At 45.3% G+C, this 54,082-nt stretch carries 54 protein-coding genes and 1 riboswitch; of the genes, 17 read left to right on the top strand and 37 right to left on the bottom strand.

The genetic code is table 11. The features are described from left to right. Nucleotides 1-519 precede the first annotated feature (519 nt). Nucleotides 520-975 carry an RNA-binding protein gene (locus tag R7P69_RS22445; protein ID WP_017821270.1) on the top strand — a complete coding sequence of 152 codons (456 nt, stop codon included), beginning with the start codon at nt 520-522 and terminating at the stop codon, nt 973-975. Here the strand turns inward: R7P69_RS22445 and murI are convergent. Genes murI through btuB form a run of 3 tightly spaced genes read right to left on the bottom strand, consistent with a single transcriptional unit; the run spans nt 938 to nt 4,360 of the window. Continuing rightward, nucleotides 938-1,741, bottom strand: coding sequence for a glutamate racemase (murI, locus tag R7P69_RS22440; RefSeq protein WP_053809005.1), 804 nt, complete (start codon nt 1,739-1,741; stop codon nt 938-940). The two genes, R7P69_RS22445 and murI, sit on opposite strands and share 38 nt — an antisense overlap. Before the next feature lie 31 nt (nt 1,742-1,772). After that, a complete protein-coding gene (locus R7P69_RS22435) occupies nt 1,773-2,465 on the bottom strand; it encodes an ATPase (RefSeq protein WP_017821272.1) in 693 nt (230 codons plus the stop codon). 59 nt (nt 2,466-2,524) lie between these two features. Further along, nucleotides 2,525-4,360 (bottom strand): TonB-dependent vitamin B12 receptor, encoded by a 1,836-nt coding sequence (btuB, locus tag R7P69_RS22430; RefSeq protein ID WP_017636069.1) that lies wholly within the window; start codon nt 4,358-4,360, stop codon nt 2,525-2,527. Between the two features lie 55 nt (nt 4,361-4,415). Next, nucleotides 4,416-4,616: riboswitch (cobalamin riboswitch) on the bottom strand. A gap of 184 nt (nt 4,617-4,800) precedes the next feature. On the opposite strand from btuB, the gene trmA reads away from it, so the two are divergent. Then, nucleotides 4,801-5,910: a tRNA (uridine(54)-C5)-methyltransferase TrmA gene (gene trmA, locus R7P69_RS22425; protein ID WP_017636070.1), complete on the top strand. Its 1,110-nt coding sequence runs from the start codon at nt 4,801-4,803 to the stop codon at nt 5,908-5,910. A 66-nt stretch (nt 5,911-5,976) separates the two neighbouring features. Here the strand turns inward: trmA and R7P69_RS22420 are convergent, their stop codons facing one another. Beyond that, nucleotides 5,977-6,342, bottom strand: a complete 366-nt coding sequence (locus R7P69_RS22420; RefSeq protein WP_005378634.1) for a YijD family membrane protein — start codon at nt 6,340-6,342, stop codon at nt 5,977-5,979. After that, nucleotides 6,342-6,983 (bottom strand): HTH-type transcriptional repressor FabR, encoded by a 642-nt coding sequence (fabR, locus tag R7P69_RS22415; RefSeq protein WP_005378632.1) that lies wholly within the window; start codon nt 6,981-6,983, stop codon nt 6,342-6,344. Before fabR ends, R7P69_RS22420 begins: the two co-directional genes overlap by 1 nt. A 263-nt stretch (nt 6,984-7,246) precedes the next feature. On the opposite strand from fabR, the gene sthA reads away from it, so the two are divergent. Further along, nucleotides 7,247-8,677, top strand: coding sequence for a Si-specific NAD(P)(+) transhydrogenase (gene sthA, locus R7P69_RS22410; protein ID WP_005389689.1), 1,431 nt, complete (start codon nt 7,247-7,249; stop codon nt 8,675-8,677). Between the two features lie 57 nt (nt 8,678-8,734). On the opposite strand, the gene dinF is transcribed toward sthA, so the two are convergent. From dinF to lexA, 3 genes are all read right to left on the bottom strand, one after another. Beyond that, a complete protein-coding gene (gene dinF / locus R7P69_RS22405) occupies nt 8,735-10,084 on the bottom strand; it encodes an MATE family efflux transporter DinF (RefSeq protein WP_017636071.1) in 1,350 nt (449 codons plus the stop codon). Nucleotides 10,085-10,139: 55 nt separating this feature from the next. Then, nucleotides 10,140-10,934: a class I SAM-dependent methyltransferase gene (locus R7P69_RS22400; RefSeq protein ID WP_017636072.1), complete on the bottom strand. Its 795-nt coding sequence runs from the start codon at nt 10,932-10,934 to the stop codon at nt 10,140-10,142. A gap of 184 nt (nt 10,935-11,118) precedes the next feature. Continuing rightward, nucleotides 11,119-11,739, bottom strand: a complete 621-nt coding sequence (gene lexA / locus R7P69_RS22395; RefSeq protein WP_005378682.1) for a transcriptional repressor LexA — start codon at nt 11,737-11,739, stop codon at nt 11,119-11,121. A 368-nt stretch (nt 11,740-12,107) separates the two neighbouring features. Between lexA and plsB the strand changes: the two genes are divergently transcribed. Beyond that, nucleotides 12,108-14,534 (top strand): glycerol-3-phosphate 1-O-acyltransferase PlsB, encoded by a 2,427-nt coding sequence (plsB, locus tag R7P69_RS22390; protein WP_017636074.1) that lies wholly within the window; start codon nt 12,108-12,110, stop codon nt 14,532-14,534. Nucleotides 14,535-14,598: 64 nt separating this feature from the next. On the opposite strand, the gene ubiA is transcribed toward plsB, so the two are convergent. Together ubiA and R7P69_RS22380 are read right to left on the bottom strand one after the other, a co-directional pair. Further along, a complete protein-coding gene (gene ubiA / locus R7P69_RS22385; RefSeq protein WP_005378684.1) occupies nt 14,599-15,453 on the bottom strand; it encodes a 4-hydroxybenzoate octaprenyltransferase in 855 nt (284 codons plus the stop codon). Further along, the gene (locus R7P69_RS22380; RefSeq protein WP_017636075.1) at nt 15,454-15,993 is read right to left on the bottom strand and encodes a chorismate lyase; all 540 of its coding nucleotides are present in this window, start codon (nt 15,991-15,993) and stop codon (nt 15,454-15,456) included. Nucleotides 15,994-16,154: 161 nt separating this feature from the next. On the opposite strand from R7P69_RS22380, the gene R7P69_RS22375 reads away from it, so the two are divergent. Continuing rightward, the gene (locus R7P69_RS22375; RefSeq protein ID WP_005378687.1) at nt 16,155-16,565 is read left to right on the top strand and encodes a flagellar basal body-associated protein FliL; all 411 of its coding nucleotides are present in this window, start codon (nt 16,155-16,157) and stop codon (nt 16,563-16,565) included. Between the two features lie 63 nt (nt 16,566-16,628). Here R7P69_RS22375 and glpG read toward each other — a convergent pair whose 3' ends face one another. The 6 genes from glpG to ftsY form a co-directional block, all read right to left on the bottom strand. Continuing rightward, nucleotides 16,629-17,471 carry a rhomboid family intramembrane serine protease GlpG gene (glpG, locus tag R7P69_RS22370; RefSeq protein ID WP_238952147.1) on the bottom strand — a complete coding sequence of 281 codons (843 nt, stop codon included), beginning with the start codon at nt 17,469-17,471 and terminating at the stop codon, nt 16,629-16,631. Continuing rightward, entirely contained in the window at nt 17,471-17,791 is a 321-nt protein-coding gene (gene glpE, locus R7P69_RS22365; RefSeq protein WP_005378691.1) for a thiosulfate sulfurtransferase GlpE, read from the bottom strand. The genes glpG and glpE overlap by 1 nt, the downstream gene beginning before the upstream one ends. A gap of 493 nt (nt 17,792-18,284) precedes the next feature. Continuing rightward, nucleotides 18,285-19,142: an RNA polymerase sigma factor RpoH gene (rpoH, locus tag R7P69_RS22360; protein ID WP_238952148.1), complete on the bottom strand. Its 858-nt coding sequence runs from the start codon at nt 19,140-19,142 to the stop codon at nt 18,285-18,287. 176 nt (nt 19,143-19,318) lie between these two features. Then, nucleotides 19,319-20,287 (bottom strand): permease-like cell division protein FtsX, encoded by a 969-nt coding sequence (gene ftsX, locus R7P69_RS22355; RefSeq protein ID WP_005378695.1) that lies wholly within the window; start codon nt 20,285-20,287, stop codon nt 19,319-19,321. Beyond that, nucleotides 20,277-20,951, bottom strand: coding sequence for a cell division ATP-binding protein FtsE (gene ftsE, locus R7P69_RS22350; RefSeq protein ID WP_005378697.1), 675 nt, complete (start codon nt 20,949-20,951; stop codon nt 20,277-20,279). Before ftsE ends, ftsX begins: the two co-directional genes overlap by 11 nt. Before the next feature lie 22 nt (nt 20,952-20,973). Beyond that, on the bottom strand, nt 20,974-22,203 hold the full coding sequence (gene ftsY, locus R7P69_RS22345) for a signal recognition particle-docking protein FtsY (RefSeq protein WP_258483995.1): 1,230 nt from the start codon (nt 22,201-22,203) through the stop codon (nt 20,974-20,976). A 230-nt stretch (nt 22,204-22,433) separates the two neighbouring features. Between ftsY and rsmD the strand changes: the two genes are divergently transcribed. Both rsmD and R7P69_RS22335 read left to right on the top strand, forming a co-directional pair. Then, nucleotides 22,434-23,033 (top strand): 16S rRNA (guanine(966)-N(2))-methyltransferase RsmD, encoded by a 600-nt coding sequence (gene rsmD, locus R7P69_RS22340; protein ID WP_005378702.1) that lies wholly within the window; start codon nt 22,434-22,436, stop codon nt 23,031-23,033. Nucleotides 23,034-23,058: 25 nt separating this feature from the next. Beyond that, nucleotides 23,059-23,325, top strand: a complete 267-nt coding sequence (locus R7P69_RS22335; protein ID WP_005378704.1) for a DUF1145 domain-containing protein — start codon at nt 23,059-23,061, stop codon at nt 23,323-23,325. Nucleotides 23,326-23,381: 56 nt separating this feature from the next. Here R7P69_RS22335 and R7P69_RS22330 read toward each other — a convergent pair whose 3' ends face one another. From R7P69_RS22330 to R7P69_RS22310, 5 genes are all read right to left on the bottom strand, one after another. Beyond that, the gene (locus R7P69_RS22330; protein ID WP_005389671.1) at nt 23,382-23,966 is read right to left on the bottom strand and encodes a YhgN family NAAT transporter; all 585 of its coding nucleotides are present in this window, start codon (nt 23,964-23,966) and stop codon (nt 23,382-23,384) included. Nucleotides 23,967-24,073: 107 nt separating this feature from the next. Continuing rightward, on the bottom strand, nt 24,074-24,295 hold the full coding sequence (locus R7P69_RS22325; RefSeq protein ID WP_005378711.1) for a YecH family metal-binding protein: 222 nt from the start codon (nt 24,293-24,295) through the stop codon (nt 24,074-24,076). A gap of 69 nt (nt 24,296-24,364) precedes the next feature. After that, entirely contained in the window at nt 24,365-24,985 is a 621-nt protein-coding gene (locus R7P69_RS22320) for a lysoplasmalogenase (protein WP_005389670.1), read from the bottom strand. A gap of 1,082 nt (nt 24,986-26,067) precedes the next feature. Then, nucleotides 26,068-26,436 carry a hypothetical protein gene (locus R7P69_RS22315; RefSeq protein WP_005378717.1) on the bottom strand — a complete coding sequence of 123 codons (369 nt, stop codon included), beginning with the start codon at nt 26,434-26,436 and terminating at the stop codon, nt 26,068-26,070. 56 nt (nt 26,437-26,492) lie between these two features. Then, complete coding sequence (locus tag R7P69_RS22310; RefSeq protein ID WP_167415536.1) at nt 26,493-26,669, bottom strand: hypothetical protein; 177 nt, start codon at nt 26,667-26,669, stop codon at nt 26,493-26,495. A 94-nt stretch (nt 26,670-26,763) separates the two neighbouring features. Here R7P69_RS22310 and R7P69_RS22305 point away from each other — a divergent pair, with 94 nt between their 5' ends. Then, nucleotides 26,764-27,093 (top strand): DUF2500 domain-containing protein, encoded by a 330-nt coding sequence (locus R7P69_RS22305; RefSeq protein ID WP_005389668.1) that lies wholly within the window; start codon nt 26,764-26,766, stop codon nt 27,091-27,093. Here the strand turns inward: R7P69_RS22305 and R7P69_RS22300 are convergent. The 7 genes from R7P69_RS22300 to rhtB all read right to left on the bottom strand — a co-directional run bounded on the left by R7P69_RS22300 (nt 27,090) and on the right by rhtB (nt 33,765). After that, on the bottom strand, nt 27,090-28,103 hold the full coding sequence (locus R7P69_RS22300; protein WP_017636080.1) for an acyltransferase: 1,014 nt from the start codon (nt 28,101-28,103) through the stop codon (nt 27,090-27,092). The genes R7P69_RS22305 and R7P69_RS22300 overlap by 4 nt on opposite strands. 283 nt (nt 28,104-28,386) lie before the next feature. Further along, nucleotides 28,387-29,604, bottom strand: a complete 1,218-nt coding sequence (gene arsJ, locus R7P69_RS22295; protein WP_017636081.1) for an organoarsenical effux MFS transporter ArsJ — start codon at nt 29,602-29,604, stop codon at nt 28,387-28,389. A gap of 254 nt (nt 29,605-29,858) precedes the next feature. Then, nucleotides 29,859-30,353: a cyclin-dependent kinase inhibitor 3 family protein gene (locus R7P69_RS22290; RefSeq protein WP_005383629.1), complete on the bottom strand. Its 495-nt coding sequence runs from the start codon at nt 30,351-30,353 to the stop codon at nt 29,859-29,861. Nucleotides 30,354-30,365: 12 nt separating this feature from the next. Further along, the gene (locus tag R7P69_RS22285) at nt 30,366-31,367 is read right to left on the bottom strand and encodes an ArsJ-associated glyceraldehyde-3-phosphate dehydrogenase (protein WP_213870837.1); all 1,002 of its coding nucleotides are present in this window, start codon (nt 31,365-31,367) and stop codon (nt 30,366-30,368) included. A gap of 42 nt (nt 31,368-31,409) precedes the next feature. Further along, nucleotides 31,410-31,745 carry a metalloregulator ArsR/SmtB family transcription factor gene (locus R7P69_RS22280; RefSeq protein ID WP_005378730.1) on the bottom strand — a complete coding sequence of 112 codons (336 nt, stop codon included), beginning with the start codon at nt 31,743-31,745 and terminating at the stop codon, nt 31,410-31,412. 154 nt (nt 31,746-31,899) lie between these two features. After that, the gene (locus tag R7P69_RS22275) at nt 31,900-33,123 is read right to left on the bottom strand and encodes an EAL and HDOD domain-containing protein (RefSeq protein WP_053304474.1); all 1,224 of its coding nucleotides are present in this window, start codon (nt 33,121-33,123) and stop codon (nt 31,900-31,902) included. A 24-nt stretch (nt 33,124-33,147) separates the two neighbouring features. Continuing rightward, nucleotides 33,148-33,765, bottom strand: a complete 618-nt coding sequence (gene rhtB / locus R7P69_RS22270; protein ID WP_005378732.1) for a homoserine/homoserine lactone efflux protein — start codon at nt 33,763-33,765, stop codon at nt 33,148-33,150. Between the two features lie 65 nt (nt 33,766-33,830). Between rhtB and R7P69_RS22265 the strand changes: the two genes are divergently transcribed. Both R7P69_RS22265 and R7P69_RS22260 read left to right on the top strand, forming a co-directional pair. Beyond that, nucleotides 33,831-34,841 carry an alpha/beta fold hydrolase gene (locus R7P69_RS22265; RefSeq protein WP_005378733.1) on the top strand — a complete coding sequence of 337 codons (1,011 nt, stop codon included), beginning with the start codon at nt 33,831-33,833 and terminating at the stop codon, nt 34,839-34,841. A gap of 244 nt (nt 34,842-35,085) precedes the next feature. After that, a complete protein-coding gene (locus R7P69_RS22260) occupies nt 35,086-35,910 on the top strand; it encodes a Cof-type HAD-IIB family hydrolase (RefSeq protein WP_238952149.1) in 825 nt (274 codons plus the stop codon). Nucleotides 35,911-35,960: 50 nt separating this feature from the next. Here R7P69_RS22260 and R7P69_RS22255 read toward each other — a convergent pair whose 3' ends face one another. Next, on the bottom strand, nt 35,961-36,431 hold the full coding sequence (locus R7P69_RS22255) for an EVE domain-containing protein (protein ID WP_005378735.1): 471 nt from the start codon (nt 36,429-36,431) through the stop codon (nt 35,961-35,963). A 47-nt stretch (nt 36,432-36,478) separates the two neighbouring features. On the opposite strand from R7P69_RS22255, the gene R7P69_RS22250 reads away from it, so the two are divergent. Together R7P69_RS22250 and R7P69_RS22245 are read left to right on the top strand one after the other, a co-directional pair. Continuing rightward, nucleotides 36,479-38,029: a COG3650 family protein gene (locus tag R7P69_RS22250; RefSeq protein ID WP_065274951.1), complete on the top strand. Its 1,551-nt coding sequence runs from the start codon at nt 36,479-36,481 to the stop codon at nt 38,027-38,029. Further along, nucleotides 38,029-38,625 (top strand): tRNA-uridine aminocarboxypropyltransferase, encoded by a 597-nt coding sequence (locus tag R7P69_RS22245; RefSeq protein ID WP_238952150.1) that lies wholly within the window; start codon nt 38,029-38,031, stop codon nt 38,623-38,625. Before R7P69_RS22250 ends, R7P69_RS22245 begins: the two co-directional genes overlap by 1 nt. 83 nt (nt 38,626-38,708) lie before the next feature. On the opposite strand, the gene R7P69_RS22240 is transcribed toward R7P69_RS22245, so the two are convergent. The 7 genes from R7P69_RS22240 to lptM all read right to left on the bottom strand — a co-directional run bounded on the left by R7P69_RS22240 (nt 38,709) and on the right by lptM (nt 45,954). After that, nucleotides 38,709-41,195, bottom strand: a complete 2,487-nt coding sequence (locus tag R7P69_RS22240) for an EAL domain-containing protein (RefSeq protein WP_238952151.1) — start codon at nt 41,193-41,195, stop codon at nt 38,709-38,711. A 138-nt stretch (nt 41,196-41,333) separates the two neighbouring features. Then, on the bottom strand, nt 41,334-42,050 hold the full coding sequence (gene yigB / locus R7P69_RS22235) for a 5-amino-6-(5-phospho-D-ribitylamino)uracil phosphatase YigB (RefSeq protein WP_238952152.1): 717 nt from the start codon (nt 42,048-42,050) through the stop codon (nt 41,334-41,336). An 8-nt stretch (nt 42,051-42,058) separates the two neighbouring features. Next, entirely contained in the window at nt 42,059-42,991 is a 933-nt protein-coding gene (gene xerC / locus R7P69_RS22230; RefSeq protein ID WP_005378742.1) for a tyrosine recombinase XerC, read from the bottom strand. Further along, entirely contained in the window at nt 42,957-43,688 is a 732-nt protein-coding gene (locus tag R7P69_RS22225; protein WP_196358497.1) for a DUF484 family protein, read from the bottom strand. The genes xerC and R7P69_RS22225 overlap by 35 nt, the downstream gene beginning before the upstream one ends. Then, entirely contained in the window at nt 43,682-44,512 is an 831-nt protein-coding gene (gene dapF / locus R7P69_RS22220; protein ID WP_005378744.1) for a diaminopimelate epimerase, read from the bottom strand. Before dapF ends, R7P69_RS22225 begins: the two co-directional genes overlap by 7 nt. Before the next feature lie 10 nt (nt 44,513-44,522). Continuing rightward, a complete protein-coding gene (gene lysA / locus R7P69_RS22215; RefSeq protein ID WP_033907276.1) occupies nt 44,523-45,776 on the bottom strand; it encodes a diaminopimelate decarboxylase in 1,254 nt (417 codons plus the stop codon). 61 nt (nt 45,777-45,837) lie between these two features. Beyond that, entirely contained in the window at nt 45,838-45,954 is a 117-nt protein-coding gene (gene lptM, locus R7P69_RS25395; protein WP_005378746.1) for an LPS translocon maturation chaperone LptM, read from the bottom strand. 74 nt (nt 45,955-46,028) lie between these two features. On the opposite strand from lptM, the gene cyaY reads away from it, so the two are divergent. Continuing rightward, complete coding sequence (gene cyaY, locus R7P69_RS22205) at nt 46,029-46,343, top strand: iron donor protein CyaY (protein ID WP_005383391.1); 315 nt, start codon at nt 46,029-46,031, stop codon at nt 46,341-46,343. Nucleotides 46,344-46,412: 69 nt separating this feature from the next. On the opposite strand, the gene R7P69_RS22200 is transcribed toward cyaY, so the two are convergent. Then, nucleotides 46,413-48,941: a class I adenylate cyclase gene (locus tag R7P69_RS22200; protein WP_238952153.1), complete on the bottom strand. Its 2,529-nt coding sequence runs from the start codon at nt 48,939-48,941 to the stop codon at nt 46,413-46,415. Between the two features lie 346 nt (nt 48,942-49,287). Here R7P69_RS22200 and hemC point away from each other — a divergent pair, with 346 nt between their 5' ends. The 4 genes from hemC to R7P69_RS22180 are packed head-to-tail and all read left to right on the top strand — an operon-like array spanning nt 49,288 to nt 53,367. Further along, on the top strand, nt 49,288-50,226 hold the full coding sequence (hemC, locus tag R7P69_RS22195; RefSeq protein WP_005383388.1) for a hydroxymethylbilane synthase: 939 nt from the start codon (nt 49,288-49,290) through the stop codon (nt 50,224-50,226). A 2-nt stretch (nt 50,227-50,228) separates the two neighbouring features. Then, entirely contained in the window at nt 50,229-50,957 is a 729-nt protein-coding gene (locus R7P69_RS22190; RefSeq protein WP_238952154.1) for a uroporphyrinogen-III synthase, read from the top strand. Between the two features lie 17 nt (nt 50,958-50,974). Further along, nucleotides 50,975-52,186, top strand: a complete 1,212-nt coding sequence (locus R7P69_RS22185) for a uroporphyrinogen-III C-methyltransferase (protein ID WP_238952155.1) — start codon at nt 50,975-50,977, stop codon at nt 52,184-52,186. Continuing rightward, on the top strand, nt 52,186-53,367 hold the full coding sequence (locus R7P69_RS22180; RefSeq protein ID WP_064354410.1) for a heme biosynthesis protein HemY: 1,182 nt from the start codon (nt 52,186-52,188) through the stop codon (nt 53,365-53,367). The genes R7P69_RS22185 and R7P69_RS22180 overlap by 1 nt, the downstream gene beginning before the upstream one ends. Nucleotides 53,368-54,082: the final 715 nt, after the last annotated feature.

The following is a 54,082-nucleotide window of genomic DNA, read 5'->3' as shown; positions in this document are numbered from 1 at the left end:
CATAAAGTAATGTTTGAATTGACTGTGCTGAATCCGAAGATTCAATGGTCACTTCGTTTCATTGAAACCTAATTTGATACCGAAGTATCTAATTGGATTATCATCAACGAGTGCCCACACAGATTGATAGGTTCTTATTTTTAAAGAGCTTTTCTAACATTTTCAGCAACTTAGTTGCTCGTCGTTAGGGGTGCGTATCTTACTTCACACCGTGAGAGAGTCAAGCATTTTTTTCAAATTTCTTTTCTCTCAATTCCGACTCGCTGTGTGACTTTCGTCTCACTCCGTGTCGGTGGATGCGCAGTATAGGGAGTTGAGAAATTAGTACAAGCGTTTTTTGCAAATAAAAAACCAATCGGTCACAAATTAGCCAAAAGTGCGATATTTGCATATTTCTTCGTCACATTTGAGACATATCACAGCAATTGGTTGGAAAAACACCAACCATATACGTAAGATTCATGTGTCTATTCTGTTAATGGACAATCGATCTCTTTATCACTATGTGTAGTAATTAAAATGACGTCTAAAAAAAATCTGATTTTATGTGTTGGGCTGGCCATCGTTGGGGGAATCATTTTCTCTCAATTCATCATCCCACCAGCCTTGAGCTTCCTCATTGGTGTTATCGCTACTGCTTTTCTTTTTTCATTTTCTAGCAAAACACCTGTTCTTCAATCTTCGGAGCCTGATCCTTCAACTAAAACGCTGTATGTCGGCAACCTTCCTTATAAGGCCAATGAGAGTCATGTTCGCGATTTGTTTGCTGAATATGGACAGGTCTATGCGGTACGCTTAATGAAAGATAAGCGTACTGGAAAAAGAAGAGGGTTTGGTTTTGTAGTGATGGCTGCGGCAGATGCCAAGCCAGCTATCGCTAAACTTAATGAAAAGGAATATATGGAGAGAACGCTAAAAGTGAGAATTGCGAACGATCCTAAACATCCGGATGGTGGTAAACCTGAACAGGATTAAAACCTAGCTTCTTTAAACAAATGTTCAGTGCATCTTCCTGCCAAGGAGTTGCACTGGCATAAATCGACTTACTTCCCTCTTCTGTATCCTCAATTTCATCACTTAATAGCAATGCTTTTACTCGACGTGCAATCGCTGCGCCTGAATCAATTAAAGTAACGTCCCCACCCAAAGCTTGATGAATCTCCTCTTTGATTAAAGGGAAGTGAGTACAACCGAGCACCGCAACATCGACTTTATCGCGAAGGGGAAGCAGGATATTTGTCAGTTCGTCGAGAGAAACGCTGTTGCCTCGCAACTTCTCTTCGGCCATATCTACCAAGCGAGTTGATCCCACCAGCTCAACTGGTTTGCCTTGCGCAAAGTCCCGTATTAACTCGTGAGTATATTGGCGTGTTACTGTCGCCGGAGTGGCGATCAGCCCTACCCCTTTTGATGCTAAAAGCGATGCGGGTTTAATCGCAGGGACAACACCAACAACGGGAATCGATAAATTTTCGCGTAAGGAAGGAAGCACTATGGTGCTCGCCGTGTTGCAAGCAATGACAACAACGTCGACTTGGTGTTCTTCGACTAATGAAGAGACCAGTTGGTTAACTCGTGAAATGAGTACAGCCTGATCGAGTTCACCATAAGGGTAAGCCTGATTATCGAATAAGTATAAGTAGTCTAACTGGGGCAATAGGCGATGTATCTCTTGGAATACAGAAAGACCACCAACACCAGAGTCAAAAACTAGGACTTTTTTCTTACTTGCTACTCGCACGAGTCTTACCTAAAGAACAGAAACGTTGCGATCATACTGCGTAGATTTGTTTTGGCAATGCTTTAGCATGGTATCTTTGATGGCTGAATCTATCTCCAGATTCTACATCTCGCTTCGTCAACTCGATATGTCCTTGAAAAGATGGCGAAGACGTAACCAATGTGTGAAATTCACCATTTTCCCCACAGGGATCAATTTGACTTGGTAATGACTCTATTAGGGCTTTGTCATACCAGCGACCACACCATTCTGGAGGGAGAACTCTTCCGTCGATGGTGATTAACATAGTTTGAATACCACGCTCTATGATTTCCATCGCTAGTTTTTCGCTGCTCTCCCCTAATAGAGGAAAGACGCATTCCCAGCCAACAGGTTCAATATAGCTGCGTCGGTAATCGGCAATGCCATTACAAAACATATCACCAAATGCGACAGCTTCTATATTCAGACCACTACTTTGTAATGCATTAACGATGGTCGATTGATAAATGTCGTTACTTGGAAAGACTTCAGGTAGCTCGATAGTAATGAGCGGAAGCGCAAGTAAGTCTGCTTGCATTTGTACGACTTCAAGCGGAGTTGCTTGGAAAGGGACTTCTTTCCCTACGTAAGTCGTGTACAAACCGACAACTTGATAATTTGGATTCTCGTTAAGGCGCTCAAGCGTTAATGTCGAATCTTTACCGCTGGACCAACTGATCACCACTCGCTTGGGTTTCTTCATTCGATTTTCCACCACAAAATATTAAAAACCGCCCGAAGGCGGTTTGTGCTCATTCACGATTAGAATTCGTAGCCAACGTTGAGATAGTACGCTCGCTCTGCAGCAGGGTAACCTTTTGCCATCTCATACTCTTCATCAAGTAGATTATCGATACGAGCGCTAATAGAGGTCGACTCATTCGGATAGTAAGTCACCGCCGTATCAACCAACGAGTAAGAAGAAAGCGTAATATCTTGTGAAGGCCAAGTGCTGTAATCCACATCTGGACGCTTACCGACGTACTGATAGCTAACCGACCAATCCACTTTATCGAAGCTCACTAAAGCATTCCACTTATACATTTCTTTAGCGCGGCGCTGCAACTGATGCCCTTTATCGTCTTCAGCATCTTTGTAATCTGCACTCAACTGGTGCTGCACAATCCCTGTATCAAACTCAGCAACAAGCTCCACACCTTGGATATGTGTTTCACCATCGACATTCAAATATTTGTATGTGGTTGGATGGTAATCGATAAGATTCGTGATTTTATAGTCATAACCCGTTACGGACCAAAAAACGCCTTGGACATCACCGCTGAATGCTAGCTCCCAAGCATCTGACTCTTCCGGCTTAAGATCTTTCTCACCGTATGTTGGGTCATACTGTTGATATAGGTTTGGAGCCTTAAACGCAGTACCAAAAGAAGCTTTAACCCCAAACTCTGGCACAAACTGGTAACCAGCCGCTAAGCTGTAAGTGAACTCACTACCGTATTCTTCGTTATCATCAAGGCGAGCACTGCCCTCAAGCATTGCTTTATCAATACTGGTGGTTGCCATACCAAACAGAGCGCCATTGGTACGATCAAACGTTTTATTCGCACTCTTGTCTTTATAAGACTCATTACGCCAGTCAATACCACCAGCAAACGTCGTATTGTTGTTTAGCAAGTAACTGTTGGTCCACTGGACATTTTGCTGCTCAAGTTCATCTTCAGTACCTGAGTGTTTGCCTTTTGCTTGCTCATAGTTCCAAGACTTCTGTTTCTGTGCTGTTACTTGTAGTTCTGACATCACATTATCAGACTGATACTTACCGCCCAGAGTGACAGAAAGATCGTCTTTTTCTGCTTCGTAGTAACCGCGACTGCCGTAGCTGCTGTCATATTGATAAACATTTTCGTAAGCACGCAGGTTACCAAATGCAGACCACTGGTCATTGAAGTTATGCACGTAACCTAGCAGACCATTCTTTGTATCAAAGCCATGGCGATCACCGTCATTAACTCCCGGTACAGGACGAACGTTATAACCATCATCACTTTCACTACCAAGCGCGATATTTAGCTGGCCGCTCTCTGTGACTTTAATACCAGATGCCACACTCAATTCTTGATAATCTAAACTACCTAAACCCGCACTTAACTTCGTTCCTTCTTCGTCAGCACGCGCAATGGTGATGATATTGATCACGCCACCAATCGCTTCTGAGCCATAAAGTGACGCACGCGCACCACGCACGTACTCAATACGTTGAACGTAAGTAAGTGGGATTTGGTTAAAGTCCACAGCGCCCTTCGCTGCTCGTGCAAAACGTACGCCATCAACCAGTACTAAAACTTGGTCGGAACTGGTTCCACGAACAAATAAAGACGCTAACTGACCACGACCACCATTTTGTGAAACTTGAATCCCCGTAAGACGACGCAATACATCTGGTAGGGTTTTCGCTTGAATGCGATCGATGTCTTGTCGAGTAACTACTTCGACATCTGCCAACGTACGGCTTTCGGCTTGCTCAAAACGGTTTGCCGTAACAACGATGGTTTCGTCAGTGGAGGTTTCCTGGGCCTGTAGATAAGAGACAGGTGAAAGCAGCGATGCCAAAGTGATCGCCAGTGCGGATTTTCTCATTGTATTGTCCTAAATCGCGTAATTCCTTCCGAGCCCTGTCATCATGACAGTCCAGTGCTGTGGCTCAGTTGTTGGCAGGTATTCGGACTCAAGAGCACGGGTGTACCGCCTACTTGCTCGACTTCCCACATAAACTAATGCAGTGTCTGATGAGCGTTCGTTCTCTTTTACCGCTGCGCGTCAGTTCTGGATTCACACCAGATTCCCATTTCAGCCATCTAGATTGCTAGATAGCACCAACTTGAGGCAAATATTATTCAGCTATTGATTATTTGTCCAGCCAATATTGCCCTTAGAAGTTGTAACGTTTTGATTGGTTTTGCTTTCTACTCTGCCTGTACGCACTATCTTTAAATCAATTCCAGTACAAAACTGGACATCCTATTGAGATTGAATAAAATCTGCGCTCTTAAATTGAATGCACCATAAAAGGTAAGATCATGGCTACTCTTGATGTAAACCCACAACGCTACCAAGAACAACTGGCTGAAAAAGTCGAACGTCTCACTGATATGTTCGCGCCATACAACGTGCCAGAACTGGAAGTGTTTGAATCACCAGAGCAGCATTACCGTATGCGTGCTGAGTTCCGTGTTTGGCATGAAGGTGAAGACCTGTACTACATCATGTTCAACCAAGAGACTCGTGAGAAATACCGCGTAGACCAATTCCCAGCAGCCAGCCGTCTGATCAACGATTTGATGCCGCTATTGGTTGAAGCGATGAAAGACAACGACTCACTACGTCGTAAACTGTTCCAAGTGGATTTCCTATCGACGCTAAGTGGTGAGATTCTGGTTTCACTCCTTTACCATCGCCAACTTGATGAAGAGTGGATTGAAAACGCGAAAGCCCTTAAACAGCGTTTAAATGATGAAGGCTTCAATCTAAACATCATTGGTCGTGCTCGTAAGATGAAGATTGTCCTAGACCGCGACTACGTGATCGAGAAGCTCGATGTAAATGGTCAAAGCTACATCTACCAACAAGTAGAGAACAGCTTCACTCAGCCGAACGGCAAAGTCGCAGAGAAGATGCTGGAATGGGCGGTCGACTGTACCCAAGAAAGCACTGGTGACCTACTAGAACTTTACTGTGGTAACGGTAACTTCTCGCTGGCGTTGGCACAGAATTTCGACCGCGTACTGGCAACTGAGCTAGCGAAGCCATCTGTGGTATCTGCACAGTACAACATCGCTGCCAATAAGATTGATAACGTACAAATCCTACGTCTATCAGCAGAGGAATTTACTCAAGCGATCGAAGGTAAGCGTGAATTCCGTCGTCTACAAGATGCAGGTGTAGATCTGAAGAGCTACAACTGCAATACGATTTTTGTCGACCCACCACGTGCTGGGATGGATGTCGATACTTGTAAAATGGTGCAAGGTTACGAGCGCATCATGTACATCTCTTGTAACCCTGAGACTCTAAAAGAGAACTTGGACACTCTATGCGAAACACACAACGTAACGCGTTTTGCTCTGTTTGACCAATTCCCTTATACCCACCACATGGAAGCGGGCGTGCTATTGGAACGCAAAGCGTAACCCACCGCGTCAAATACAAAAAAAGCGAGCTCAATGGCTCGCTTTTTTTAATTTGATTCGTTTTGCTTATTCCGCAGAAGTCTTCTTGCTGACAAAACCTAGCTTCTTACCAATCCATGCGAGTAAAATCATTGAAACCATGATCGCAAAGAAGTTTGAGCCTGCTTCTGGGTATTGCGCTTTAATAAACGCAGAGTGACCAAACGCACCTACGAAGAAACACGCCAAGCCAACTAATGGGATATCTTCTGATACCGGATTATTTAGGTACTCTTGGTAAAGAGCTTGTACAGCCAGTACGAGTGCAATCAATGGGAAGATTGAAAACGATACTTCACTCATGGTCAACCATGACAACAAAGCATCACCACACATACCTGCAACCAGTGCCAAAATCAGCGTTTTCTTTTCAGATTTATTTCCATTCGACATTATTCTATCCCGCCTTTTAATCGGTTACGTTCACGTTCTTTGCGATACCAATAGGCCCCTTTGGCTATCATTCGCAATTGCATGATCAATCGCTCGGCGAGTTCATCGCGCTCACGTCGATCTAAATCTAAAGCTTCAGCCCCCGAACTGAAAACCAAAGTCACAGACGCTTCTGCTTGAGTATACGCCTCTTCTCTGGTCACGCCGGTGCTCATTAAATACTCGGTTAATTCTGCCGCAAAATGCTGGATTTCTCGAGCAACAGCGGTACGAAATTCAGCAGAAGTGCCGGAGCGCTCACGCAACAACAAACGAAAAACGTTCGGACTACTTTCAATGAATTCCATAAAGGTTTCGACCGAGGTACGAATTACGCTACCTTCTTTCACAATACGTTGACGCGCCTGACGCATCAGTTGGCGTAGTAACAAACCGCCTTCATCGACCATGGTTAAGCCTAGCTCATCCATATCTTTGAAATGACGGTAAAAAGAAGTCGGTGCAATCCCTGCCTCTCGGGCGACTTCTCGCAAGCTAAGGCTGGAAAAGCTGCGATCCGCACTTAATTGACTAAATGCCGCATCGATCAATGATCGACGTGTCTTCTCTTTTTGCTGTGCGCGGATTCCCATCGATTTCATTCTTAACTTGCTCTTTTTCTGTAGGGTACAAGAGCCTCAATATAACGCAATTTGCTCCTACGGAGAAAGATATGTTGCTTCGCTCGCTCTGAGCGCCGAGAACGTTACTATTGGCATGCATCTAATTGCAATGTTCTCGATGCAATTTATAGACATACAACATACCAAATCATCCTTTTGGTCGATTCTGCGTGATCACTTCCACTCTCTAACAGGCATGACGTGTACCAATAGAGTAAATGAGTTAAAATCGCGCTAAAGCAATGTTAAGCAAATATAACAAGGAAGGCATCATGGCGCATGTTAATCACTATGACGTGATCGTAATCGGTAGTGGCCCTGGCGGAGAAGGGGCTGCAATGGGATTAACCAAAGCGGGACTGAATGTTGCCATTGTCGAGAAAGAAAGCAGTGTCGGCGGCGGTTGTACTCACTGGGGTACTATTCCATCAAAAGCACTGCGTCATGCCGTTAGCCGCATCATCGAATTTAATAGCAACCCGCTATTTTGTCGAAACAACACCAGCGTTCATGCAACATTTTCTGACATTTTAGGTCATGCTAAATCGGTCATTGATAAGCAAACTCGACTTCGTCAGGGCTTTTATGACCGTAACTCATGCACACTTTTGTTCGGAACCGCGCGATTTATCGATAACTACTCAATTGCAGTGATGCAAAGCGACGGTACAGAAGAAATCTATTCTGCGGATAAGTTTGTCATCGCGACGGGTTCTCGCCCGTATCAGCCTAACGACGTAGATTTCTTGCATGAGCGCATCTACGACAGTGATTCCATTTTGAGCCTGAAACACGACCCTCGCCATATCATCATTTACGGTGCGGGCGTTATCGGTTGTGAGTACGCCTCTATCTTCCGCGGCCTTGGAGTGAAAACCGACCTTATCAATACCCGCGACCGCTTGTTGGAGTTTTTGGATAACGAAGTGTCAGATGCGCTGTCTTACCACTTCTGGAACAGCGGTGTGGTAATTCGTAATGATGAGACCTATGAAAAAATCGAAGGCACAGAAGATGGCGTGATTATTCACCTACAATCTGGCAAGAAGATGAAGGCAGACTGCTTGTTGTATGCGAATGGTCGAACAGGTAACACCGATAAGTTGAATTTGGGTGCAGTGGGTCTGGAAGCGGACTCTCGCGGACAACTAAAAGTAAACCGTAACTACCAAACCGATATCGAACACATTTACGCTGTAGGCGATGTCATCGGTTACCCTAGCCTTGCAAGCGCCGCTTATGACCAAGGGCGATTTGTCGCACAAGCCATTACGAAAGGTCAGGCAGAAAACTACCTGATTGATGATATTCCAACGGGTATCTACACCATCCCAGAGATTAGCTCTGTGGGTAAAACCGAGCAAGAGCTAACAGCTGCGAAAGTACCGTATGAAGTAGGACGCTCTTCGTTCAAGCATCTAGCTCGTGCACAGATCGCAGGGAAAGACATCGGTAGCTTGAAGATATTGTTCCATCGTGAAACCAAAGAAATTTTAGGGATTCACTGTTTTGGCGAACGTGCCGCGGAAATTATCCACATCGGTCAAGCCATTATGGAGCAAAAAGGCTCAGCGAATACCATCGAGTATTTCGTCAATACCACCTTCAACTATCCAACAATGGCCGAAGCGTATCGTGTCGCTGCGTTGAATGGTTTGAACCGCTTGTTCTAATCTATGCTTCTTGATAGCAGACAGAAAAACAGCAGGCTTGGACCTGCTGTTTTTATATCAACATTGTGCTAGGAAGGTATCCTTGTGCCATTGGTAGAGAAAGATAACCCCTAAACCAATACCCCGCATCAACATAAAGCTCGTCATTGCAAACCACAGCGCGTGATTTTCCCACTCGGCGAATAAGTAAAAGACAACGAAGAAACTGCTGGTCGCGACAAACATACTATTGCGCATGTCTTTGCCTTTGGTTGCACCGACAAAAATGCCATCCAATAGAAAGCACCACATCGACGCAAGTGGCATCACCACCAGCCAAGGTAGATACACCGCTGCTTGCTGTTGGACCGTCTCAATTGAAGTGATCATGGCGATCAACTCCGATCCCGCCAAACCAAAGAGCGCGGTCAGTCCTAAGCAAATAACCAAACTCCAAAAGAAAGTGCCGACAAGCGATGCACTCAATTGTTGCCTATCTTTGGCACCAATCGCCTTCCCGACCATGGCCTCCATCGCATAAGCAAAGCCATCCATGCCATACGAGATAATCATCAGGAAGCTCATCAGAACCGCATTTGCAGCGACAACCTCATCACCCAAGCTCGCGCCTTGGAACGTCATAAAGCTAAAAGCCGCTTGCAGACACAAAGAGCGTAAGAAAATATCGCGATTCAATTTCACGAATCGCCCTAAACCGTGTTGAGTGCTGGCTAGCAACTTTTGAGGTGATGGTAATTGCCTCTCTCGCCAGGTTTTCCAGACACACATGAGACCAAAACCCATGCCAGAGTAGTCAGCAATCACCGATGCCAGCGCAGCGCCTTCTACTTTCCACCCCAAACCAATCACAAACAACAAATCGAGGGCAATATTAGTCACGTTGGTGATGATCACCATCCACATTGGTGCTTTGGAATTTTGCGTTCCGAGCAGCCACCCCAACAACACAAAGTTCATTAGCGCAGCGGGGGCACTCCACACACGGATAGAGAAATATTGCATACCGTAGTGTTTTACCTCTGCGCTGGCGTCACTCCAACCAAAGATCAAATCAGCTATCGGGGTATGGGCAATAAGGAAGACTAACGCAAACAGCAGCGCCATAAGTGAGCCTTGCATAAACACCAAGGCAAGTTGCTTTCGGTCTTCACCGCCATAGGACTGCGCCGCCAACCCAGTAGTCGACATACGCAAAAAACCAAGCAGCCAAAACGTCACGCTGATCATGGTGCTGCCCAACGCAACACCACCCAAATACCAAGCGTGGTCTAGATGACCAATCACCGCAGCATCGACCAAACCGAGCAATGGAACAGTAATATTCGACAGCACCATAGGTATAGCTAAAGCTAAGACTTGGCGATGAACTTTTGGGTTAGATAAAGGAGAGAAGATTGAATTTGTCACAGGCACCTCATCAGTAAGATCGACGAGTGTACCTGAGCGCTTAACGACTAGCCAATTACCACTTGATATGAACGAGTACTGGCGTGAGGCGATGCTTCAACATTGGAATCTTATTAAGCCAACGCTGCCAAGCTTTCCAACGAGAACAGAATCTATCGAATGGCGAGAAAGCTTTCACCCACTGTGCCCATGGTAACCATTGCAATATCTGTGCTGCAGGCGCTTCAAAGCCATGAGCATAACGATCAGAGCCAAGCTTTTGTCCCCACTTGGTTTCCGTTAAATCTCCTGCCAGCACCATACACAGTTCAGCAGAAACAAAATGTCGACCTAAGGTTTGAATAAATTTCGCGACTTGACGCTCTGTGCAATCGAGCAGTGCCATTTCACATAAAATGAGTACCGGTGCTTGCTCTGGAATGACTAACGTCTCTAGCCACGACATTTCATCCACACTGCCACAGCGATGTTCATAACGTTCATTTTTGTGGAACAAACGCTGACGCCATACCAAATTTTCCGTCACATCCAGCTCTATCCAATGGCAGCGTCCATTATCCAAACGATAAAAGCGGGTATCCAACCCCGCTCCGACATTGATTATCCAAGCATCGGGATACTGCTGTAAGAAGTGACTAACCTGCTGGTCACAAAGCTGAGTCAGCGTCACGTGCAGCAATTGCTTCTGCGCAATATCACCACTCAAACAATCCGGCGCCATCTTACAGCTCAAACACGCTTTAGCAGCTATCGGATCGTACACCAAGCCATTGTCGACCATGCTTTCACGGCTACGCAATAACAGTGGCTTTAATAAATGGTTAGGAACTTGATGTTTAGACTGAGACATGGGCATTTCCTGCGCCAGAGAGAAAACATAGACATTAATAAAGATGATAATGAATATCAATTACATTATCAAGCTTATAAATTGGTCAAAACAAACAAGGTCAAGATGATGAGCAAGCTTTTGGAGGAAGTAGAAAAAGAGAAAAGACAAAACAGCCCAGATGAACTGGGCTGCTTAAACACACTTACATCCAATCGGTATTACGAATAATACCAACGGCTAAGCCTTCAATCGTAAGGTGCTGAGACGTTAAGTCCACTTGGATTGGGGCAAACTCTTCATTCTCAGCATGCAGTAATATGGTTGAACCTTTGCGCTCCAAACGCTTCACAGTCACATCATCATCAACACGCGCAACGACAACTTGACCGTCTCTCACATCTTGGGTTTTATGCACCGCGAGCAAATCGCCATCCATAATCCCGATGTCTTTCATACTCTCGCCATTTACACGAAGTAAGAAATCCGCTTGCGGTTTGAACATCGCAGGATCGACTTGGTAGTGCGCCTCTACGTGCTCTTGAGCCAGAATTGGCTCACCCGCTGCAACTTGACCAATCAATGGCAAACCCTGCTCATCATTGGCTGCGTCTTCAAGCAGGATACGAATCCCACGAGAAGCGCCTGGAATAATTTCAATTGCTTGCTTACGAGCAAGCGCTTTTAGGTGTTCCTCTGCGGCATTCGCAGAGCGGAAGCCAAGCTCACGCGCAATCTCTGCACGAGTTGGTGGCATTCCGGTGTCATCGATTTTACTTTTAATCAAATCGAAGACTTGTTGTTGGCGTGGCGTTAACGGCTTCATGTCTCACCTGTCTTTTTATACAGTTAACTGTGAGTATATCCAGTAAATGCTCAAATGAAAACCCAATTGGTTGTTTTTTAATTTATTTGTGGAGAGCTTTCAGCTTACCGATTAAGTTCATTCTTTATTCGTTTAAAACACCGACTTTTCAGTTAATCAAGTCAAAGCAATAACTTAGGGGTTCGACTAATTTACAGCCAATAAAATTAAAAGGTTTGACCAGTTTCTGGTATCCTTGCAGCGCTTAAATTTTATCGCCTAGGCTTATTTCTATTGCCGTACTCATCTCTTTTTATAGAGAAGACATGCAAAGCGGAAACTGAAATAAGGTTAGGCCTGTTTGAATACCTATTGAGGCTGTGAACTTTATGTCTTCTGGACAATCATTTTCACGTTCATTACTAAAACTACCTTTATCGGTACTGGTAAAGGGCACCACAATCCCGTCGAACCCGATTGAAGATCTGAACATCGACCTAACTAAACCGATTGTATATGCCCTGCCGTTCCGCTCGAACGTGGATTTGCTGACACTGCAAAAACAAGCCATGAGCCTTGGTCTACCCGACCCGCTCAGCCCGCTGGAAATCAATGGCAAAACGCTGAACCGTTTCGTCTTTATCGCTGCGCGTCCAACTGTGATGAACAACGATAATGATGTCCCAACCGATTCTGTTTCTCTGTTCACTGACTTACTGGAACTGCACAAGCTGGATAGTGAGTTGGATGTTCAAATGATCCCTGCAACCGTGCTTTGGGGTCGTAAGCCAGGTAAAGAAGAGAACCAAAAGCCTTACCTTCAACCGATGAATGGTCCGCAAAAAGCCAAAGCAGTAATGGCGGCGGGACGCGACTGCTTAGTTCGCTTTAGTCCCGTGGTATCTCTGCGTTATATGGCAGACTCTCACGGTACCGACAGCGCAATTGCGCACAAACTGGCTCGCGTGGCGCGTATCCACTTCTCACGCCAGAAACTGGCTGCTTCAGGCCCAAACCTGCCACAACGCCAAGTGTTGTTTGCTCGTTTACTAAAATCTCCAGCTATTGAACTGGCGATTGCTGACGAAGCCAAGAGCAAAAACATCTCGATTGATAAGGCACGTAAAGAAGCCCACGACATCATGGATGAAATCGCTGCCGACTTCTCCTATAGTCTGGTGAAAAACGGCGACCGCATCCTGAGTTGGTTATGGACAAGACTATACCAAGGTTTGCACATCAATAACGCCTCGACTGTGCGTCGTTTAGCGCAAGACGGCCACGAAATTGTGTACGTTCCGTGTCACCGTAGTCACATGGACTACCTGCTGTTGTCTTATGTTTTATACCATGAAGGCATGGTGCCTCCGCACATTGCGGCAGGCATTAACTTGAACTTCTTCCCGGCCGGTCCGCTTTTCCGTCGTGGTGGGGCGTTCTTTATTCGTCGTAGTTTTAAAGGCAACAAACTGTACTCAACCATTTTCCGTGAGTATCTAGCTGAGCTGTTTGCCAAAGGCTATTCAGTCGAGTACTTCAGTGAGGGTGGTCGTTCACGTACAGGTCGCTTACTGCAAGCGAAAACGGGTATGCTGGCTATGACCATCCAAGCAATGTTACGTGGTCTAAACCGCCCAGTAACACTAGTGCCGGTCTACATCGGCTACGAGCACGTGATGGAAGTGGGCACTTACGCGAAAGAGCTGCGTGGCAAACGCAAAGAGAAAGAAAACGCAGGGCTTGTACTGCGTACTCTGCGTAAACTGCGTAACTTTGGTTTGGGCTATGTGAACTTCGGTGAGCCAATTCAGCTCAACCAGTACTTGAACGAGCATGCTCCTGAGTGGACGAAAGACATCGACAGCATGGGTGGTAACAAACCACAATGGATGAATCCTGTGGTGAACGACCTTGCTAATAAGATGATGACGCACATCAACGATGCGGCGGCGGCAAACGCGTTGACCTTGTGTGCAACCGCACTGCTTGCTTCTCGTCAACGTGCACTTTCTCGTGACTCGCTGATCAATCAGATTGAGTGTTACTTAAAGCTACTCAAAAATAACCCGTACTCAAGCACCTCCACTATCCCTATCGAAAGTGCTGAGGAGTTGGTCGATCATGCAATTTCGCTTGATAAGTTCGTGATTGAAAGCGATAGCATGGGTGACATCATTTCGCTGGACCGTAGCCAATCGATCCTGATGACTTACTATCGCAACAACATCATTCACTTGTTCGCTCTGCCGTCATTAATTGCCCAAATGCTCATTCGTCAGCGCAACCTTTCGGTAGCCAAGATTCAAGCGAATGTCGCGCAAATCTACCCATTCTTGAAGAAAGAGCTGTTCTTAAGTTACCAAGAAGACGAGTTAGATGAATTGGTCGTTAAAACACTGCATGAATTTGCCGATCAGAAAATGATTAGTCTTGATGGTGATAAGCTGGAAATCAATCAGTCGAACAACCAGCCTTTAGTTCTGCTAGGTCGTACGATAACTGAAACGCTGCAACGCTACTCTATCGCGATGAACTTGCTTGTTGCTTACCCTGAGCTGGGTAAATCGGACCTAGAGCAGAAGAGCCAAGATATTGCTCAGCGCCTAGGGCGTTTGCACGGTATTAATGCGCCAGAATTCTTCGATAAAGGTGTGTTTACCGCGATGTTCAATACGCTCAAACAGCAAAAATACCTCGATAACGATGGTAACTGTGACACGAAGAAAACGCAGCAATTTGCACGGCTACTGTTCACTCTGCTTTATCCAGAAGTGAAACTGACGATCGAAGAGAGTATTCACCAACTTCGGTCGTAACCGTTTTACCTTCTTCCAATAAGAAAAAAGGCATCCAATCGGATGCCTTTTTCTATTTCTTCGCTTACCAAAATGCGACCAGTAACCCTATCGCTATCACCATGCCAACATAATTGTTGTTAAGGAAAGCCTTAAAGCACAACTCACGCTCACGGTGACGAATTAAGTGCTGCTGATAAACAAACAACGACGCTGCAATCAAAAGGGTCCAGTAGTAACTTTGTCCCAATTGGTAGAACTGCCCTAACCAAACCAACATCGCGAGTGTAATCAGTTGCAACACGCCAATAATAAGCTTGTCATGACGACCAAACAGAATTGCCGTCGATTTAATGCCAATCTTTAGATCATCATCTCGGTCTACCATCGCATATTGAGTGTCGTACGCAATGGTCCACAAAGCATTAATGAGGAACAAAAACCAAACAATTAATGGTAATTCCCCAGTTTGTGCAGCCCACGCCATTGGAATCGCCCAGCTAAAAGCCAAGCCTAAAAATAGCTGTGGAATATGAGTGTAGCGCTTCATAAATGGATAGATGAACGCCAACACAATGCCAGCGAAGGATAGCTGAATCGTCAGCGGGTTCATGGTCAGCACTAACAAAAACGAGCTGATACCCAAAACCAAAAATAATCCAATCGCTTCTTTTGCTGTCACTTTCCCTGATGGCAGTGGACGTTGCTTAGTACGCTTTACATGGCCGTCGACTTTGCGATCTGCAAAATCATTAATCACGCACCCCGCACTACGCATTAGGAATACCCCCAATACAAACACGATGAATACATCCCAACTTGGCATCCCTTGGGCTGAGATAATTAGCGCCCAAATCGTTGGCCACATCAGTAACAGTGAACCAATCGGGCGATCCATGCGCATCAGTTGCCAATATGCTTTGGCTTTTTCTGCGGACATTTACACTGTCTCCTTAGCGTAAACTGGTGAATTAGATAAGAATAACTCGGCGACTAGCATCGGTTTGTGATTCATCCACAACCTTGAGCGTCGCGCTAACAAACGTCCTTCTGGTACGGCTACCCATCCCATTTGCAAAGAGTCCCGCTCAACGTTATCTGCGCTGAACACAGTTAGTCCTAATGGGATATCCCCTTGTTGAGCCAAATCATACTGCTGATCAACTAAGGTTGAACGAGGAATCAATGTCCGCCCAATAACCCAGTTGTTATTGTCACCGCACAAAATTACCTCTCTCAGTAAGCAATTTTGTTCGGACAATAACTGGCTTTCGTCCTGTTTTAATGTCGCTGCAGTGACGATCTGATTTTGTAGTAATTCTACCGTTAACGCTTGGCAGTGCTGTTTTAAACGACGTGACAAAGACCCTTGCTCTTCAAGCCAATGCTTGGCAAATTCATTTGGAAATTCGAATTCTTCGGGGTTTTGCCACTCTACTTCCAATAAAGAAGCAAGATAGAGTGATGTTGGCTGATTCATACTAGTATTCAATTGGAGGCTTTATGCGTACAATAAAGCAACAACTTACCGTCCATAGTAATGTATGTAACCGTAAGTTCCGTTATTTGTTATAGACGGCCCATTGTATCAAGACTGAAGCGATTCGAATATCGCGATCCAGAGAAAGAAAAGTTAGAAATATGTACAAACGTTATATAGCCCAAATTATTTTTGCGTTAACCATACTATTCGCCGCACCAAGTTGGGCTGAAACGGAAGAAGCTGGACCTAAGTTGGCATACTTTACCCTAGAGCCTGATCTCACTACTAACTTTTACACCAAAGGCAAAAAGTTAGGTTATGTGCAAGTGCGCATCGACATCATGGTAATGAGTCAACAAGATTTATCAGTTGTTGAGCATCACCAACCTTTGATTCGCGATGCAGTGATTGAATTACTGGGTAAGCAAACAGAAGATACGATTAAGTCCCTTTCTGGCCGAGAAGATCTGCGCAAAACTTTAGTGACGACCCTCAACGAAACGCTTTTGCCTGAAACAGGTAAAACCATCATTGCCGATTTGTTGTTTACAAAATACCTTTATCAATAAACCCAAATCCGTTTTGAACATAAAAAAAGACCGCTCTTGAGCGGTCTTTTCATTTCATCGGCTTTAGGCTTGCTGTTGGTATTTCATCTTGCCTGAATCAAACAGCGCAATCACCATCCCCGACAGTAGCCCAACTAAGTGAGCGGTGTTTGCAATCGCCATAAATGGCTGCACAAAACCAAGAACTAACCATACCAACATAAAGACGATGATTGGCTTGGGTAGCGTAAGGCCTAAATGTGGCAAGCGGTAACCCAGTATCCACAAATAACCAAGCAGTGCATAGACCACGCCAGACAAGCCGCCGAAGTTAGCCCCTTCAACATAGAACTGGCCTGCCCCTGAAAGCGCTGCCGACACCACAAAGAGTTGCAATAGCTTACCGGAACCGAGACGACGTTCGATGTCGCCACCCAACTGCCACCACCATAGTAAGTTAAACACGATGTGAGTTACTGAAAAGTGCAGTAACGCATGACTTAGCCATCGCCACACTTGCCATTGTTGCCCCTCAAAAGCCGGGAAGTGCAACAACTTAAACACGCCATTGCCAAAGCCAAACATTTGTAACAAGTAGATGATGATACAGACTGTCATGATCAGCAAAGTCATGGGGCCAGCTTTCGCTTTGACCATGCTTATGATACTCGGGCTGGAATAATGAAATGTGCTCTTACGAGTATCGGCAACGTCCCACGAGGCGGCGCTGTATTTTGAATCAGACGGGTTAGCAAGGAACTGCTTAAGTTCGGCTTCCGCTTCTATTTCATGCTGGCTATCAGTCAGCCACAGCGCAAATTGCCCATCCCCTTCTGGCATCATTTCGATGTCAATTTGGCGAGAGGCCATATAATCAATAAAGGCTTGCGCCATACGTGGATTATTTAACGTTACCAATCTCTTCATTAACTTCTCACTATCGGTAGTTCTGCTCGATGCCAGGCTTCAAAGCCACCATCTACACTGTACACCTGTTCAAAGCCTTGGTTAACCAAATATTGCGCCGCACCTTGGCTACTAATACCGTGGTAACACATCACTAGAATAGGTTGTTCGAACTCCACTTCATCCATAAACGCAACGATCGTATCGTTAGTTAAATGATACGCGGACTCCGCATGCGCAACGGCAAACGATTGAGGGTCACGGATATCTACAAGCTTCGCATCACCCTGCTCGAGCAGCGCTTGCGCACCTTGTACATCGATATGCTTAAACTGATCCATTTACTTTCTCATTGTCTTATTAATATACCCAAGCAACCTCGAACCTAACGTACTAATCAGCACCCGTGGTACAGCATAAAATCCATATTTGAAGCTGCTTGGGTATACTGCCGCTATTGTAACCTATCCAACGGCAAACTTAGACACATGGATAATCAGGGTTTTCAAAAGTGTACACATTCCAACCATTTGTGGATAAAGCTGTGAATTGCGTTAATAAAGTGTATTTGGATCTTTTGATCCACAATATGTAGTGATGATCCTGATCTAACTGTGTGTATATCTATAACTATCCCCAGATGGAAAAGTGCTTGAATCCCTTATTTTGTCCGGGTTTCGAACAGTTGATAAATAATTACTTCACAGAGTTATACACAGGTAGCACATAAAATCCGGATCGCAAACGCTATCGATTTTCGATCAACAATAAAAAAGCCGAGATCACATGATCTCGGCCTTCTATGAAAATCTTACTTTCAATTAGCAGTGGAAATTAAAATTCACCCACGGCCAATTTTAGTTTCTTCATTGCATTTTTTTCTAGCTGGCGAATACGCTCGGCAGAAACACCGAACTCATCAGCTAAGTCTTGCAATGTTGCTTTCTCATCATCTAACCAACGAGAACGCACGATGCGCTGACTACGCTCATCCAAACTCGCTAATGCATAACCCAAGCGATTGTTGGTGTGCATTTCCCAGTTGGCGGCTTCAATATTGTCGGCCACATCAGACGATTTGTCTTCTAGGTATAGCATCGGCGCTGTGTAAGCGTTTGAGCTATCGTCTTCATCAGTTGGCATATCAAAGGTTGAATCCACCGCCGCTAAGCGTGATTCCATCTCGCGAACTTCAGAAGGCTCAACACCTAACTCGCGCGCAACGGTTTCCACTTCACCGTTGTTAAACCAACCCAAGCGCTTTTTCGACTTACGCAGGTTGAAGAACAATTTACGTTGCGCTTTAGTGGTCGCAATTTTCACGATACGCCAGTTACGTAGCACGTATTCGTGGATCTCTGCTTTGATCCAGTGGACAGCAAAAGAAACCAAGCGAACCCCTACTTCTGGATTAAAACGCTTAACGGCTTTCATTAGACCGATGTTACCCTCTTGCACAAGATCCGCCATTGGCAAACCGTAGCCAGAGTAACCACGAGCAACGTGAACAACGAATCGTAGGTGCGAAAGAATTAGACCTTTTGCAGCCTCAATCTCACCTTTATAGTGTAATCGTTCTGCCAGCTCACGCTCTTCGTCTGCAGTCAGCATTGGGTAGCTGTTTACTGAGCGAATATAGCTATCAAGGCTATCTTGCGTGACTAGAGCCATCGGATACGCTTCTTTTGTCATTCAATTCCTCATCAATCTCTGATCTGGAGCATTACATTGCAATTTAGCTTCGATATCTTGAACTCAAAATGAACAAGTTTCAAGAAGGGGAAGCAATTATCCATAAACATTTGGTCTAAGCAAGGGTTCAAAATTAGCTAGTGCTAATGAAATCCAAGTAATAAGACCGCCATCACTTAAACTGGTTCAATTTCTTTTAAATGTCGTTGCGCAGAAAAGCGCGCCGCAATACATCCCAAAAGACTCCCAATGATGATTAATAACAAAGATTCATCCCAACTTAGACCAATCAGGCGGAACTGGCTATCGTACAACGCAGCAAGGTCTTCCACCGCACTATTCATGACAATGGTCACTAAAGCCGTTACCAACCACGCAATAGTGGCACCTAACACGCCAAACCACATGCCTGTGTACAAGTAAGGGCGCAGAATAAAACTGTCCGTCGCACCGATCAGTTTCATGGTTTGAATCTCTTCTTTATTCGCCAGCACATTAAATCGCAATGTATTGCCAACGATTAAAAATACCGCACCGAGCATCAGTACTGTCAGGGTAATGACAATAATACTCGCGAGAGTTTTGATGGCATCAAGACGCGCCAGCCAGTCTTCGTCAAGTCTCACGTCGGTCACATCTTGTTGCTCTCGAACGTCTTTGGCTAATGACTGAATATCACTTTTTAGCTCCGAATCTGGCGTAATCACCAACACACCAGGTAGCGCATAGCCACTTAAAAGGCTGATAGCTTGGTCGAACCCTGCATATTGGCTTAAATCAGATAGACCTTGTTGCGGTGAAATATATTCTACCTCTTTTACCAAAGGCCAAGTTTCAATTTGATCTTTGAGAACCATCACTCGTGCATCCGGCATGCCTTCAACTAAGTAAGCACTAACTTGTGAAGGAGAAGCGACATCTTCCGCTGCCCCCGCAACGTTTTTCCCCAATAGATACAAACAAGCTGGCATGGCAAGTGCCATGGAGATGACCGCTAGAGTCAGAATGTTGCCTAGTGGTCGTTGCCATAAGGCGCTAAAAGAGGATTTAGCTTGTTTTGCGTGGACAGAGAAAAAACCATCGGTATTCGCACGCTTGGCACTGCGGCCTTTCCCCTTCTTTTGGGAGTGCTTGTTACCTGCCATAGTCTTCTACCTCACTTAGGAAGCCTTGGTTCAATTCAAAATGACGATACTGTGGGCGAGTGTTTACTAACCCCACATCGTGCGTGGCAAGTAGGATAGTCACGCCCGCACGGTTAAATTCTTCGAATAGACGCAACACACGGTTGGATAATTCTGGGTCAAGGTTACCCGTAGGCTCATCAGCCACCAGCAACGTTGGCCGATTAACCACAGCACGGGCAATACCGACGCGCTGTTGTTCACCACCAGAAAGTTGACTAGGTAGACAACGAGCTTTATCGAGTAAGCCCGTTTTATCTAACGCCGCAGAAACACGGCGTTTGATTTCGTTTTCAGAAATCGATTCGATACGCATTGGCAGAGCGACATTGTCGTACACACTGCGATCCATCAATAGGCGATGATCTTGAAAAACAATCCCAATATTGCGGCGCAAAAAAGGGATGTCTTTGCCTGGAATACGCGTGATATCGTGGCCATTAAAATGGATTTTGCCATCGGTTGGTCGCTCTATCGCGCAGATCAATTTCAGCAAGGTACTTTTACCAGCCCCGGAATGTCCGCCTAAAAACGCCATTTCACCGCGCCTCAGGTGAAAATCGACTTTTTGCAGTGCTTGTCGACCACCTCGGTAAGCTTTGCTTACTTGCTGAAATTTGATCACCGTTGATTTCCTCTAACTCTTTTTATTCTTCACGACTAAACAGTGCGTCAATAAACTCTTGAGTTTCAAATGGACGCAAGTCTTCGATACCTTCACCCACACCAATGTAACGAATTGGAATACCGAACTGATCAGCAATAGCGAAAATTACGCCGCCCTTGGCTGTACCATCCAGCTTAGTCAAAGTAATCCCGGTTAGAGGGGCAACATCACTGAAAAGTTTCGCTTGGCTAATGGCATTTTGTCCTGTACCTGCATCAAGCGTTAGCATGATCTCATGTGGTGCAGAGTCATCAATTTTCTTCATCACACGTACAATCTTACGCAGCTCTTCCATTAGGTTCGCTTTGTTCTGTAGACGACCTGCTGTATCAGCAATCACCACATCCACACCACGTGCTTTTGCCGCTTCAATCGCATCATAGATAACAGAAGCACTGTCTGCGCCAGTATGTTGAGCAATCACAGGAACATTATTACGTTCACCCCACACTTGTAGCTGCTCAACCGCTGCGGCACGGAAAGTATCGCCCGCTGCAAGCATCACTTTTTTACCTTGAGTTTGGAACTGCTTGGCAAGCTTACCGATGGTCGTGGTTTTACCCACGCCATTTACACCCACCATTAAGATAACGTAAGGCGTTTTGTTGCTATCGATTTCTAGTGGCTGCTCGACTTTAGAAAGAATCTCAGCCATTTCTTCTTTCAACAAACCATAAAGGGCTTCGCCGTCTTTTAGATCGCCACGTGTGGCTTTTTCTGTCAGGTTGTTGATGATTTTTGTTGTGGTATTCATGCCCACATCAGCAATAAGCAGTTGCTCTTCTAGCTCTTCAAATAAGTCTTCATCGATTTTCTTACCGCTGAACAGACCGAAGAAGCCAGCACCGATGTTTGCTTTTGTGCGGCTTAGGCTACGTTTGAGGCGAGCAAAAAAGCTCTCTGTTGGCTTTTCTTGTTCTTGAACGCGAGGTGCAGCAGGCACTTGAAGCTCTTCTGCTTCTGCTTCTGCTTCTGCTTCTGCTTCTGCTTCTGCTTCTGCTTCTGCTGGGGCAGCCTCCGCTTTTTTCGATTCTTCTTCAAGTTCTGGCGTTGCTTCCGATTGCTCAGCAGCCGCGTCGGTTTGCTGCTCTTCAGAAGGCCCTTCCACTGCTTCTTCTTTTACTGTTTCTTCAGTTTTTGGTTTTGGGCTTTGTTCTTCGTCACCAAAACCTAGCCACGAAAGTAATCCGCGCTTCTTTTTTTCCGTCATCTGGGGCTATCCTAGATTGTTCTTTTATCTATTAATGACTCTTTTTTGACAAGATTATTATCTGTCTAAAAAAGGCTAATGACAAAGTTCTGAAAACTTTCCGATTAGGTAATTCTAATCTTATTAGTGTTACACTCTGTCATCTTGAATATTCTGGGCTGTATCCAAGCTCCAAGCTCATTGCTTGGGCGATTAGATATAGTATCACTTTATTAGCGGTCAAAAAATCTATGGTAAGACGTCGCCAGCAAAACTCATCACAAAAAAAGCCAACAACGGGCTTTGTTCGCATTATTAGTGGCTTATGGAGAGGCAGAAAACTTCCTGTACACGATGCTGAAGGCTTACGCCCCACGACCGATCGCGTCAAAGAAACGCTGTTTAACTGGTTAGCTCAAGATGTACCACAGGCAAAATGTCTCGACTTGTTTGCTGGCTCTGGCGGCTTGGGATTTGAGTCAGCTTCGCGCCAAGCAGAGCAAGTGACCATGGTTGAGCTAAACCCACAAGCTTTCCAACAGTTACAAAAGAATGTTGCCTCTCTTAACGCGAACAACATCCAAGTGGTAAATACCGACGCACTGAGTTTTTTGAAGCAACCGGGTTCTGCTCATCATGTGGTGTTTATTGACCCACCGTTTCGCAAAGGTCTATTGGATGAGACCGTGGCTCTGCTAGAACAAAATGGCTGGCTCGCGGAAGATGCGATGATTTATATTGAAACAGAAAAAGAACTCAATATTGCCGACTTACCAGAAAACTGGCAATTACATCGAGAAAAAACAGCAGGCCAAGTGAGCTATCGTCTGTACGAACGTACCTCCGCATAACGCCTCGATTTAAAAGGATACTTAAATGAAAGCACTAATTATGCTGGCCAAAGCGGCTATCGCCTTTGTTTGGTTAGTATTAATCCTAAATATTTTTATGCCCTTTCCCGGCAATGCCGCGATTGCGCTATACATCATGACCGCTTTTTTGTTCATCATGCACGGTTTACAAATGGCCATCTTCATTGGTGCATTTGGCGACAAAATAAAAATGAGCAGTTGGGAAAAATATTCAATCCTGATTTTTGGTATTTTTGCCCTACTCGATATTCGTCGTAAACACATGATGTAATCGCTCAGATACGAAAAAGCCGCTCTTGTGAGCGGCTTTTTTCTGCGTTTCGTTCGTCACCCAATGTAACTTTTTACACCATCTAAGAACATTTGAGTGGAGATCATCACCAGTAACAAGCCCATTAAGCGTTCTACCGCCTTCAAGCCACGTTCACCCAACAAGCGATTAAAGAAGCCATAAAACATCAGTATAAAAAACGTTGCGCCCCACGCAATTACGACTGATGCTGACATTTCCAACATTTTCTCTGGATGTTGCGAAGACAGTAAAAGCAAGGCTGCAATCACTGAAGGGCCCGCGATCATAGGAATGGCCATCGGAACAATAAAGGGCTCCTCGCCTGCTGCCAGTCCAGTGATGCTGCCAGCACTCGGGAAAATCATCTTAATCGCAATAATGAAGAGAATAATGCCACCTGAAATGCTGAGCGTTTCTGGCTGGACATGCAAAAAACTTAAGATGCTTTGTCCTGCAAACAGAAACAGCATCAAGATCAGTAAGGCAAACAGTAGTTCACGAATCAATACCTTACGACGACGCTTGGGATCGATATGTTTGAGAATAGACAACACAATCGGCAAGTTACCGAGAGGGTCCATGATTAGAAACAGCATGGTCGCTGCAGAAAGAATGTCCATATTCTGGCCTCACCTAAAAAATGGCGGCCAGTGTATAGCAAACTGACAACATGAGTATATGACTGAGGGGCGAACACACCATATTCACCCTCGATCTTAGCCGCCGTTTAGTGATTGCAAACTCGCGCCATATTGACCACAAACTTACCTTCAAGCTCACGAATTTTGTCGCGCTTGAGCAAAAATGCTAGTAATGCATCTAAGTCTAGATCATTCAGTTTACAGGTGTGAAAGCGAACGCTAGCGCCAAAGTGCTGTGTGAGGGCTTCGCGATCCATTGGTGTTTCTCTAAGTAGGTTTAGCAGCTCGTGAGCATGGATTTCACTCATTATTGACTCCAGTTATCAAGAACAATGCGTTCAGTTTACTGAAATCCTCAAGAGCTGCTTTGACTTAAATTAGTAAATGATTGAGGCAACAATGAGGGCATGAGCAAAAAAGTAACTACCACTCACCCACAAATAGGCGTGTTTCATCGGTTTTCGATAACCGTGTATCGCGTATGCCAGCGCCGAATAGATGAGAACTAAGGTTCCGCTAAAGCCGATAGCATTGGCGTAACTCGGCACTTGTAACCAAACTTCACCGGCTGCCCAAGCAAGTTGAACCAGCATCATCCCCATGATCACAACAGGGAATACCAGAGAGTCGAGTTGAGGTAGCAACAAAAAGAACGCCACGATACTCGCTGCAAGCAACAGGGCCAACAGCCACCAGACAATCTCACCATTAAGCTGCACCCAAAATGACTTGCTGTAGCATACCTGGGCAACCAGATAAGCCGTAAAATAGATTAGCTTACGAGTTTTAAACGAGTGCAGCGTATCTGCCACCATAGACACAATAAGCCCACCCGCAATCCAGTAGGTATATGTTGCGGATGCACCTTGAGTTAACACCAACACAAGAAGAAGTAGCAGAGTAAAGATTTTAAACACGAGGGATTGTGTCGGGTTAGCTTGCTTTGCTCCCAACACGGAATACACACCTGATAGCCCTATCGCCAGCCAACTCCACATGCAGTATACACCTTTTACTTAAACTCGCCGCTAGTCTAGGTAGACCAGTTTTGATGTAAAGACACAATCTACGAAAGTTGGATCTCGCTAGCGATTCGAAACATTTTGTAACCCTCAGCCTACGTAATAATAAAGCCGATGAGCCTGAATGATGCCACTAAACATTGGGGCCAAGCTTTGCTCATCAGCCGAACCCATCAAATCACACGACACAATAACCAGCGCTTTCTAAAACTATTTAACTGAAAAACAGATAAGTGCTCCAGGTAAGCCGCCATTTCACAAACTGACGATTAAACCACCAGGATGTATGTAATGCAGGCAACAAGAATAAATAACAGACACAAAATAGAAAATAGTCTTAGTAGCGCTCTAAGAGAGGAGGAACTACTGATGATTAGGGGTAAAAACTAAGAAAACTGACCTTAATTCAGTAAAAAAAAACATCAGACAAGAAAAGTAAGTCAATGATAAATAAAATCATAATTTCAATAACAGATAAAAGTGCGGACTTCATAAACCATAAAATCACAAAACACTTTTGAAGCCCAGATTTTCTCATAAGGTAAGAAAATCTCACTCCATGCTTTCGATTTGACGATGTAACCTCATAGCACATTTTTTAATTTTCTCAATTTTTGAGAAATACAGACAAAATAAAGACCCAACATACCATTCGAAACAAAAAACAATTACAAAGCCAACCCCACAAACCATTTAACACTATAAAATCAAATAGTTAAAACAACAAAGGATAAAAATAAAACAATGTGAACACTTTAAATACAGGACAAAAAACATAGTTTCATTAGTCAGAATCACGTAAAACCAGACAAGTTAAGTGTGGTTTTTGAAAAGATTAACGAGCATATGTTGATCAAACCCCAAAAACAGTGCTATATTAAATTCATCGAGTTCATCAAAGATTAAGGGGTAGTGTTATGATTTCATCTTCTCAAAAACAAGGGCTGGTTATGATTGCAGTGGTTGTGGGTTTAATGACACTGCCAATGATGTACTAACCCAATGATTTAAAATAAAAAAGGACGCAAATGCGTCCTTTTTTATTTATCTGTATAGCTCTACTGAATGTGCTTAGACAAAATATCCCAGTGCATATAGTAGAAACCAAGAGCGGCCAGCGTAATCAACGTCATTAGCAAAATTGCTGTACGCCAAATAAAGCGAGAGCTTCTTGGTGTCAGCTCTTTTTCACAAGCATCACATGCCGCCATAAAGCCTTTACGATCATCCAGCTTGTAATCGTCTTCGTGCACCACTTTATTACGCACTGTCGCGATGAATCGAAGCTTTGCTATCACGTCATGCGGTAAACGTTCTTCACAACTATTAATAAGTTGGTGCAACCCTTTCCCTTCTGCATGGTACTGAGTACGCAAAAGTTTTTCGATCGTTCGGGTACGCATGACTACTTTTTCAATATCTGACATCGTAACCCTCCTTACCAGACCCTTCCTATGTTCATTATTTTTATTCTTCTATAAATTTAGAGCTTTTTCGAGCCGTTAAGTGCAATTTTACTTTCAATTTGTGCCCTTGAGCGCATATAGCCAGACAAGTGAAAGCTGCTTAGTTCAGCTTTAGTGACGTAGCTTGCAGATGAAGCAACGATTTCATCGTGCATCATTAAGATAAATCGTGAAGTGCGCCGAATAATCTCCATATCCCTTTCATTAGATTATGAATAAGTTACCTCAACTCATCGTTTCGTCAGCGAGTTCTGTAGAATGGGACCCGATAAAACATTGGAGGTTAATATGCCAATCTCACTTATTGTCGCCCTATTCGCCCTTATTGCCTTGGGCGCGTGGGTGTTTTTCCGTTTTTATAGTAAGCACTATGTGGGCGAAGACGCTCCAGAGCAAAGCGCGCAGGTAACGGTTTTAGATAAACAAGCGATAGACATACCAAACGCACCACCAGGTCAAGACGATCAAGAGTATTGGATTTACGTTCAACGTGGTTCTATCGGTCCAAAGCGTGAATTCCAAATTGGAGTGCATTACTACCATGCACTCAACCCTGGAGATAAGGGAACACTGACCTATCGCGGCAACAAGTTCCTTCACTTCGCTATCAAACGTTAAGGCAGTAACCAACGAGTCTTGGCAGAACGAGAAAAGAGATAGCTCATCGCCAAGGCTCCAGCTCCACTTAGAACGATCCAGACTGGAATCACCCACGCAGGATGTCCTGTGTACCAACCGAACTCTTTCATCGGCCATAAGAAAATAGGGTGAAGTAAGTAAATCCCCAAGCTGTGCTGACTGATCACACTGACCACTTTTTGTACTTTTGGTGATAAGCCTTCACCAAAGTAACGCCCGATCATAAAAATCATCGAAGCCGCTAGAATCACATTCAGTGTTTTATAAGAGAGCCAGCGCCCAACCGTATACTTCTCCGCCTCTAAGCTATTTGTCACAACCATCGTAAAGGTCACTGCCAACGCCACGAGTCCTAGCCCAACAAATAAGGTCACCATAGAGCGATTCAAAGGTACCTTTTGAAATAAAACATACCCCAGTGGAAGGTAACCCATATAAAGCCACATCTGATTACTCCAAGGGCCATCAATCTTGAACAAGAACAGTGTGCTGGTGAAAAGCCAAAATGCGAGATAGGTATACAAGACGTTGTCATCCACGTTGCGTACCATCCATTGAAACAGTGGAATCACAAAATACAGTGGTATAAAGTAATAGAAAAAGCCGAGATGGTAATACGTTGCGTGGAATGGGCTATTGCTTAATACCTCTTTTACGGTTTCAAAATCAAAGCCTTGAGAAGTCCAACCTGAAAGGTATGCATAAAACATCGACCAAATAAGAAATGGAACTAAAACTTTGCCCAAACGCCTTTTGATATAATACTTACCGTCAAATGGTCGAGTGTCACTGAGCATTAGCGCTCCGGTGATCAAAATAAAAACTGGCACTGCCCAGCGGGTTACGCTATTCACGCCTACCGCTGTCAGCCATTGGTCAAATGGAATCACTCCTAACTCATTTCGATACGGTGCCAAGACGTGAATGGCGATCACTGCTACCGCTGCGAAGCAGCGCAATAAATCAAAAAACAGAACCCTTTCTCTCATACCTTTCCCTACTTTGAGTCGCTTATCGTTTATAGCATAGGGTAAATCTCAACCAGTGAAATGGTTAACAATCTGTTTTTGCTTATTTTTAACTCAACAATGACCTACAACGGGGATTTCATCACCACTCTAATCACTTAACGAGAACCAAAAACCAAGCATCAGTATTCACTCTCGATGCCAAACCGACACAATCTGACTACAGCAAACGGCGCATAAGAAACAAAAATGGCTCCGATTTGGAGCCATTTATACCATCGACAGATAGCGATACTGGGGATAGTTACGCAGTAGCAACATCAGCTTTTGGCAACTTAATTGAAATCAGCGTCGTCAGTGCCAAGAAAGCAAAAGAAACCCATAAGCACGCTGCAAGACCAGCCTCTTGGTAGATCCAACCCGATAATACCGTGCCAATCAAGCGTCCCATCGCATTGGCCATGTAGTAAAAACCAACATCCAACGAGACGCCATCGCCTTTAGCGTAGCTCACTATCAAGTACGAGTGCAGCGAAGAGTTAATGGCAAACACAGCGCCAAAAATCATCAAACCTACCACAATCACCAATTCAGGCTGCCAACCGATTTGCACACCATAAGCAATACCAGCCGTAATTAACGCTAGGACTCCTGCCCACACCAATGCTGCACTACCATCAGGCACACGACCTTGCGCTTTGCCAGTAATACGCGGCGCAAAGCCTTGCACAAACCCATAAGCAATGACCCACGTAGCGAGAAAGCTACCAACCCACAAGTGATCCCAGCCAAACACGCTACCAAGATAAATAGGCAGAGCAACGACAAACCACACATCACGAGCACCAAACAAGAACATGCGTGCTGCGGATAAAATGTTTATCGATTCAGACTTGGAGAATATTTGGCGAAACTTAGGTTTACTCTTAGCTTTACCCATGTCCGCTTCTAGCCAGATCATGCTGCAAACAAACACTAATGTAAGTACACCCGCCATAATAAACATCGAGTTTTGAAAACCCACCCAAGATAGCAGCAAGCCACCAACAAAAAAGCCCGCTCCTTTGAGTGCATTCTTCGAGCCAGTTAAAATCGCTACCCATTTGTAGAGCGCCCCTTGCTGCTCGTCTGGTACTAGCGTTTTAATCGCGCTCTTAGCACTCATTTTGTTCAGATCTTTGGCAATCCCCGACAGAGCTTGCGCTGCCATCACCCAAGGAATGGTCAGCCATGCATTTGGTACTGCGAGCATCAACAACGCAAACACTTGCATCGCTAAACCAATGTTCATGGTTTTATTAAGGCCTAACCTTGCGCCCAGCCAACCACCAACCAGGTTTGTCACCACACCAAAAAATTCATAGAAAAGGAACAGTGAGGCAATAGCTAACGTGGAATAACCTAAGTCATGAAAATAGAGCACCACTAGCATACGCAGTGCGCCATCGGTCACCGTAAAGTTCCAATAGTTAAACGTCACTAACATGTACTGACGAATACTTTTGCTTAATTGAGAAATCATATTGACCTCATATGTACAGCGATAGAAGCATTTAGATCATCATGTTCTAAATGCTTCCTAACCTGTACAGCAACATTGACCAATACAATGTTACTGTGATTTTCAAAAAATGCCCCAACATCAATAAAAAGCAAAATACACCTTAAAAACAATGCATTAGTTAATATTAATGGCTTTTTTTGTAAACAGTCGTATCCTGAAGAAGCTCGAATTTAGCTTTTGGATCATAATGAACCAAAAGCTATTTAAGCTGATCAAGCGTCTTGAGCCACGCGTTCGATGTACTCAACTTGCACAGGTTTTGTAAATGCACCAGGGCGCAATGCCTGCACTTCTCGCACGATATCTTCTAACTGCCATTCCTTTTCTAGGAGTAGGTGAGCAGCGAACAAACCTGTGCGCCCCGAACCACCCATGCAATGCATCGCAACTTTGCCACCTTGAGCAAGAATCGCGTGCAGTTCCGGACTGGCTTGTTGCCACTTCGTCGCAAATTCTTCATTTGGTGCGCAGTCGTCTTCAATCTCGATCTGGAACCATTTCATACCCAGTTGCTGAGTGGCTTCACCCAATGCAGAGACATTCTTCGCAGCTAATTCACTATCATCTAATGCAGTAACGACCGCTTGAACACCCTGCTCTTTCAACTGTTCTAACGACGCATGCAAATCGACACCTTTCGTTCCTGGGCACGGTGTTAAGATTAAAGCACCGGAGTCCAAATCTAATTGCCATGTAGGATGAGACATTGTGACCCCCTTTTAAGCCAAACCAACGTTACGAACCAGCTCTGCTGTGCGCGTTGCATAACCCATTTCGTTATCGTACCAAGCGTAAATCTTAACCATACGAGAACCCACAACCATGGTTGATTGCGCATCAACGATGGTTGAACGTTGGTCGCCTTTATAATCGATAGAAACTAAAGGACGCTCTTCGAAGCCAAGGATGCCTTTCAAATCACCTTCAGATGCTTCTTTTAACAGTGCATTCACTTCTTCTGCTGTGGTATCACGCTTCACATCAAAAATGATGTCTGTTAACGATGCGTTTGCTAGAGGCACGCGAACCGCATGACCATTAATTTTGTCTTTTAATTCTGGGAAAATTTCGACAATCGCCTTCGCGCTACCCGTCGTGGTCGGGATAAGGCTCATGCCACATGCTCTTGCACGGCGTAGATCTTTGTGTGGCGCATCCAAAATAGTTTGCGTATTCGTCAGGTCGTGAATGGTCGTAAAAGAAGATTGTTCGATACCCAATTTCTCATGAATGACTTTAACCACAGGTGCGATACAGTTAGTCGTACACGAAGCTGCTGTCACGATACGATGTTTTTCAGGGTCGAAAATATGGTCGTTCACGCCCACCACAATGTTCGCGATACCTTCTTCTTTCACAGGTGCGCTTACCACGACACGTTTCACGCCTTGCTCTAGGTATTTGTTTAGGAATGATGTTTTGCGATGTACGCCTGTCGCTTCAATCACAACATCACAATCAGACCAGTTCACCGCATCGATATCGCGTTGTTGAGTCGTGGCGACACGCTTGCTGTTGATGACGAGCTCACTGCCTTCGACCTGAACTCCATGATGCCAACGACCTTGCACTGAATCGAATTCTAATAAGTGACCAAGCGTAGCGGCGTCACCTGCGACATCGTTGATTAACACAAACTCCAATTCTGGCCAATCAAATGCCGCTCGCAGCGCTAAGCGACCAATTCGGCCAAAGCCATTAATTCCTACTTTAATTGTCATAGTTTTACCCTCTAATCTTCTACCTTGAATCTCTATTCGCTGTTAACAGCAAGCCTCACGACTTTTATCGTGTAAGCGTGTGATGTCGTCTTGGTATTCCTGCTTCAAACAGTTTGATGCCACTAAGTCTTCAATTAACTTTCGCATCCAACCTGGTAATTGCTGTGATAACTCGTAATACACCCATTGCCCTTGGCGTTTATCCACCAAGATGCCACTGGACCGTAACTGAGCAAGATGACGAGAAACTTTCGGCTGGCTCTCTTGCAGAGCAAACGCCAAATCACCAACGCAAGTTTCACCTTCACGGGCCACGAGCATTAAACAACGTACGCGTGTTTCATCGGATAACAGCTTAAAAAACTGATGTGGAAGCATAATGAACATACCTATATATGGATATGCGTATATGTTTATTTAATTAAGATATATCGTCAAGAGGAAACCGCCCATCGTCATAAAAGTTTCACATCTAACGAACAGCTTGATTGTAAAGAGAGAGATTCAAAGAGATAAAAGATAAGACCAGAAATTATGCAGTCGCGATGCTTTGACTCCAGCGAACCGCTTCACCTAAGGAGAGCTTCACTTCCTCTAAAGGCAACCCCAATTGCATCGTGATTTTTTCAACCCCTGACCAATCGGCACGCTCGTAGCACTCTTCAAGGGAAATAAGTGCACCATAAACCCCTTTGCGATGTAATAGCGCTTGTTGTACTGAATGACTAAGCGGTAACTGCCTAACTAAAGATTCCACCGAAAGATCCAGCAACGCATCTAGAATCGACAGCAAACCAACCATGAAACCTTGTTCGTTGAGATGAGAGAATGGCTGATAGCGCGACATCAATTGGCAAAATTGAGCTCGTTGCAATGAAAGGTGATACAGCTCTCGAGGCTTGTTACTGGAGATATACGATGCCACAACCAAAGAGACAAACTGCTTAAGGTTATCCTGGCCAAGATAAATCAATGCCTGACGAAAAGAGCTGATTTCGACAGCCAAATTCGGCGCTTGCGTATTTACAAAACGCAATAATTTATATGACAACGCGACATCTTGCGTAATGATGGACTCGATACGAGTAAAGTCAGGCTCAGGAGCACAAACTTCACGAAACAGTTGCAATGCCAACACTTGCTCAGGACTGACGTATTTAGTCTGCGAGACGAGTGGCTTGCTAAAAAAATAACCTTGGAAAAATTTAAAGCCAGCCGCTTTCGCTTGCTCAAACTCTTCTGCGGTTTCAACACGTTCTGCTAAAAAGTGGTATTTGACGCGTTTGGCCAGGTGTGTTTTGACCAGTTCACAGGCCTTTTCGAGCCCCATCGCCATAATGTCGAGCTTCACAATATGCACATATGGCAAAAAACGACGCCATTCTGGTGTTAGGGTGAAGTCATCCAAAGCGATCAAGTAACCTTCTCGATAAAACTCACGAATCGCATCAAGAAGCTCATCCGTAGGTTGGCACGTTTCCAACACTTCGATGACAATTTTGTTTTTCGGCAAACTGCGCGGCAAACGTCGCACCAAGCTTTGATGAGGAAAGTTAATAAAGCATCTTGAAGAGGCAATCACTGGGTTAGTACCCAGTGATAGGAAGTTTTCGACGATCAGTCGGTATGTCGCTCGATTTGAATCAATATGTGAAGGGTATGCGTTACTCTCCCCGTCTCGAAACAACAATTCATAACCCAGCGTCTGTCTTTTTCGGTTAAAGATCGGCTGGCGAGCGACATACGTTGTATTCATGCTAAAGAAGGACCTATAAATGGCTTATGACTTTGCAGCTGCTAATAATGCACCACAACCCATGAACATTGAACCGAATACTTTGTTTATTTTTCCCATGATTTTATCGGAGCGAATAAAGCGTCCCATTTGTGCTGCCAAGCTCGTGTAACCCAACATTACACACGCATCAATCACGACCGTAGTGACGCCAAGCACCAAAAGTTGCGTGATTTGGTCTTTTGCCGGGTCAATAAACTGCGGGAACAACGCCACCAGAAAAACAATCGATTTAGGGTTGGTGAGGTTAATTAACACTGCCTTGTACAACAGCGCCGTGCCTGACATCTCGTTGTGGTTTTCAGCTGCGACTAAGCTTGATGTATCGCGCCATTTCTGAATCCCCAACCAAACCAGATAAGCGGCACCAACCCATTTAATGACAGAAAATGCGGTTGCTGACTGCGCGACAAGCGCACCAATACCCGCCCCCACCAGCGCGATGTGGATAACTAAACCAATTTGTAAGCCAATAATGGCACCCAGTGATTTACGGGTACCGTAACTCAAACCATTACTGATTGAGTTCACCGTGCCAGAGCCCGGAGCCAAACTAAAAACGATTGCTGTTACTACATAAGCTAACCAGACATGGGTATCCATTGCATTTCCTCACTAATTCTTCGATGATACATCGCGTAAACAACGTATCTTCAGGTAATCAACTAATGGCGACTAACCATTCACCTTTGACTTATACTCAAGAGACATTATTTGAGCAAGCAATTGGTGGTCCGATCGCAGCACTTTGGCAAACTCGCCAAGAGGGCTTTGTTAAAGGGACTGAGAAAAAGAACATTTACTGGTGCAAGCTAACCAACCCAGAGCATAAAAAAGCCGTGCTCATCGTAAATGGACGCATTGAGTCTTCCTGGAAATACCAAGAGCTGTTTTACGATCTCTACCGCCAAGGTTTCGATGTCTATTCCTTTGACCACCGCGGACAAGGTTTATCAGATCGTTTATTATCTGACTCAGATATGGGTCACGTCTATGACTTTACTGATTATATTGATGATATGGACATCGTCGTAAAAAAACACGACCTTAGCGAATATCAACAATGCTTCATCATCGCGCACTCTATGGGCGGCGCGATCGCCACACGTTACCTGCAAACTCACCCAGAACACCCTTTTACTGGTTTGATTCTAAGTGCGCCCATGTTTGGCATTAACCTGCCATGGTACCTATCACCAATAGCGATTCCGGTCACACAAATTATGTCAGCGGTATCGACTTTGCCACGCTATGCACCAGGACATCAGGCCTACTTCCCTAAGCCCTTTGAAGATAACCCACTTAGCCAAAGTTACGGCCGCTACCAATGGTTCCGAAACCTATATACGGAAAAACCGGAACTGCAAGTCGGTGGGCCAAGCACTCGCTGGGTTTGGCAAGGGCTCATGGCCGCTAAGCAGTGCTTTTTATTAACTCGCCAAGTCAAAATACCAGTAATCCTAATCCAAGCCGGAAACGATCGGATTGTTAGCAACCTCGCGCAAAAGCGTTTTATTGATAAATTGCGGAAAACCAACCCGCACGCGGAGCTGCTTTCCATCGAAGGCGCACAGCATGAAATCTTATTCGAGACCGACAAGTATCGTAATCAAGCGCTCGATGCGATTTTCCGCTTTATGAATGACCCTAAATCGCCATCAAACGAACAAGCACAATAAGAACTCTAGGCGACCATTTCACGACTAAGATTAAAGAGGAAATGTCTACACATCGATTTACCCTCTTTTTCATCCTCATTTTGGCGTACACTGCTTGAACTTGGCTACTTTGACACAGTGTTTAACCGCATAGTGCTACGGGCCCAAGTTCCCCCGCATTCGGAGCAGTACGATCTAGTCAGTCTGCTGTACTCCGTTTGCAATTCACCTGTTCCACACTATCCAAACCGTTTACGAGGACTTCATGAGCACATCGCTACCTTGCAAAGAGATCACCAAAATCGTTGCCTCTGATCTGGATGGCACGTTACTCGCACCAAACCATCAGCTCAGTGCTTACTCAAAAGAGACGCTAAAAGCGCTACATGAAAAGGGTTATACCTTTGTCTTTGCAACCGGCCGTCACCACGTAGACGTTGCGAGCATCCGTCGCCAAGTTGGCATTCCAGCTTACATGATCACGTCGAATGGTGCCCGAGTGCATGACCAGGAAGATCAGCTAATGTACAGCGAGAATGTCCCTGCGGAACTGGTACAAGGCGTGATCGACACGATCAAACATGATCAAGAAATACTTATTCACATGTATCAAAATGATAGCTGGTTGATGAACAAGGATGATGAAACGTTACGTGACTTCCACGATGAATTCACTTACGTCTTATTTGATGAAGACCACGCCCCAACTGACGGTATTGCGAAAGTTTTCTTCACGCATCCAGGAGAAGACCACGAACGTTTGGTCGTATTTGAAAACAAACTACGTGAGCAGTTTGGTGATAAGCTGAACATCGCATTTTCAACGCCTTGGTGTTTGGAAGTAATGAACGCTGGCGTGTCTAAAGGTCATGCTCTTGAAGCGGTAGCGAAAAAACTCGACCTCACGTTAGAAAACTGCGTAGCATTTGGTGATGGCATGAATGACGTAGAAATGCTGTCGATGGCAGGTAAAGGGCTAGTTATGGGTACATCACACGAAAAAGTGATGAAAGCTCTACCAAATAATGAAGTAATTGGCAGCAATGCAGAAGATGCGGTTGCACACTACCTACAAGAACACTTGCTGTAAGCTTCAATACTCCAAATAATGAAGGGCTGCACATTCGCAGCCCTTCTCTTTTATCGCTGACTTGGCAGCTTCTCTTTGCCAAGAATCGCGTCCCATTCTTCTTCTGTCACGGGCATAATCGACAAGCGATTTCCACGTTTCACCAACGGCATGTTCTCAAGTTCTGGCATCGCTTTCATCACCGACAACGGAATCACTCGCGCCGTTTTACGTACAAACTCGACATCCACCATAATCCAACGCGGGTTGTCTGGGTCTGACTTTGGATCGTAGTAATCGCTTTCGGGATCGAATTGGAAATGATCGGGATAGGCTTCTCTCACAACTTTAGCAATACCTGCCACGCCAACATGTTTACAGGAAGAGTGGTAAATCAGAACTAAATCGCCCACCTTCACTTGGTCACGCATCATATTGCGCGCCTGATAATTACGAACTCCCTCCCAACATGAAACCTTTTGGGTTCGAAGCGTGTCAATAGAAAAGGTATCTGGTTCAGTTTTAAATAACCAATATGCCATAATGCCATCCGATGCCGATTGAGTAACAATAATGAGGAAGATATAACATGAAGGCTTTGAAAAACCCAGTGGCGCTTGCCACCCTGCTGGTTCTGCAAGCATGTAGTTCACAGCCGCCACAATCTGGTGCTGCTGACCCAACCTCTCCACCAGCAACCTTAGATAAGCCTGAAACCATTCAACCTCAAACTTTTATGCTGCGCGGAAAAGTGATCGTCGGTCACGAGAGCCAATACATCATGCCTTGTGGCAGCGACAAGCAATATTGGTTGCAACTATCACCACAGCAAATGCAACGAGCAATTCAGTTAAATAACGAGCCTTACCAGACTATGTATGGCGAGGTTATCGGCCACCTCAACCCACCGGGCATCGATGGGTTTTCTGCTGATTTCGATGCTAACTTTGTCGTGGAACAAGTGAACTTCCTCACAACGGAAAACCCAAACCGTTGTCAGCAACCAAACAAACCAACTCGCGTGTTTGGTAATGAGCCTTCTTGGTCGGCAAGCTTTGAGGCTAATGGACTAACATTCCAGCAAATCGGCAAACAAACCACAAAATTAGCGATTAACAGCAGTCAGCTTCAACCTCGCCAGCGCACTTATCAACTGCAAGGTGGTGAGCTTCGCTTAACAGAAAACCTCTGCTCAGACACAATGAGCGATTCTTTATATGGCTGGAAAGCAACACTAAAACATGATGGCGAGACGTATCAAGGTTGTGGTATGGCTGCAAACGTCGATGCAACGCTTGGCTGGGCTAATACCTATGTCGCGACCTCAACCCAATCACAAGGCTTTGAAGTACAAATGACCTTAAACCCAGACCACAGCGCCACAACAAAATACCGTTACGCCAATGGACAAGCACCATTAATCGAGCGTGGTTACTGGCAACAGTTAAGTCCGTCTCAGGTTCAAGTTGTCATGACGCATCATCAACAGCAAAGGCTAATGTCAGAGCGACTGTTTACTCGAGAAGGCAATCAGCTCAAAGCGACCAAAGAAAAAGTCGGTAACTTGGTATACCCAATCGCCGATGGTGGTTTAGTCCTTTATCCTGCCACCGTTCGTGATGAAGGCATCATGCAACCAGCCGAAAAACGCACCAACAACCCCATCGGTAGTGCTGACGTACCTTCTAGTGCAGAGTTTGATTCAAAAGTAGATGCCGCGGTGCGCAACTACTTCTTTATCCATCAAACCAACCCCAACAATAACCAATACCGTTGGCTAACTTACGACCTCAACAGCGATGGTAACGAAGAGCTATTGGTACAGTTGGATTGGTGTGGTTCCGGTGGCTGTACATTGCTAATATTTGAACATCACGAAAAGGAATGGCGATTTAATAGCCGCATTACACTAGTGCAAAGCCCGATTATGCTCGGCCAACAAACCTCTCATGGTTGGCGAGATCTGATTTTTAATGTCAGCGGTGGCGGAGCTAAAGCGGCTCAACACGTGATGCAATACACTGGGGTTAGCTACCCACTCAACCCAAGCATGGCGCCAACGGCAACGCCGAACCAAGTCAGTGGCGTGCGTCTGTTCTCTGATGGGGTAAGCCCGGTGCGAGAAGGAGTTCGTCTGTAATGTCACAACCGTGTCCAACCTGCGGTTTTCAATTCAATTGTATGTGCTCGCTAATGCCGAAACTTAACAGTGAGCACAACATCCTGCTGTTAATGCATCCGAATGAACTGAAGCGTGATACTAATACCGGCCAGCTACTAGAGCAGTGCCAACTCAACATTGAGCGAGTAATCTGGGATCGCAAACAGCCACCAGCAGAATCGCTCACTCTATTAGCTGATCCGTCGCGGTATCCGGTGTTGCTCTTCCCCTGTGAAGAAAGTATCACACTCGAACATGTGGTACTCCAAAGCCAGCAACAAACCAAAACTCCGCTGTTTATTATTTTAGATGCCACCTGGCAAGAGGCGCGCAAGATGATCAATAAGAGCCGTTGGTTAGAAGGTATCCCTACGATGGGATTGTCTGCGTCGGCGGACTCACAATATCAGCTTCGACGCAACCAACAACAAGGTAATTTGTGTACGTTTGAAGTCGCTGCACATTTGCTCGGGCAACTTGGAGAACAAAACAACCAACAACAAATGCAGCGCTTTTTTGCCCATTACCTCGCTCTGTTCCAAGCTGAAAAGAGTGGACACGCTCTTAAGCGTTAACCATTAAGCTCAGTAGAAGAACCAAACAAAAAACGCAGCCTACGCTGCGTTTTTTACGACAAGAAGTTTCACGTGAAACATCATTAAAACAGTCGAGTCGGCTTGCCAAGATAGTAACCCTGCAAATAGTCCACCCCCATGTCTTGTGCAATGGAACACACCTCCTGATTGTGGACGAACTCCGCCACCGTCTCCGCGTTAAACACCTGGCACAAACGCACCAACTGGGAAGCGATCTTGCGCTGTTTTAAGTCTTTATCAATATCACGAATCAAGCTGCCATCGAGCTTTATGACTTCTGGCTCCAACTTTAGGATTTCATCGATATTCGAATAGCCGGACCCAAAGTCATCAACAATGATACGCGCCCCTAAGCTTCTAAAATGACTGCACACTTCTATCATTCGGCCATAGTCTTTGATCTGCTCAGATTCCAGCACTTCTAAACCAATTCGCCTTGGGTCATTTAGCTGGCTAATTTCATGCTCTAAAAGTATTAAAGTTTTATCACTGAGCAAATCTTGCGGCGATAAGTTTATAGAAAAGTCACCTTGCTTATCTCGCATGTAATGCAACGTAGAATGAATCATGTGCCGACTTAGTCGAGTGTAAAGATGCGTATCAGAGATAATTGGCAGAAAACGTCCTGGCGCAATCACCGTTCCATCGGCTTCCAGAATACGAACCAAACATTCTTGGCTTGCCAATTTGTGGCTACCCGCATGCACAATAGGTTGGCTATAAGTGATGATATTCTGTTTGAGAATGGCTCTACTGACGCAACTTAGCCATCCAAGTTGCTCTTTACGCACATCCTCACTGACTTCAATATCTTTCGCATTACAGATATGGGTATTACTGCGTACACCGGAGCGCCTCGCTTCGATGCCTTTGAGTAAGAGCTCATCTACTGAAGCGGATGGAAAGTCTCGACGACTCACTAAGCCGCCGCATAGCGAGATAGAAAGATAATCTATTTCACGTAGGCCAATTGGCTCAAAATTAGTTTGTTCTACCGCGTCAGCAAAACGCGTAAAGTGCTGTTTGATGGTCTCGCTGCTTTGATCAGCTTTAAATATGAACGCCCATTCACCAACCCCAATACTATAAAGCTGCAAAGCCGTTGGCATGCCGAAACGCTTTCGTAGTCGATTCGTAAAGTGCATTGAGAGATCTTTGAGTAATTGATCTCCCACTCGGTAGCCGTATTTTTCGTTGATATGACTAAAGTTAAGTAGCTTTAGAGTCAACAAATGCTCATCCAAATCGATGTTACTCAGCCGCTCTTGCAATGCGACCCGGTTTTGTAATCCCGTGCGACTGTCGCGTCGATAGCTTTCTTGTAACTTGCGCGTTTGGCGATCGAGTTGATATCCCATATGCGCGTTCATATGGTTGAGATCGCCGATCGCATTTCGAATCAAGCTAAACAACGGTGAAATAGAGGAGCTAACGGGCGACTTAGGCAAGTTCAATGTTTGCACCTCGTCTCCCTCTCGCATCGCTAAATACGTCAGGCTGTGATGAAGAATTTCGGGCTGACCAATACCACCATGCAGCTCCCCCATACAGTAACTACCAAACGTCGTCGCAATATCTTTAAAGGCTTGGACTTCGTCGCTGCTGTCAATAAAGTCTAACCGTGACGCGCAGTTAAAAATCATCACAACTTCAGGTTGGTGCATGGCTAACTCAACCACACCATGCCGCACTTGCTCGAGCGTTAACGAGGGATGGTTATAGCAAAATTGCACTTCGTCACCAAGACACCAGGGCCTGTCGAAGCTCATACTGCCATCAGCGTGTAGCTCCGTTACCGTACAAACTTCCTTTCGCCCTAAGCTTTCTCGATATAAAGGAAAGCTGAGCAGTTGACTCAGCGTCACGTCATGGCCATCCGCCAAGTAACGCTTGTATACGTCCAGCGCTTTCTTCTCACCTAGACAATACAAGCGCGTTCCTTTTGCATGAGTGACTTTGTGTGGCATGCCAATCGGGTTCCATTCCGAATACGCATCAGTCCATAGCTTCAAAGTATCACTGTGCAAAGCTACGGCAACCACAGCGTTATCGTAAACTCGGTTTTGATATAGCACCCAGCAGCCATCGTCAATACTCTGCGCCAACCCTCCAGAAATCACTACTTCTTCACTGGCGAAGGTTTGAAACAAGGGATAGTCACGTCGTTCAATTTGCACAGCAAAGCTGAGGATCACCTGTGAATTATGCTGCATTAGAAGAGAGCGCTTGAGCTCCCCGCCATCAATGTCAGGGGAGTAAGAGTATGTTTGTACCGCAGAAGTCAGCGTGGTTTGCTCAAATTCAATCACACTCACTAGGCAACCAGAGGTAAATATCTCCCCTTCCAGAATTACATTCCGCGTACTATGCCCCATAACATGAGCATTCGGCAGCGACGACAAAACGGCGTCTGCAAGTGTGGTCGTAAATTCGCGCGATTGCGTCGACAATATTTGTACTAAATATTGTTTATCTGAGGAAATTGGAAAAGTGACTAAAAAGTCATTCAGTTGACTGACATCGTGAACCAGTTTTGAAAAAGCTCGCATGGACCTACCACTGCCGTAACACTATCTTCACCACGACGTGTGGCGTTACTATTTTTATTTAATAGAGAATAATTTACGTGGCTTTGCGCTGCTTTTCTAGACACAAAATGAGATTAGAATGGATTAATGCGAAAGCAATTAAAAAAGTGTGAGTAACGGCTGCAAACTATTGATTTCAATATCAGGTAAAGTACGTGTTTTTGAATGGTTAATGACATTTTTATTCATATCATTAAACCAACAGGCTGCAAAACCAGCCAACTTTGCACCATGCACATCCGTGGTTAGATGATCACCGACATGCAGAATATTCTCCGCAGGAATATCCAAGAATCGCTTCGCTTTAGTAAACATATCGGTTGCGGGTTTCGCCAATCCATCTGGTCCTGCTTTAAGTACCTGTTGGAAATAAGGCGTAAGACCGATGCGGTCTAAATCCACATTACCGTTGGTGATTGCAACCAACGGGATATGCTGCGCGAGTTCCTCCAGTACATCGAGGCTTTGCTGCGGCACTTCAAAACGGTTACGCCAGTCTAACGCAACGTCTACTGCGGCTTTCGCGGCGGCATGTGCTGCGTCTTCGTCGTAGCCTGCTTGGGAGAAAGCTTGCTGAAGTTGCACTAAACGCCATAAAGTGACATCGCTCTTCAGCTCGGGTTGTTGCTGCACAACACGCTGTTTGAGAGCAAACCAATCCGCTTTGTTCATATGAGCAACCGCTGGATGATGGTGCTTGAGCCAAGATAGCAACTCACGCTCCATGCGAACTATCACAGGATAGTTATCATAGAGGGTATCATCTAGGTCAAAGGTCATTGCCTTAATAGGCTCGATACGGCGATAAAATTTCATACTTCGGCTCACTCCCCGTTCTTTTTACGTGCGCGTGGGTGGGCTTGGTCGTAGGCTTGCGCCAAATGTTGGAAATCCAAGTGCGTGTAGATTTGGGTCGTCGAAATGTTCTCGTGCCCTAAAAGCTCCTGCACCGCACGTAAGTTATTGCTTGATTCGAGCATATGTGTCGCAAATGAGTGACGCAATTTATGCGGACTAATATGGCTTGCGACAGACTGTTTCTGCCCCCATTCAGCCATGCGCTTTTGCACGCTACGATGCGAAATACGCGTTCCAAGCTTAGATACAAACAAGGCGGGCTCACCTGGAGCGGCTAAATCACCACGAACGCGTAACCACTTCCCGACCCACTCGGTTGCCATCCCAGAGAACGGTACTTTACGTTCTTTATCGCCTTTACCAATAACACGAAGCTCACCACTACGCAGTTGTACATCACGTACATCCACACCCACCAACTCAGCCAAACGTAAACCGGCTCCGTACATCAGCTCCATCATGGCGCGATCGCGCACAGCCAACGGGTCGTCCTCGTTGACTTCAAGTAATTGGCTCACTTCGTCAACATCGAGGTTTTTGGGCAACGGGCGTTTTTTGCGAGGTGCTGAAACCCCTTTGGCTGGGTTAGCCGACATCTCGCCACGCAGAATAAGGAAATCGAAAAAACTACGCAGCGATGAGAGTCGCGTTGCCAAACTGCTGGCTTTCATGCCTTCTCGCATGCCCTTACCTGCTAATTGGCGCACCCAACCAGCATCCACTTGAGACCAATCTTTGAGCCCCATTTCAGCTAAGTGCTGCGCCATAGTTTCTAGCTGCTGTTTGTAATTGCGCTGAGTATGTAGGCTAAGCCCCTTTTCGCTTCGTAAGAATTCATAGAAGCGCTCAAGAGGCTTTTGCAGACTATTTGGTAGAGGAGTGTTGGGAGTTGTCGTCATCGTAACTTTGCCATACCAGTGTTTGAGCGAGATGTGCCACTACTAATGATAGGTGACGCAAAAACAAGGTATCCATATCTGGCTGAAAATGGCCGCCATCTTCACTAGAAAAAGCAAGCACGCCCAGTGTTTGCTGTTTCACGAGCGGTAGTACCACATAGGACCCCATTTCCGGCACTTCCATGTTGCCAAACAAAGCTTCACGATCTACTTTGCGAAGACGTCCTAAGTACGCATCTTTGCCATTTAAGTGAGTGGTCGCAAAGCGTTGATAACTTTCCTTACTCAATTGAATCGATGCGTCGCATTGACTAAACAATCGAACAAACGCACGTAAGCCCAATGCTTTGGCTTTCTCTTCGATAGAATGAATGACTTGTTTAAAGTCACCACACTTTAGAATCTGCCCCTGCAAATCCATAAATTCGTAAAAGGTGCGATCATTGTTCGCCGCAAGCGACATTAGTGTAGTGATCTCTTCCTCTAACTCTTCAATGCGCTGACGTTGGCGATTCATTTGGATGTGTACCAAAGATACCGCGCCTAAGTCTGAGTGTGGGAAAGATAAACGATCCACAAGCTCCGGACGTTGCACAAAAAAATCGGGATGATCTTTGAGGTACTCGGCCACCACTTCAGCCGTTAAGGCATCTGCTTCTACTTGAGACAAACCGTTTCCTTTTTCTTCAACTAGCAAGATAATTGACCATCAAATACATGCGTTGTAGGTCCGGTCATAAACAACGGCTTGCCAGGGCCTTGCCATGCAATTCGCAATTCACCACCAGGTAGAGAAACCTTAACGTTTTCATCCAACAAGCCCTGCAGAATCCCAACCGCGACTGCCGCGCATGCACCACTACCACAAGCTTGCGTTTCTCCTGCGCCTCGCTCGTAAACTCGAAGACGAATATGGTCACGACTCATCACCTGCATAAAGCCAGCGTTGACGCGCTCTGGGAAACGCTCATGCGACTCAAGCAGCGGACCGAGAGTTTCCACTTCTGCCGTATCCACATCGTCGACCACGGTCACTACGTGCGGGTTACCCATGCTCACAGCACCACAAAACAAGGTATTGTCGCCTGCTCGCATGATGTAAGTTTTCTCTTTTTGCTTCGCTTTGAAAGGAATTTTGTTCGGTTCAAACTCTGGTACGCCCATGTTGACCGTCACTTCCCCATCATCTTCGATGTTGAGAATCATCTTTCCTTTCTTGGTGCTCACGCTGATGCTGTATTTATTGGTCAGCCCCTTCAAGCGAACAAAGCGGGCAAAACAGCGTGCACCGTTACCACACTGTTCAACTTCACTACCATCGGCATTAAAAATCCGATAATGGAAGTCGGTTTCAGGGTCGTAAGGGGCCTCTACCACAAGCAATTGGTCAAAACCAACGCCAGTATGACGATCCGCCAAGCGGCGGATCAGGTCTTGCGAGAAAAACACGTTCTGGGTAATACAGTCGACGACCATGAAGTCGTTGCCCAAACCGTGCATTTTGGAAAAGTGGAAATGCATTTGTTGTGTGTTACTCCGGTAGAATCTGTTCCAGCTGCCACAAACTGGTCAGCTCCTCACGCTGGCGAACTAAGTGGCTTTGTTTACCGTCCACCATCACTTCTGCTGCTCGGGTACGAGTATTGTAGTTCGAAGACATCACAAAACCATAGGCACCTGCTGAACGAACCGCGAGTAGATCACCTTCTTGCAAAACGAGTGCGCGATCTTTACCCAAGAAGTCGCCGGTTTCACAAATAGGACCAACCAAGTCGTAAGTCTGTGCTTCACCCTTTCGCGGTGAAACTGGCACAATATCTTGCCATGCTTGGTATAGCGCAGGACGCATCAAGTCGTTCATTGCAGCGTCGATAATCGCAAAGTTTTTATGCTCAGTATGTTTTAAAAACTCAACACGCGTTAGCAAGATACCTGCGTTCGCAGCAATTGCACGGCCTGGCTCAAAGATCAGCTCCAAGTCTTGGTGATTTTCAAGACGGCCTAGTAACGCTTTGGCGTAATCAGAAGGCTGAGGTGGTAATTCATCACGATAGACCACACCCAAACCACCGCCGACATCAAGGTGACGAATGTTAATGCCTTGCGCTTTTAAATCATCAATCAGAGCTAATAAACGGTCTGTCGCGTCGATAAATGGGTCTATATTGGTCAGCTGAGAACCAATGTGGCAGTCGATACCTTGCACATTCAAGTTAGGCAGGCTTTGCGCGAATTTATAAACATCTGGCGCACGATCAAACGCAATGCCAAATTTATTGTCGCGAAGACCAGTCGAAATGTAAGGGTGTGTTTTCGCGTCGACATCTGGATTGATACGCAGAGAAATTGGCGCAATCACACCAAGCTCACCCGCAACCTTGTTCAAACGTTCTAGCTCTGGCTCAGATTCAACGTTGAAACATTTGATACCTAGCTCAAGAGCGCGCTTCATCTCTGCCGATGTTTTACCAACACCAGAGAAAACGACTTTTTTCGGATCACCGCCTGCGGCAATCACACGCTCAAGTTCACCACCCGACACGATATCAAAGCCCGACCCCAAACGCGCTAGCGTGTTCAATACGCCTAAGTTTGAGTTGGCTTTCACCGCGTAGCAAACCAGGTGAGGATGCTGACCCACAGCACTATCAAACGCCTTCCAATGGCGCTCTAGCGTGGCTCGAGAATATACGTAAAGAGGAGTGCCATATTGCTCTGCAAGAGCTTGAAGTGGGACGTCTTCGGCCCAAAGCTGGCCATCATCCTGATAGTTGAAGTAATCCAAAATTCGCTTCCCTTATTTTATTCGACTGCTGAACCCTAATTTCACCCTAAGGTGCGGTTATTTATTGTGATTGCTCATTCTGTTGAGTGTCATCTGGAATGTATAGTGAGCCAGACTGACCACACCCCGCTAAGGTCGCGGCAACCATCACAAACAACACAGTAACTAATTTTTTCATTTCGCATATCGTGATTATTGAATCAATGCCCCCTATAATCGCACCACACTCAGGAAAAGCAATAGGATAGACGGATGAACGATACTGAATTTCATCAACTGGTGGATGCGCAGATGCAAATCATCGAAGAATCCATCGATGATTCAGGCGCAGACATTGATTACGAAGTCACTGGCAACGTAATGACATTGGAATTTGAAGACCGCAGCCAAATCATCATTAATCGCCAAGAGCCGATGCATGAGATCTGGCTAGCGTCCAAATCTGGTGGTTTCCACTTCAAACTTATTGAAGGTAAATGGACCTGCTCAAAAACGGGTATGGAGCTATTTGAAATGGTGAAGCAAGAATGTGAAAAGCACGCGGGCGAAGCCATTGATTGGGCATAATTCTGGTCAATCGTCACCAAAACAAAAAGAGCACCGAAGTGCTCTTTTTGTTTATTGATACGGGTTTAATTACGCGTTCACAGTTTTGGTCGGGCGACTCGGTGAACAACCGTCATTACGGTAAGGAATGATATACGCATTCCCCTCTTCAGGGTGAATAATTTGATAGTACTGAGGCAGGTTAAAGTTAATAAACTTCGACGCGACGCGACTATCGTCTTTTACCGACGTGTAGAAACTGTTTACAGACGAAATCATTTCATCTTTGGAGCCACTAAATTGGTGATACACTTCCACTTGATTTGACTCATCCAACACATAAATATTGAAGCCATCTTCGTTATCTTCAAAGAAGAACTGCACTAGACCTTCACTGGCAAACCCATCCACCGCTTCCGGCATTTGATATTCTTGCTCACGATCGAGCATTAACAGCGGCGAGCCTTTGAGTTTGTTAGTAGAAATGCTGCGGTAGAAATCGATGGAATTTTCTAGCTTCTGCACCGACACACCACGACGTTCAAAGAACAACCCATAAGTCTGGTTACCAAGACGCATCGCTTTAAAGCGGCGGCGTTTCTCTTGCTCTACTGGTTTCAAGCGTAAGTCGATACATTCAGCTAAAAGCTGGTAAACCATATTACGCATCACACCACGCATGTTCTTCGCATAGCAGAACACATCCACTGATTCTGGTGGCAACGCATCTTGGTGCATTTTGCCCAAAATGGTTTTCAGTGCATCCAGCATCGCCGTTTCCCCTTTGAAATGCAGCGTACGCACTTCATGCCAAGAGTTACGGTAAACAAGGTCAACACTGCCGACTAAATTTTTATGTTCTGGACCAAAGCTAAAAATATCGGTGTTCTTAACATCCACTTTCAACGAACGACCAGAAAGTTCAGACGTCGGATCATTTTCAAAGTTGATGAACATCGCAAGCTGGCTTATTTCACAAGGACTCGCTAGCGCCTGCATAGATGGACGACGCTTACGCAACGCAAAAGTATTTCGTAAGTCACTCACCATTTGGTAAAACTTATCAATATCTAGCTGCGCTTCACGTACCACGGCATGTAAACGAGTCGATTCAGTGATCAAGCCATTGAAGAATGCCCAAGCAACCAACTTACTCAAGTATTCATGATGCTCTAGATATGGTTGCCCCAAAATGCGGTGCGCAATAAGTGGTTGTTTATAGAGGTACCAACCAGACTTGTTCACTCCCCCTTTTTTCACTTCGATAAAGCTCAAGTCAGGCTCGTGCAGATCAGGTGAAATCTGTGGGTTTAGTAACGTTACTTTGCCCGGCAATACTTCAAAAGCCGCGTAAAGTTTACGGGCCAAAATACTGATGTCTTGCGGACTGATAGCAGAAGTGATGTCGTTACGACGCGCAAATTGAATCAAGTTACGGTAGCTTTGCATCAACGCATCCAGCAATGCATGATGTACCACCTTCACTTGTTCAACCTTCCAATTACGGCGGTCATCGAGCTCTGCAACGACACTGACATCCCAATTCCATTTTGCAATCATATCGCTCAGCGCTTCACGACGCCAAGCTACTGAGCCAACATTCGGCTCACGAGATAATTTTTCATGGGTTTTGAGATAGAAACAGCGACGCACCAAATCCAAACGTGTATCGTCTTGAATTCGCTCTAAGTAACGGGTTACTTTTTCCAACATTAAGTAGTACGCATCCATGCCATAGAGATCAGGCTCATGGGCAAAGAAACGACGTTTAGTGTCGATGCTTAACAATTGAGTATGCGGGTATTCCCACGAGTAAGCTTCTAGCAAGATGGCTTTTAATACCGATTTGTAGGGAGAGTCGATGCTTTTGTATAACTGCCACAAGTTCGAGCCGAAGTATTCTTCAGCAGGAATGCAGTTCAATTTACCAAAGTCGATCCATTCACTACAGTCGATGTAACCATCACTGCACAGTTGAGAAACGTACTCGTCGTAACACTCTTCCATTTCTGGCGGCACGATTTGCCATAACAAACGCTGTCCGGCAATACGCACCGCACTACGATAGAATTCATCTAGCAAAAGTAAGTGCTGAGATGAACCACAGTTATCACCCGTCATCTCTTCAGAATGATTGCTTCTAAAGCGCTCTTTATCCATTAAGAAAAAGTTCGCTTCCACGCCTTTGCTTTGTGCCCAATCCGTGATGAGTAAGCATTTATTGGTCAATAACTCGCGTTCGTCACAATCCATCTCTGGTGAGATACACACCCAAATATCCAAATCACTGGAAGTACTTTGACCAATCGAGGAGGTACTGCCCATGGTGTACAAACCCAATATAGCGGGCTTTTCTACCGTCTTGAGCGGCTGACCAATGGCAAGTTGAATATCATCTATGAATTGTTGCTGAATGCTATTTAGTTCAAGCCCATGCACACCAAACGGGACATCGGCATCATAATAGCCAGGAATTACAGGATGGTTGTAGTTCAACAAGGCAGGAATCAAGTGGAAGACTTGCTGGCTTTGCGAATCCATAAGCGCCAGCGCGCGATCAACTCGCTGCTGATTCAAATTATCTAGTCGCTGGATGATTTTTTGGGTGTAAGCCTGCAAGGGGAATTCCTTGGTTGAACAATCACGAAAATCTGCTGACGTTTTAAACCAAAATGGCTTAAAAACGTGATCAATTTAACACTTTTATTGGTGCGGGTAAAGCTTCACGCCCGCGTATCACTCTGGATACAAAACCATACTTTAGTCACAAAATTAATCGCGCGGTAGTGTCGCTCTTATTACCTATTACTAATAATAGTCCTTAGTCTAATTGAGAATCCAGTCACACTATTTTCATAACGTCATGTAATTCCATTCATAGCCTTCAGAGATAACGAACTAACAGTAAGCATTTCTTGATGAGAATGGTAGGATAAACCCAAATCCAAACAGCATTGAGAAGATCATGACACAATCCACACCGATTCGCATTGCAACTCGAAAAAGCCCTCTTGCTTTATGGCAAGCTTACTTTGTTAAAGACGCCCTTCAAGCCGCTCACCCTGGCTTGGAAGTCGAGTTAGTAACCATGGTGACCAAAGGTGACGTGATTTTAGATACACCACTAGCAAAAGTTGGCGGCAAAGGCTTGTTCGTAAAAGAGCTTGAAATCGCGATGCTAGAAGGACGTGCAGACCTCGCCGTTCACTCAATGAAAGACGTACCCGTCGATTTCCCAGAAGGCCTTGGCCTCGTGACCATTTGTGAGCGTGAAGATCCTCGTGATGCCTTCGTCTCTAATACCTATAGCCACATTGATGAGCTCCCTCAAGGTGCCGTGGTTGGTACTTGCAGTTTGCGCCGTCAATGCCAACTGAAAGAATATCGTCCGGACATCATCATCAAAGAGCTTCGCGGTAATGTGGGCACTCGCCTTGGTAAGTTAGATGCGGGTGAGTATGATGCAATCATTCTTGCTGCGGCTGGCCTCAAACGATTGAAGCTTGAAGAGCGCATTCGTAGCTTTATCGAACCAGAGCAATCACTACCAGCGGTAGGGCAAGGTGCTGTCGGTATTGAGTGCCGCCTTGACGATGAAAGACTGCTTAAGCTGCTTGAGCCACTTAACCACCAAGACACCGTAGACCGCGTTTTGTGTGAGCGCGCAATGAACCTTACGCTAGAAGGCGGCTGTCAGGTACCTATCGGCAGCTATGCCCTGCTAGACGGCGACAACATTTGGCTACGCGCATTAGTTGGCGAACCAGATGGCAGCGAAATTGTGCGTGGTGAAATTCGTGGCCATCGTAAAGACGGCGAAGCATTAGGAGTGCAGCTAGCCAATGAGCTGCTAGATAACGGCGCTCGTGAAATCCTAACTAAGCTGTACGCAGATCACGAATAACCATGGCAGTGTTGGTCACTCGGCCGGGAGAGCAAGGCAACGCGCTTTGCTCTCTGCTCGAAAGGCACGGCATTTCCGCATATCACCACCCTCTGATCGACATTGTCGCCGATCTCACGGACACGCACCTCTCTAAACATCTACATCAAGCTCAAATTGTTATCGCTGTTAGTCGACATGCAGTGCAATGTGCACAGCAAATCTTAGCCAGCAACGGGATGTCATGGCCGAAACAAGCTATTTACCTTGCCGTTGGTCAAAAAACAGCACACTATTTAAGCAAATGTACCCAACAGAAAGTACACTATCCCCAAGTCAGTGATAGTGAACACTTATTGCGACTGCCAGAGCTCAACAATGTGGCACAACAACAAGTTCTTATCCTTCGTGGTAACGGCGGAAGAGAGCTGATCAAAGATGCATTGGTGAGGCGTCGCGCAAAAGTTCACTATAGTGAGACTTACAAGAGAGAATTCATCCCATTCGATCCAGTAAGCTGTATCTCACTATGGAAAAACCTACAAATTAACCAGATTGTTGTCACCAGTGGTGAACAACTGGATTATTTGTGCAGCCAATTGACGTCGGAGCAATTGACTTGGCTTAATCAACAAGAGTTGTATATCCCCAGTCAGCGTATCGCTGACATCGCAATTCAAAGGGGGTTCACTCGCGTGAGATGCACGGGAAGCGCATCCAACCAAGAATTACTGGCGGCTCTCCAGCCCTAGCTACACAGGATATAGGCATGACAAGTAAAAATAACGACCCAAAAAATAACGATAAAAACCTTTCCGAAGAAACCTCATCGGCACCGCTAGTCGAAAAAACCACATCGCAGCAGGATGCGGACCTTAAAAAAGAGCAACCACAAGCGGCCGAGCCCCCAAAAACAGCAGAGCCAACCAAAGTCGAGTTTGAAGAAAAACAAGGTAAACGCGGTGTCAAACTAGGCACGGTCGCTATCATCTTATCGATTATTTTTGGCGGTGGCCTCGCGTACAAGCTGCATCAACAGCAAGCCGATTACCAAGCGCAGATCGCCCAACTAAAAAGTCAGCTAGAAAGCACTCAAGCTTCCATGAAGCAAGAGCTCAGCCGGGTACAAGAAGAAACCATCGAGAAAGCAACAACCGTGACACACAAAGCGGAAGTGGTACTTGGACAGCAACAGAAGAGCATTGAAAGCTTACAGCTCGCCGTTGCCGATGTGAAAGGTCGTCGACCAAACGACTGGCTATTGGCGGAAGCCGATTACCTCGTCAAATTAGCCGGCCGTAAATTGTTCTTAGAGCACGATGTAGAAAGCGCGACTCAACTGATGGAAAGTGCAGACCAACGCATTGCAGCGCTGAATGACCCTAGTCTCGTCAAACTACGTAAAGCAATGGCAAACGATATCACCAAACTTCGCACTATCCCGCTAATTGACCGTGATGGATTGGTACTACGCTTAACTGCCCTGCAACAGCAAGTAGACAAGCTCCCTCTCGCCAATGCACTGCTACCTGAAGCTGAAGCCGTAGAAAACACAGAAGTGTCTGAAGATATCGCAAACTGGCAAGATAACTTAATGACCTCTTTGAAGGACTTTTCGGAAAACTTCATTACCTTCCGCACGCGCGATGGTAACGTCATTCCACTGCTCTCTCCTGAGCAACACTTTTACCTGAAAGAAAACATCAAAGCCAAATTGGAAACGGCAATAAAAGCGGTGTACCAAGAGCAAGGTGAAATTTACACCACGTCTCTAAAAACAGCAGACAAATGGGCATTAGCTTTCTTCAACCAAGACGATAATTCCGTTAAAGAGTTCAACAAAACGGTTAACCTACTAAGTCAGCAAAATATTCAAGTGGAATACCCAACAAAACTGCAAAGTCAGTCTCAACTATCAGATGTCATCCGTGAACGCCTACGTCGTGAAGTCACAACGATGACAGGCATGGAGGATAAGTAATGTTTCGTCTTATTTTCCTATTTGTTGTACTAGGCGCAGGACTATTTGTTGGCACCCAGTTTTCTGGTCAGCAAGGCTATGTACTCATCTCCATTGCCGAGAAAACGATCGAGATGAGCGTAACGACATTAGTGGTTTTCGTTATCGCTGCACTCGCAGGTCTTTTTCTGCTTGAGTACCTGATTAAGAAGTTAGTTTATGCTAGTTCTACAACATGGAACTACTTCAGTGTTCGCAAAATGCGCCATTCCCGCCGATACACCAATGAAGGCATTATTAAACTTCTAGAAGGTGACTGGAAAGGTGCTGAGAAGAAAGTAACTCGCTGGGCAAATCATCACGATATGCCGCTGCTTTGCTACTTGGTTGCGTCTGAAGCCGCACAAGGCCAAGGTGATAAAGCAAAACGAGATCACTATCTAGAGCTAGCGAGCCAACAAGAGAACGCCCATCTCGCAGTAGAACTGACTCGAGCGAAACAATTTATCCGCGACAACGAGTTCGAGTCCGCTTTCAATACCTTGCAATCGTTAAAAAGTCAGTATGCGAGTAACTCTATTGTATTGAACTTGCTGAAAACAACGTACATGCAGCTAAAGTTGTGGCAACCTCTTATTGACCTCTTGCCACAACTCACCAAAGCAAAACTCATCTCGGAAGAAGAACATGCAGAGCTGATTCAAAAGGCGCAGTGCGGCTTACTCCATGAAGTAGCGCAGCAACAGGGTAGCGAAGGGCTAATCTCCCATTGGAATAGCCTCTCACGTAAAGTGAAACAAGACACACACCTCGTTGCCTGTTTTGCTCGAGAACTCATCACACGAAAAGCTGATGCAGAAGCCTTTACCGTGCTAAAAGAAGCATTAAAAAAACAACCAGCCCCAGAGCTTTATCAACTACTGCCAGATCTAAATCTGCCAGATACCCACCCTGTCGTGGTCTTCTTAGAGGGAGTAGTGAAGAAAGAACCGGATAACGCCGCTGCCCATAGCGCATTAGCGCACTTCTATTTCCGTCAAGAGAAGTGGCAAGAAGCCCAGGATCACTTTGAGATCGCCTTAAAGCTTCGCTCTGACGTCTCTGACTATGCATTCCTAGCAGACACACTAGAGAAGCAAAATCTAACCAAAGCTGCTCACGAAGTCTCTCGTAAAGCTCTCACGCTCGTCCAGAATGACTAACTTAAGATGACCTAACTAAGCCGACAGCTTACCTGTCGGCTTTTTTATTGCCTGCTATTAACCCTTTAGTCCTTAGTCATCAATATGTTTATCCAATTCATTGGCTCCCAAGTAGTTCTCAACTTCCTAGCAACTCACTATCGTTTCACTTTCCTTTTCTCTTTTGACCACTCTGATCCTGTCATTCCAGCAGAATCCAAAACAATTTTAAAAGATGCAGGAATACGTAACTTTAGCCTGTAGAAGTATGGTTTTAAGACGTAGCTAGATTTAGGCAATAGAGCACGCGCGTCGCTAGACTGAGTAAAACAAAAAGATACATCAGTGAAACAGTGACTATTTGAGTATGCTTATTTGTTCGGTCTATCCCGTAAAAGGGGCTAGAGAAGCAATGGTAGTGCTTTAAGAGAACAATAAGGCAATATATATCGGGACAGCATGCAGTGATGAGGATGAACAGCGTTAGAGGCAACTGCACTTCTTAGCAAAAATCAAAACGTCACAACCAATACCGATACCAATATTACTTTGTCGAAAAGTAGATCGCATATGGAATTGATTTTTGGCAAGCATAGATAGAGTAATAAAGATGTGCGGAAATGAAAAAAGCCTCGCTATTTCTAGCGAGGCTTCTTAATAGTGGCGGAGAGATAGGGATTTGAACCCTAGATACGCTATTAACGTATGCCGGTTTTCAAGACCGGTGCTTTCAACC

It is taken from the genome of Vibrio sp. 661 (assembly GCF_033339315.1).
GTDB classification, from domain to species: Bacteria; Pseudomonadota; Gammaproteobacteria; order Enterobacterales; family Vibrionaceae; genus Vibrio; species Vibrio alginolyticus.
Note: the sequence above shows the minus strand (reverse complement) of the source record. Positions and strands in the feature narration are given on the sequence as shown.

Coding starts and splice junctions, on each gene's coding strand:
- R7P69_RS22445 (WP_017821270.1), top strand. CDS start 520: ATGACGTCTAAAAAAAATCTGATTTTATGTGTTGGGCTGGCCATCGTT.
- R7P69_RS22435 (WP_017821272.1), bottom strand. CDS start 2,465: ATGAAGAAACCCAAGCGAGTGGTGATCAGTTGGTCCAGCGGTAAAGAT.
- btuB (WP_017636069.1), bottom strand. CDS start 4,360: ATGAGAAAATCCGCACTGGCGATCACTTTGGCATCGCTGCTTTCACCT.
- trmA (WP_017636070.1), top strand. CDS start 4,801: ATGGCTACTCTTGATGTAAACCCACAACGCTACCAAGAACAACTGGCT.
- R7P69_RS22420 (WP_005378634.1), bottom strand. CDS start 6,342: ATGTCGAATGGAAATAAATCTGAAAAGAAAACGCTGATTTTGGCACTG.
- fabR (WP_005378632.1), bottom strand. CDS start 6,983: ATGAAATCGATGGGAATCCGCGCACAGCAAAAAGAGAAGACACGTCGA.
- sthA (WP_005389689.1), top strand. CDS start 7,247: ATGTTAAGCAAATATAACAAGGAAGGCATCATGGCGCATGTTAATCAC.
- R7P69_RS22400 (WP_017636072.1), bottom strand. CDS start 10,934: ATGTCTCAGTCTAAACATCAAGTTCCTAACCATTTATTAAAGCCACTG.
- lexA (WP_005378682.1), bottom strand. CDS start 11,739: ATGAAGCCGTTAACGCCACGCCAACAACAAGTCTTCGATTTGATTAAA.
- plsB (WP_017636074.1), top strand. CDS start 12,108: ATGTCTTCTGGACAATCATTTTCACGTTCATTACTAAAACTACCTTTA.
- ubiA (WP_005378684.1), bottom strand. CDS start 15,453: ATGTCCGCAGAAAAAGCCAAAGCATATTGGCAACTGATGCGCATGGAT.
- R7P69_RS22380 (WP_017636075.1), bottom strand. CDS start 15,993: ATGAATCAGCCAACATCACTCTATCTTGCTTCTTTATTGGAAGTAGAG.
- R7P69_RS22375 (WP_005378687.1), top strand. CDS start 16,155: ATGTACAAACGTTATATAGCCCAAATTATTTTTGCGTTAACCATACTA.
- glpG (WP_238952147.1), bottom strand. CDS start 17,471: ATGAAGAGATTGGTAACGTTAAATAATCCACGTATGGCGCAAGCCTTT.
- glpE (WP_005378691.1), bottom strand. CDS start 17,791: ATGGATCAGTTTAAGCATATCGATGTACAAGGTGCGCAAGCGCTGCTC.
- rpoH (WP_238952148.1), bottom strand. CDS start 19,142: ATGACAAAAGAAGCGTATCCGATGGCTCTAGTCACGCAAGATAGCCTT.
- ftsX (WP_005378695.1), bottom strand. CDS start 20,287: ATGGCAGGTAACAAGCACTCCCAAAAGAAGGGGAAAGGCCGCAGTGCC.
- ftsY (WP_258483995.1), bottom strand. CDS start 22,203: ATGACGGAAAAAAAGAAGCGCGGATTACTTTCGTGGCTAGGTTTTGGT.
- rsmD (WP_005378702.1), top strand. CDS start 22,434: ATGGTAAGACGTCGCCAGCAAAACTCATCACAAAAAAAGCCAACAACG.
- R7P69_RS22335 (WP_005378704.1), top strand. CDS start 23,059: ATGAAAGCACTAATTATGCTGGCCAAAGCGGCTATCGCCTTTGTTTGG.
- R7P69_RS22330 (WP_005389671.1), bottom strand. CDS start 23,966: ATGGACATTCTTTCTGCAGCGACCATGCTGTTTCTAATCATGGACCCT.
- R7P69_RS22325 (WP_005378711.1), bottom strand. CDS start 24,295: ATGAGTGAAATCCATGCTCACGAGCTGCTAAACCTACTTAGAGAAACA.
- R7P69_RS22320 (WP_005389670.1), bottom strand. CDS start 24,985: ATGTGGAGTTGGCTGGCGATAGGGCTATCAGGTGTGTATTCCGTGTTG.
- R7P69_RS22315 (WP_005378717.1), bottom strand. CDS start 26,436: ATGTCAGATATTGAAAAAGTAGTCATGCGTACCCGAACGATCGAAAAA.
- R7P69_RS22310 (WP_167415536.1), bottom strand. CDS start 26,669: ATGGAGATTATTCGGCGCACTTCACGATTTATCTTAATGATGCACGAT.
- R7P69_RS22305 (WP_005389668.1), top strand. CDS start 26,764: ATGCCAATCTCACTTATTGTCGCCCTATTCGCCCTTATTGCCTTGGGC.
- R7P69_RS22300 (WP_017636080.1), bottom strand. CDS start 28,103: ATGAGAGAAAGGGTTCTGTTTTTTGATTTATTGCGCTGCTTCGCAGCG.
- arsJ (WP_017636081.1), bottom strand. CDS start 29,604: ATGATTTCTCAATTAAGCAAAAGTATTCGTCAGTACATGTTAGTGACG.
- R7P69_RS22290 (WP_005383629.1), bottom strand. CDS start 30,353: ATGTCTCATCCTACATGGCAATTAGATTTGGACTCCGGTGCTTTAATC.
- R7P69_RS22285 (WP_213870837.1), bottom strand. CDS start 31,367: ATGACAATTAAAGTAGGAATTAATGGCTTTGGCCGAATTGGTCGCTTA.
- R7P69_RS22280 (WP_005378730.1), bottom strand. CDS start 31,745: ATGCTTCCACATCAGTTTTTTAAGCTGTTATCCGATGAAACACGCGTA.
- R7P69_RS22275 (WP_053304474.1), bottom strand. CDS start 33,123: ATGAATACAACGTATGTCGCTCGCCAGCCGATCTTTAACCGAAAAAGA.
- rhtB (WP_005378732.1), bottom strand. CDS start 33,765: ATGGATACCCATGTCTGGTTAGCTTATGTAGTAACAGCAATCGTTTTT.
- R7P69_RS22265 (WP_005378733.1), top strand. CDS start 33,831: ATGGCGACTAACCATTCACCTTTGACTTATACTCAAGAGACATTATTT.
- R7P69_RS22260 (WP_238952149.1), top strand. CDS start 35,086: ATGAGCACATCGCTACCTTGCAAAGAGATCACCAAAATCGTTGCCTCT.
- R7P69_RS22255 (WP_005378735.1), bottom strand. CDS start 36,431: ATGGCATATTGGTTATTTAAAACTGAACCAGATACCTTTTCTATTGAC.
- R7P69_RS22250 (WP_065274951.1), top strand. CDS start 36,479: ATGAAGGCTTTGAAAAACCCAGTGGCGCTTGCCACCCTGCTGGTTCTG.
- R7P69_RS22245 (WP_238952150.1), top strand. CDS start 38,029: ATGTCACAACCGTGTCCAACCTGCGGTTTTCAATTCAATTGTATGTGC.
- R7P69_RS22240 (WP_238952151.1), bottom strand. CDS start 41,195: ATGCGAGCTTTTTCAAAACTGGTTCACGATGTCAGTCAACTGAATGAC.
- yigB (WP_238952152.1), bottom strand. CDS start 42,050: ATGAAATTTTATCGCCGTATCGAGCCTATTAAGGCAATGACCTTTGAC.
- xerC (WP_005378742.1), bottom strand. CDS start 42,991: ATGACGACAACTCCCAACACTCCTCTACCAAATAGTCTGCAAAAGCCT.
- dapF (WP_005378744.1), bottom strand. CDS start 44,512: ATGCATTTCCACTTTTCCAAAATGCACGGTTTGGGCAACGACTTCATG.
- lptM (WP_005378746.1), bottom strand. CDS start 45,954: ATGAAAAAATTAGTTACTGTGTTGTTTGTGATGGTTGCCGCGACCTTA.
- cyaY (WP_005383391.1), top strand. CDS start 46,029: ATGAACGATACTGAATTTCATCAACTGGTGGATGCGCAGATGCAAATC.
- hemC (WP_005383388.1), top strand. CDS start 49,288: ATGACACAATCCACACCGATTCGCATTGCAACTCGAAAAAGCCCTCTT.
- R7P69_RS22190 (WP_238952154.1), top strand. CDS start 50,229: ATGGCAGTGTTGGTCACTCGGCCGGGAGAGCAAGGCAACGCGCTTTGC.
- R7P69_RS22185 (WP_238952155.1), top strand. CDS start 50,975: ATGACAAGTAAAAATAACGACCCAAAAAATAACGATAAAAACCTTTCC.
- R7P69_RS22180 (WP_064354410.1), top strand. CDS start 52,186: ATGTTTCGTCTTATTTTCCTATTTGTTGTACTAGGCGCAGGACTATTT.